37 protein-coding genes (1 of these 37 running past the window's edge) are annotated in these 54,895 nt (G+C 35.6%); 21 read left to right on the top strand and 16 right to left on the bottom strand.

Translation table 11 applies throughout. The features are described from left to right. Positions 1-238: 238 nt before the first annotated feature. Positions 239-1,054: a DUF5106 domain-containing protein gene (locus HHU12_RS06115; RefSeq protein ID WP_169655869.1), complete on the bottom strand. Its 816-nt coding sequence runs from the start codon at positions 1,052-1,054 to the stop codon at positions 239-241. 479 nt (positions 1,055-1,533) lie between these two features. Between HHU12_RS06115 and HHU12_RS06110 the strand changes: the two genes are divergently transcribed. Further along, complete coding sequence (locus HHU12_RS06110; protein ID WP_169655868.1) at positions 1,534-1,830, top strand: hypothetical protein; 297 nt, start codon at positions 1,534-1,536, stop codon at positions 1,828-1,830. Positions 1,831-1,887: 57 nt separating this feature from the next. Here the strand turns inward: HHU12_RS06110 and HHU12_RS06105 are convergent, their stop codons facing one another. Further along, positions 1,888-2,445 (bottom strand): RNA polymerase sigma factor, encoded by a 558-nt coding sequence (locus HHU12_RS06105; protein ID WP_169655867.1) that lies wholly within the window; start codon positions 2,443-2,445, stop codon positions 1,888-1,890. A gap of 302 nt (positions 2,446-2,747) precedes the next feature. Between HHU12_RS06105 and HHU12_RS06100 the strand changes: the two genes are divergently transcribed. From HHU12_RS06100 to HHU12_RS06080, 5 genes are all read left to right on the top strand, one after another. Further along, positions 2,748-3,770, top strand: a complete 1,023-nt coding sequence (locus HHU12_RS06100) for a FecR family protein (RefSeq protein WP_169655866.1) — start codon at positions 2,748-2,750, stop codon at positions 3,768-3,770. Positions 3,771-3,889: 119 nt separating this feature from the next. Then, entirely contained in the window at positions 3,890-6,943 is a 3,054-nt protein-coding gene (locus tag HHU12_RS06095; RefSeq protein WP_169655865.1) for a TonB-dependent receptor, read from the top strand. 34 nt (positions 6,944-6,977) lie between these two features. Next, positions 6,978-8,009: a fibrobacter succinogenes major paralogous domain-containing protein gene (locus HHU12_RS06090; RefSeq protein WP_169655864.1), complete on the top strand. Its 1,032-nt coding sequence runs from the start codon at positions 6,978-6,980 to the stop codon at positions 8,007-8,009. A gap of 78 nt (positions 8,010-8,087) precedes the next feature. Continuing rightward, entirely contained in the window at positions 8,088-9,152 is a 1,065-nt protein-coding gene (locus tag HHU12_RS06085) for an FISUMP domain-containing protein (protein WP_169655863.1), read from the top strand. 625 nt (positions 9,153-9,777) lie between these two features. Beyond that, positions 9,778-10,950, top strand: coding sequence for a hypothetical protein (locus HHU12_RS06080; RefSeq protein ID WP_169655862.1), 1,173 nt, complete (start codon positions 9,778-9,780; stop codon positions 10,948-10,950). Between the two features lie 223 nt (positions 10,951-11,173). On the opposite strand, the gene HHU12_RS06075 is transcribed toward HHU12_RS06080, so the two are convergent. Next, positions 11,174-11,962, bottom strand: coding sequence for an SDR family oxidoreductase (locus HHU12_RS06075; protein ID WP_169655861.1), 789 nt, complete (start codon positions 11,960-11,962; stop codon positions 11,174-11,176). Positions 11,963-11,965: 3 nt separating this feature from the next. Beyond that, positions 11,966-12,733, bottom strand: coding sequence for a creatininase family protein (locus HHU12_RS06070; protein WP_169655860.1), 768 nt, complete (start codon positions 12,731-12,733; stop codon positions 11,966-11,968). Positions 12,734-13,517: 784 nt separating this feature from the next. Between HHU12_RS06070 and HHU12_RS06065 the strand changes: the two genes are divergently transcribed. Then, positions 13,518-14,132: a hypothetical protein gene (locus HHU12_RS06065; RefSeq protein WP_169655859.1), complete on the top strand. Its 615-nt coding sequence runs from the start codon at positions 13,518-13,520 to the stop codon at positions 14,130-14,132. Positions 14,133-15,034: 902 nt separating this feature from the next. Here HHU12_RS06065 and HHU12_RS06060 read toward each other — a convergent pair. The 3 genes from HHU12_RS06060 to apaG form a co-directional block, all read right to left on the bottom strand. Next, a complete protein-coding gene (locus tag HHU12_RS06060; RefSeq protein ID WP_169655858.1) occupies positions 15,035-15,697 on the bottom strand; it encodes a response regulator transcription factor in 663 nt (220 codons plus the stop codon). 47 nt (positions 15,698-15,744) lie between these two features. Then, entirely contained in the window at positions 15,745-17,301 is a 1,557-nt protein-coding gene (locus HHU12_RS06055) for a sensor histidine kinase (protein WP_169655857.1), read from the bottom strand. A gap of 89 nt (positions 17,302-17,390) precedes the next feature. Beyond that, positions 17,391-17,780, bottom strand: a complete 390-nt coding sequence (gene apaG, locus HHU12_RS06050) for a Co2+/Mg2+ efflux protein ApaG (RefSeq protein ID WP_169655856.1) — start codon at positions 17,778-17,780, stop codon at positions 17,391-17,393. A 215-nt stretch (positions 17,781-17,995) separates the two neighbouring features. Here apaG and HHU12_RS06045 point away from each other — a divergent pair, with 215 nt between their 5' ends. The 6 genes from HHU12_RS06045 to HHU12_RS06020 all read left to right on the top strand — a co-directional run bounded on the left by HHU12_RS06045 (position 17,996) and on the right by HHU12_RS06020 (position 26,583). Beyond that, positions 17,996-18,475, top strand: a complete 480-nt coding sequence (locus HHU12_RS06045) for a MarR family winged helix-turn-helix transcriptional regulator (protein WP_169655855.1) — start codon at positions 17,996-17,998, stop codon at positions 18,473-18,475. A 70-nt stretch (positions 18,476-18,545) separates the two neighbouring features. After that, a complete protein-coding gene (gene hutH, locus HHU12_RS06040) occupies positions 18,546-20,114 on the top strand; it encodes a histidine ammonia-lyase (protein ID WP_169655854.1) in 1,569 nt (522 codons plus the stop codon). 194 nt (positions 20,115-20,308) lie between these two features. Continuing rightward, positions 20,309-22,003, top strand: coding sequence for a urocanate hydratase (gene hutU, locus HHU12_RS06035; protein WP_169655853.1), 1,695 nt, complete (start codon positions 20,309-20,311; stop codon positions 22,001-22,003). A 129-nt stretch (positions 22,004-22,132) separates the two neighbouring features. Then, a complete protein-coding gene (gene hutI / locus HHU12_RS06030; RefSeq protein WP_169655852.1) occupies positions 22,133-23,353 on the top strand; it encodes an imidazolonepropionase in 1,221 nt (406 codons plus the stop codon). A gap of 251 nt (positions 23,354-23,604) precedes the next feature. After that, entirely contained in the window at positions 23,605-25,080 is a 1,476-nt protein-coding gene (locus HHU12_RS06025; RefSeq protein WP_169655851.1) for a cytochrome P450, read from the top strand. A gap of 39 nt (positions 25,081-25,119) precedes the next feature. Beyond that, positions 25,120-26,583, top strand: coding sequence for a cytochrome P450 (locus HHU12_RS06020; RefSeq protein ID WP_169655850.1), 1,464 nt, complete (start codon positions 25,120-25,122; stop codon positions 26,581-26,583). A 40-nt stretch (positions 26,584-26,623) separates the two neighbouring features. On the opposite strand, the gene HHU12_RS06015 is transcribed toward HHU12_RS06020, so the two are convergent. From HHU12_RS06015 to HHU12_RS05995, 5 genes are all read right to left on the bottom strand, one after another. Next, positions 26,624-27,337, bottom strand: coding sequence for a LytR/AlgR family response regulator transcription factor (locus HHU12_RS06015; RefSeq protein ID WP_169655849.1), 714 nt, complete (start codon positions 27,335-27,337; stop codon positions 26,624-26,626). 1 nt (position 27,338) lies between these two features. After that, positions 27,339-28,358 (bottom strand): sensor histidine kinase, encoded by a 1,020-nt coding sequence (locus tag HHU12_RS06010; RefSeq protein ID WP_169655848.1) that lies wholly within the window; start codon positions 28,356-28,358, stop codon positions 27,339-27,341. An 11-nt stretch (positions 28,359-28,369) separates the two neighbouring features. Beyond that, positions 28,370-30,448: a TonB-dependent receptor gene (locus HHU12_RS06005; RefSeq protein ID WP_169655847.1), complete on the bottom strand. Its 2,079-nt coding sequence runs from the start codon at positions 30,446-30,448 to the stop codon at positions 28,370-28,372. Between the two features lie 33 nt (positions 30,449-30,481). Beyond that, positions 30,482-31,183, bottom strand: coding sequence for a tetratricopeptide repeat protein (locus tag HHU12_RS06000; RefSeq protein ID WP_169655846.1), 702 nt, complete (start codon positions 31,181-31,183; stop codon positions 30,482-30,484). A gap of 235 nt (positions 31,184-31,418) precedes the next feature. Continuing rightward, positions 31,419-31,595, bottom strand: a complete 177-nt coding sequence (locus HHU12_RS05995; protein WP_169655845.1) for a hypothetical protein — start codon at positions 31,593-31,595, stop codon at positions 31,419-31,421. A gap of 372 nt (positions 31,596-31,967) precedes the next feature. On the opposite strand from HHU12_RS05995, the gene HHU12_RS05990 reads away from it, so the two are divergent. After that, positions 31,968-33,530: an arylsulfatase gene (locus HHU12_RS05990; protein ID WP_169655844.1), complete on the top strand. Its 1,563-nt coding sequence runs from the start codon at positions 31,968-31,970 to the stop codon at positions 33,528-33,530. 82 nt (positions 33,531-33,612) lie between these two features. Here HHU12_RS05990 and HHU12_RS05985 read toward each other — a convergent pair whose 3' ends face one another. The 4 genes from HHU12_RS05985 to HHU12_RS05970 form a co-directional block, all read right to left on the bottom strand. Continuing rightward, entirely contained in the window at positions 33,613-34,209 is a 597-nt protein-coding gene (locus tag HHU12_RS05985) for a DUF6515 family protein (RefSeq protein WP_169655843.1), read from the bottom strand. A gap of 75 nt (positions 34,210-34,284) precedes the next feature. Then, on the bottom strand, positions 34,285-34,980 hold the full coding sequence (locus tag HHU12_RS05980) for a DUF2490 domain-containing protein (protein ID WP_169655842.1): 696 nt from the start codon (positions 34,978-34,980) through the stop codon (positions 34,285-34,287). 430 nt (positions 34,981-35,410) lie between these two features. Then, positions 35,411-35,998 (bottom strand): rhomboid family intramembrane serine protease, encoded by a 588-nt coding sequence (locus HHU12_RS05975; RefSeq protein WP_169655841.1) that lies wholly within the window; start codon positions 35,996-35,998, stop codon positions 35,411-35,413. A gap of 31 nt (positions 35,999-36,029) precedes the next feature. Beyond that, the gene (locus HHU12_RS05970; RefSeq protein WP_169655840.1) at positions 36,030-37,211 is read right to left on the bottom strand and encodes an anhydro-N-acetylmuramic acid kinase; all 1,182 of its coding nucleotides are present in this window, start codon (positions 37,209-37,211) and stop codon (positions 36,030-36,032) included. Between the two features lie 52 nt (positions 37,212-37,263). On the opposite strand from HHU12_RS05970, the gene HHU12_RS05965 reads away from it, so the two are divergent. From HHU12_RS05965 to HHU12_RS34990, 7 genes are all read left to right on the top strand, one after another. Continuing rightward, the gene (locus tag HHU12_RS05965) at positions 37,264-38,520 is read left to right on the top strand and encodes a competence/damage-inducible protein A (RefSeq protein WP_169655839.1); all 1,257 of its coding nucleotides are present in this window, start codon (positions 37,264-37,266) and stop codon (positions 38,518-38,520) included. A 473-nt stretch (positions 38,521-38,993) separates the two neighbouring features. After that, positions 38,994-42,110, top strand: coding sequence for a SusC/RagA family TonB-linked outer membrane protein (locus HHU12_RS05960; RefSeq protein WP_169655838.1), 3,117 nt, complete (start codon positions 38,994-38,996; stop codon positions 42,108-42,110). A 28-nt stretch (positions 42,111-42,138) separates the two neighbouring features. Beyond that, entirely contained in the window at positions 42,139-43,695 is a 1,557-nt protein-coding gene (locus HHU12_RS05955) for a RagB/SusD family nutrient uptake outer membrane protein (protein WP_169655837.1), read from the top strand. Between the two features lie 1,337 nt (positions 43,696-45,032). Continuing rightward, on the top strand, positions 45,033-47,078 hold the full coding sequence (locus HHU12_RS05950; RefSeq protein WP_169655836.1) for a glycoside hydrolase family 65 protein: 2,046 nt from the start codon (positions 45,033-45,035) through the stop codon (positions 47,076-47,078). A 222-nt stretch (positions 47,079-47,300) separates the two neighbouring features. Further along, entirely contained in the window at positions 47,301-49,499 is a 2,199-nt protein-coding gene (locus tag HHU12_RS05945) for a glycoside hydrolase family 3 C-terminal domain-containing protein (protein WP_169655835.1), read from the top strand. 108 nt (positions 49,500-49,607) lie between these two features. Then, entirely contained in the window at positions 49,608-51,593 is a 1,986-nt protein-coding gene (locus tag HHU12_RS05940; RefSeq protein WP_169655834.1) for a cellulase family glycosylhydrolase, read from the top strand. Positions 51,594-52,831: 1,238 nt separating this feature from the next. Then, positions 52,832-54,895 carry the 5' portion of a cellulase family glycosylhydrolase gene (locus HHU12_RS34990; RefSeq protein WP_205959793.1) on the top strand. Its footprint extends 1,638 nt past the window's final position, so the window shows 2,064 of its 3,702 coding nt (coding positions 1-2,064); the start codon lies at positions 52,832-52,834; the stop codon falls past the right edge of the window.

The raw sequence follows: 54,895 nt of genomic DNA, 5'->3' as shown, positions 1-54,895 counted from the left end.
GTTGAATATGGTCTTTTTTCATCTCTATAAAATTTAGACCTATAATTTACGATAATTTAGTTTACAATGTATTAAGTACTGTGACAAAAGTAAAGGTACATTTTATCTTATCTTTTTTATCCTACTCTTCGTTAGATTTTTATCGCGTAACTAAGGCTATGCTCTGCAAATCTGCCTTGATTAGAATAAAAAATATTAAACTAAAATCATCCCTTTTCTTCTGTCACAGTACTTAACCTTATAAATAGCCTATATTATTGAAATAATTGCTTACTGATTGTAACGGACAATCTTTTAAGATAACCCTTTTATCCTTGTCTAACAGATAGATTGAAGGTAAGGCAGGGGTGTAATATAACTTATCTTCATCAACTATGTTATCAATGTCTTTAGCCCAAAGCCAGTGATCGTCTTTATAAAACGAAGGTTTACCGGAGTTGTCAATCATTAGAACTTTTAGTTTTTGCATATCGATTTTTTCTCTTAATACACTGCTTTTATCTATTTCCTTATAATTTTCAATACAAGAAGGGCACTCACTATTTGTAAATACTAATAATGTGTAAGGTGACACAATAGAGTATAGATTTTTTACTTTTCCATCCACCTCAAAATTAAAATTATTGGCAAGATCACCGACTCTATTTTTATCAATTACATTCAATTGATACTTTATTCTTTCTTTATAAAGTTCATTTATCAAAGGATTGTTTTTAAACTCTTTGAGTATGATCTCATATAAACCTTCATTTCTAAAGGGTGAATTAGGATTAAAAAGCGTTTTATCAAAGATCTCAAGATAGAATAGAAGAGTTTCTTCTGTTTGATTAGGATGCTGAGTGAAAAAATGGATTTGTTGGGTTTTTGAACTATTGTTCATTTTACTCAACCCATAAATGTATTTGAAAAGAACCTTTTCTGAATCTTTTTGATTACTGATATTCTGAATGTCATAATCTGCCCAAAAGGTATCTGTATACCCAAAATCAATACTTTGAGCATAAGATATGGTCACACTATAAATAAATAGTGTATAGAGTAAAATTTGTTTCATTATTGATAATTGGTTTTGTTTTTATTACGTCTAATTTATTGAATAATTATTAAAAAAAAGAACTCAAAAAATAAAATTTATAGATAAATATTTTTGTAAATATTTAACAGTTTTAAAGTAGTGAAAATGTACTTTTTCCTACTCTATATAGATGAAGGTTTAAGAATTAATAAAAGGACTAAGTAATTATAATAAGAAATAGTTTAATAATAAAAATGGGTCAAAATCTAATATTGTTAGATAAAAAGTTATCCAACTTTTGTTTGATTAAATAATAATCAATGGTTAGATAATAGATAAATTTTGAATTATTAGAGATAATAATACCATATTAAGTAAAAAACAGAAGTGAAAAGGTGTCATATTTTATGATGCTTTTTTATTAACTAAGGTAGTTTAGTAGTGTAAAATAGCTCTCTTTTTTTTCTATATTAAGTACTAATAACCTTAATTCTAATCAATATTTATTAAATTTTGTCATGAAAATTTATAAGATTATTTTATTTATATTTTTAATGTTAATTTCAACTTTTTCAATCGCAAAGCAAGATAGTTTTATTAATATCCATGTAGAGGACGTCACCTTTTTTAAACTTTTTGAATTGATCGAAAGTCAGTCTGAATTGATTTTTATTTTTGCAAGTGAAAAACAGTTTAAAGTAGAGAAATTCGATTTTGAAGGAGAGGTAGAAGAAGTTATTGATTATCTAGTGGAGGAATTTGACTTTAAGATAAGGAGGATAGGAAATAAAGTCATTATTAAATCAGAAATATAAACCCCAAAAGATTAATTTTGAAAACTAACAGCTTAGTAATTTGATATAGAGAGATTGTTATTGATGTAATAGTTGAAAATTTTCAGCTTTTTCGGAGATATATTGAAATGCTTTTGCGATATGATTTTCAACAGTATTGGAGGAGATCTTCATAATTTGACCAATTTCTTTATAAGTGAATCCCTCTTCTCTGCTCAGTCGAAAGGCTTCCTGCATCCGAGGAGGGAGTTCGCCGATTGCATTATCTAGAAACCTTAAAAGTACTTCATTGTCATTTTGATCTATGACTTCTTTTATATTATTGACATCAAACACTTTCTCTTCAATTGAATCAACTGGTAATTTACTTTCCTGTTGATTTCCTCTCAGTAATTGATGCCGTAGTGCACTGAATAAATAAGGTTTCGGTTTTTCAATATAAAGGTTATCATCTATCTGAATTCTTTTGATAAGGTTGATGAATACCTCATGAATAGCATCTTCTATTTTCTCATCTTTAAATCTCATCTTCTGACCAAACCGGTACAAATGAGGATAACAATCTAAGAAAAGCTCACTGATACTTACTACTTTGTGATCATCACATTTTAAGTAGTACTCTTGATCTGTTTGCATAAAAATTAGGCGTTGGTTTGTTTAGCTTTTTTTGTGATTGAATTTGTTTCAAATATTAGAAAGTAATTTTAAGCATCCTAAAAAATACTTCTATCTTGATTAAAGTTAAAGTTAAATTCATTTTAGAAATACCATACACATGTTGTAACATGTAATACAATTTTATATATGATTGATTTACAGTGAAACTTAATTATTCTTTGAAATAATTATTGAATTAACAATTCCTTAAAAAGAACAACTAGTGGATTTTTTGATGCTTTTGAATCTATTAAAGTGGAAATTCAATAATTACTTTAGTTATGATTCAAAATAAGGAAAGCTTTATGTTGAGATGTCACAAGTACATCAGCAATCAAATGAATGTGGAGGAGGCACTTGAGTTTGAAATGGAGCTTGCTTTGTCTACGGAAAAACAAACAACCTTTAGCATATGTGAAAAGTTATGGAACCTTCCTGTAGATAATGATACGGATAAGTCTGTAATAGATGCAATACAAAGTCAGAATCGACTGAAGAGTAAATTGAAAGAAGATAAGGAGGATAATGTTATTGTTAAGTCAAAATCTAAATTTATTAATTTTCAAAATATAGGAATAAGATCGATTGCAGCATCACTTTTATTAATGGTAATGCTACAAGTGGGAATAAAAGGTTATGACTTTTATTCTGATCTTTCTAGCAGAGTGGTAGTCAATACACAGACAGGTGAAAGACGAAATCTAACATTGCCTGATGGAACTAAAGTTACTTTAGGAGCAAACTCTACTTTTGAATACTTCGGTTCGAATTATGTCAACAATAGAAATGTAAGCTTAATTGGGGAGGGAATATTTGAAGTTCACCATGACCCTAAAAGACCTTTTTCTATTGATGCTAACGAAATTGAGGTTTCAGTACTCGGTACTGTTTTTAAGGTGGAAGCCAATAAAAACCAAAAGGAAATCAAAGTAGACTTACTTTCAGGAAAAGTAGCTATAAGTAAAGACAAAAAAATGGTTGCTATTTTGGATCCACAAGAAAGCATTGTATATAATAAACTCGATCAGAAGTTTTTAAAAAAGAGATTTGTCTATAAAGAGTGGAAAGCATGGAAGGAACAAGTACTGTTTTTTAATGAAGTACCCATGTCTAAAGTAGTGACTGTTTTGGAAAACTCATTTGGTATAGATTTTATTCTAGATGAGAAGATAGAAAATAGAATATTAAGAGGAGAATTCAGTGCAAATGAATCTCTAGAGGATATACTCAAAACGTTATCGTATTCAGTAAACCTTAATTATAAATGGACGAGTGAGAAAAGCGTTCATTTGATATCTAATTAATGGAAATATAGAATTCCATTAAAACTAAAACTCAATTTATTTAAGTTCATTTCAACATTTCAATTATGATTTTTTTTACCAAAAGGCAGGCTATCCTCCTTTTTGGCCTATGGCTTTGTATGCTCAATTTTTTGACATATGCAGAAAATAAAATAGAAGACGATAAGAAATACGTCTATCTAAAAGTTGAAAAAATTGCTTTAATCAACTTGGTGAAATCCATAGAAAAGCAATGCGACCTACAGTTTGTTTATTCTCCAGTAAATGAAGTGGTCATCAATAAGTTTAATTACGAGGGTGATCAAGAAGAACTATTAACATATATGGAGAAAGAGCACAGAGTGAACTTTAAACGTATAGGAGATAAGGTTATTATCAATGGAGAGATTCCTGTTTTACCGAAACCACAAGTGAAGCAAACCTTCGGAAGAATAGAAGGAACAGTAGTCGATGAAACAGGAGAACCGATGATAGGTGTCCTAGTCTTTATCAAAGGTTCCAAAAAAGGAGGAATTACCGATATTATGGGTGGCTTCGAATTATTAAATGTTCCCACAGGAGAACACGAAGTCATCGCTCAGTTTGTGTCTTACAAACAGGCCATTCAGAAGGTGGTAGTTTCGGAAGGAAGTACTGCTATGATTCAATTCCAAATGAAACCTGATTCTAAAGAATTGAAAGAAGTAGTAGTGCGTGGGACAATCGAAAAAGAAGATCGAGATCGAGAAGAAGTACTAATTGCCGAACGAAGAAATTCTGTACTTCAAATTACCTCCATAGGAGCTCAGGAAATGAGTAGAAAGGGCTTGAGTAATGCAGAGGCAGCAGTAAGTTCTATGGCCGGTATTGCAAAACAAAGAGGACAGAAGAACGTGATGGTGCGTGGTTTGGGCGACCGCTACAATCAAGTAACATTTAACGGTTTACCGATTCCTTCCGAAGATCCGCTTTACAAGAATGTAGATTTAGCATTTTTCAGTTCTGAATTTGTACAGGCAATTGACGTAAAAAAGATCTTAAGTTCTGATTTGTATGGAGATGTTGCTGGAGCAAGTATTGATATTAGTTCGAAGGTGATGAAAGAGGATTTTGAGTTTACGCTTTCTACTTCAGCAGGGGTGAATACTGAAGCGATGAACCAGAACTTCCTTTTGCCAGAAGGCATAAGAGAAAAAGGTATTGGGCAGTTTGGTTTTGTAAAGCCTAAAGAGTGGGTGATGTACACGGATGAAACCAGATACCATGAGTATTATCCGTTCCAAAACAATTTTGAATCGGTCCGTCAAAATGAGACACCCATCAATAAGGATTTTACCATGACTATCGGGAAACGCTTTCTTATTGGTAAGCAAAAAAATACACTGTCTTTATATGGTGTGGCTACCTATGACAATAGCTTCAGCTATCGTAATTATCACAAAGAGGAGACTCGTAGTGGTGGGGTATACAACGTTTTGGCACCTGTGAATTCTGATAATGAGAAGTATACTCAGAATTTCGCACACTTATTGATGGGTAATGCGACTTATCAGACAGAGAAGGCTAGATTAGCTTATAACTATATGATGGTACACTCCTTAGAACAATACCAACATGAAGGAGAGGGGTCGTTCGCTTGGGATGCTTCCAGTGGACTTCGACGCCAAGCACAGATTGCTGACAATACCTTGCAAGTCCATCAGTTTCTTGCCGATTATAAGATGACACCATGGCTTAAAGTCTCGGCAGGTGTTGGACTGAATAGTATTTTCGCCCAACAGCCCGACAGAAGAAGTTCTGTTTATTATCATGCAGGCACACCCGAAGAGCAGCTCTATATGATCTCTTGGATGAGTGGTGCTTATACTAGAGACACGCAGATACAAACGACCGATGAACTGAATATTAATACAGCTATCGAAATCCGACTGGGTGAACGTTTCGATAATATTTCATCGCTAAAAATAGGCTATCAAATGCGAAGCGTAAAAGACTACTTTTTAGAGGAAAGCTATAATCATATTATTCATCGATCTCGAGAATCATGGGCCTATGATGATATCGATATGAGTTCGATTATTAACCCTGATACCTATGGGCTCACAGGGCAGGGAAACACCCAATTTTCTTTTGTCCGTTGGGATCCTGGAACTTCCGAGTTTGACGCAGAGAAAAGTATTAAACGGGTATTTGGTATGCTTACATGGCAGTGGAGCCCAAGATTTACAACAGTAGCAGGGCTTGGTGTTGACAATATTTATTCATTCATAGAGGGGGAGAGTGCTTATTTTTTATTATATGAACCTAAGCCAATGGAGGAGCAGTTGTTGACGCCCTCCTTTAACATGAAGTACAATATTAATGATCGGAACACCTTGCGTTTTGGATATTCTAAAAACTATACACTGCCAGTAACTACAGAATCTGCACTATATGTTTACAAAGGAATCGATGTCTATAGATCAGGAAACCCTGATTTAGAACTTACTAAAAGTCATAATGTGGACCTGACATGGGATTTATATCCAAAGGCTGGGGAGCTTATATCGCTAACCGCTTTCTATAAGCATTTGGATAAACCAATCCTTTCATGGCTAGATATCTTTCAAAATACGACGTCAGCTCAAAATGCAGCGAGTGCAGAGATTTTTGGTTTAGAGCTTGATATTAGAAAACAGTTATTTAGTGTGGTAAAAGGGTCAAAAGAACAACAGCTGAGCCTAGGCTATAATATGTCCTATATCAGAAGCCGAATAGACCCTACCAATACAGCGAATCCGGAGTCCGATTTATTTTCTGGTGATCCGGTATTGGAAGGAGCAACCCCATGGATGATTAAATCAGATCTAACTTATAGCAGTTTCAGGGGAGAAAAAGGGATTCAGATAACGGCTCTTTTCGATTGGTTTAGTGAAAGAGTAGTTCAAGCGGGTTCCGGAGGGAATGAAAACACACGTGAAAAGGGAATTCCAAGACTAGATCTAATAGCTTCTTATAATATAACAAAGAATCTAGCTGTTAAACTGAAGGCGCGTAACCTCATTGATGCTAAATATAAGCTTGTTAGAGATGTTGGCTACTACCCAACAGAGGAAGACTATAAAAATCGTCAAATGACAATGTCAGAAGATTACGTGGTTGAAGAGTTCCGTTTAGGACGTGATATCCGTTTGGGTATAGACTTTAGATTCTAACAAATAATTTTTAAAACATATAATTTTTACGAAAATGCTAAAATTAAAACAAAACAGACTTTGGGCGATGCTTTCCCTTATGCTCGCTTTTACGGCTTGTAGTACAGATGATCTTTTAGAAGAAGGAGAAGGTAATGGAAACGGAGGTGTACAAGCCGAAGTGACCCTAAGTATCAAACAAAATCCGGACAATTACGACGAACGTTACGACTTTGGGGCCGACATCGATCTTACAGGTTTGGTGATCAGCATGACGATTGGCGATCAAGAGCCTGTTGATATTGAAGAAGCCGACTTTGTCGCTGAAGGAATAAGCTATGACAAAATGGTCGCTGATTTTGCTCCACTAATGAACATCGTTTTTACACGTGCAGCAACGGAAACAGAAAAAGAAGCGAGCGTTACTTTATCTGAAGTTGCTGTAAAACCAGAAGGGGTAGTAACTGACAGAGATGGCAACGACTACCAAACGGTTACATTAGGCGAACAAGTTTGGATGGCTGAAAACCTAAGAAACCTACTTAAAGGTACCGAAAACGAATTAGAGATAAGAACAGGTCAAGGTATTTGGGTTAGCAGTGAAGCCAGCGTAATGCAGTCTAACCCTGATGATCTTCAGGCTACCCCAAGTTTGTTGTACAACTACCAAGCAGCGATGCTTGATGGATTGTGCCCAGAAGGTTTTCGTATCCCATCTCCTGAAGATTTTCAGGAGCTAACGGATTTTATAGCAGCCGAAGTGGATGAGCATGTAGGGCGTGCCTTAGCAAGTAATAGCGATTGGTCAGCTAGCACAGTAAGCAATAGCCCCGGAGAGGATCTATCGAAGAACAATGCATCGGGTTTCAACGCGCTACCCGTTGGATTAAGTTCAGAAGGAGGCATGATACCTGCATCGATTAGCTCTCAGGCTTATTTTATGACCAACTCCATTAACAGCTTTAATCGAGTCGACTGTTTTGAAGTAAGGGCTACTGAAACCATGCCCTTGTTTAGTGACCCAATGGGTTTAGGACAGGATCAAGACAGCAATGGTCTGAGCATCCGTTGTGTGCGCGAAAAGTAGATGACCGCTGTAATAGCTTGCTAGTCTAGTTGTGACTAGCAAGCTTGAAATAGAAATTTATAAATAAGAAGAAGAAAGATGAATAGCTTCAATAACCTATGGCTAGGTTTAAGTGTATTGTTGAGTTTGTGTTTGCTGAGTTGTGTGGATGAATCGTTACCCCCCCTGCCAGAAGCAGGAACAATTAACTGGGAGATAACAGAAGGAGAGGATCTGGTAGATAATCGAGGGGATAAAAGCGAAACCTACCCTACGCTTGTACTGAGTGGTAGACCCCCAATGACCACCCAACTATGGGCCGATGATTGGTCACAAACATGGATGACCGAGAACTTAAGAGCCACCCATTTTACCAACGGTACACCCATCGGGTCTTTTGAATATTATGACTGGGTTTTTGAAGACTATGCCAATATGAGCTTAGACCAATCAGGCTACACTTGGGCTAAAGGCACAGAAGAAGAGGCTGATGCCAAAGAAGGGCATCATGGCGCACTCTATATGGGTTATGTTTTAGAAGCCAAGGACCCCATGGGGCGTAGTTTGAAAATTTGTCCTGAGGGTTGGCATCTTCCGACTGTTAAGGATGTTCAAGAATTTATCTGGTTTCTTAGACAAGCAGGTTTCGGAGTAGACGATTATGAGCCAGATGTTCCTGCCCACTACTCTACTAAATTAGAATGGAATACAGGTAGTGGAAATGGAGGAAAAACCACATGGACAATGTTTGAACACCCTATCCATTATAGTTTGATGGCCAAAGAGGATGAACATTGGAACCCTAGTGAGGGTGGCATGGATGGAGAGCCGGTTAATGACCCTGAACTCCGAAACGCCACAGGCTTCTCAGCACTCAAAACAGGTTTTACTGAATATTACCTAAAGCAAGGGAATAGTTCGGTTGCCAAGCCCGATCAGTTAATAAATCATGATGCAACCGCCTTTTGGCTCAATGCTTCTGCACGCGATATGAGTGGCGGATTTACAAGTATTAGCGATCCACACTATGGCGTTCTTCATATAAAGGATGATCGTTTGAAGATGATGAAAAGTTCTATTAATAAACGCTCATTGGCTAGTATTCGCTGTATTAAAAACAGTCAATATTCTACAGGAGAATCCTCTTTAAATTCCGAAAATTAATTAAGTCAAATATATATGTAGAATCCCCTTATATCCGCCCTCAATACAGGATATAAGGGGATTTTTGTATTTATAATTGAATACTGATGTTTATTTAGATTATCCTAGTGAATATTTTATGAATTACACTACTCTTTTTTAATTATTTGTTAATTCGATCGAATAGTGCTTTTGCCTTTTTTTACGACAATTTATATGGAAACAAACATGATCAATTTATTGTATTTATGAAATCAATAACTTTTTTTAGTACATCAAATAGAGGGTATTTTTCACGTAATGGAATTCGTAAAAATACGGATATAAATCTAAAGTTTATATTGGCTAAACTTGTTCAACTTCTTTTAATCAGGGGGGTGTTATTAGCCTGTATTTATTTTACAGCTACAATAATCAGCTTTTATGAAGTTTATATTCTTAAAGTATTTTTTATCATACTATTTAAATACTACACCGTGATTAGGATAATCTTACCTACTATTTTCATTATTATATCATTAGGTCTGTTGTAGTTTATTGTTTTAAAATAATAACATTTATTTAATAAGTTAGAGTAGTGAATTTGGAGTGAAATGGACTCTTATATATAGAAACGATAAGAAATTAATGAAACATTATTTCACAAATGAGAAATAAACTCTTCAAAATTACTCTGATATTTTTACCACTTTTGTTTAGTTTTTATATAACAAAAGCTCAGACAAATTTTTCAGAAAAAGCTGATGAATATTTAAAGAAAGGGATACAATTAGCTCAAGAAGGAGAAATTGATGCAGCCATCTTAAAAGGAGATTCTGCTATTAATTTTGTTACTGAAGCTATATTGCAGGAGGGTAGGACTCCAGCACTTTTAGCGAAATTGGCAGAGATTAATTGGAAACTTAAAGGTGTGTTTCTAACTGAGGTTAACCAAGGGAAGGTATATCGTAATATGGTTTTTGGTGTGAAAAAAGGTGCTGATTTTCTAAGCGAAGCCACTTTGGTAGGGTTTATTGATTGTATGGTTTCCTATCAAAAAAATGCAAAGGCACTAGACGACAATAATCTATGGGAGTGCTATTGGTTAGTTAATAATAGATTATCTAATCTAGATATTGCGAATGCCGATTCCCTTATTCAAAATATAGACAAAAAATTATTTACAGTTTTAGATAATTCTTGTGAAGGTATTACAAACCGTTATAAGCAAGAAAGTGAAGGTGGGGTGTATTATTCCGATACTCAAATTAAGGAGATTGAGAAATATTACGAGAATTCTGATTGTGAAGATTACACCTTCCTTTATAATACTAAAAAGGTGTTGTATGAAAAGAATCCTAATGCTGAAAGTGCACTTGGGATATTGAAAATGGCACTGTTGTCTAAGAATAACCAATATTTGAAGGAGGCGAAGAAATTAAGTGAGAAATATATGAATGAGGATTCAGAGATTTCTCAAAAATTAAGGTTAGAAGTTGCAAGATATAACATCCTTACTGGAAATAAGAAAGAAGGTAGAGATTTAGCAGAAACACTAAAAGGAACCAATTATCAGAAGGAAGCCTTTACATTAATTGGTGATTTATATTTTAATTCTTTCATGGATATAGTTTCAAACAAATATTCCGAATGTCAGAATTTATCCGTTTACTCTTTGGCTTATGAAATGTATCAAATTGCAAACAACATGACGGGAATGAAAAAATGTAAAGCTAAGTTTCCAACGAAAAACATGATTTTCATGGAAAATAGAACAGAAAATGAGAAGGTGAGGTTTAGTGGATGGGTGAACAGAACCACCATTTTAAGGATTAAATAAAAATTGAATTTAGATAAATGTTTAAGAAAAAAATTGAATTAGATAAAAACTAAAACATTCATTTGTTAATGATGAGGAAAATTGAAAAAGCCAAGACATTTTGTGTCTTGGCTTTTTACTGAATTAGAGTTTTTCCTTAAAAAAGTAATAATGAAAAAGTTCACCTCAATCCATTCATTCTTTCTTTTAAAGGTACCTTGTTTCACTTTAATTACTTTGCTATTTACTCATACAATTCACGAATAAAACCACCTTCAGAATTAAGAATTTGTCCGGTGATCCATTGCCCTTCATCACTAACCAAAAATGAAATTAACTTGGCGACGTCTTCCGGCTTTCCAATTCTTCCCATAGGGCACCTTTTTAGAAAAATTTCTTTTTGAGCATCGTCTAGCCATCCCGTATCTGTGAGCCCTGGATTTACAGCATTAATTGTAATTCTCTTGCAGGCAATTTCTTGAGCAATTGTACGAGTAAATGTATCAATAGCACCCTTTGTCACTGCATAAGCTACTTCTTCATTCATCACACTCAAATTCTGACCAGAAGAAAGATTGATGATTCTGCCACCCTGTTCATTTTCATTAAAATTCTTGAAAAATCGAGAAGTAAGTAGAATTACCGCTTTCATATTGACTAAGTAATGAGCCTCTAATTCTTGAGACGTAATACTGTTGATATTGATAGAAGTACTATAGGTAGCATTATTGATTAATATAGTAGGAGCCCCCATTTTTGCATTAACTTGATAAAATAATAAATCAATTGCTCCTTCTTCTTTAAGATTTAAAGTCAATTTTTCACAGCGTACACCATAGCTTTGTATTTCTTTCTGAATCAAATCAGGTTCATTTTCCTGTACCCCCCAAGGCATAGCTTCATCATATTCTAACCAATAGGTAAAGAAAATGTCAATACCATTTTGTGCAAGGATTGTACAAATTGCTTTACCAATACCTTGTAATCGACTTACCCCAGTTACAATTGCTATTTGATTATCTTTCTGCTCCATACCTTATTTATACATTTCTTTTCGGTCTACCTGATCTAGTTCACAGAGAAACTCGCCTAACTTTTTAGTAACTGCTTTAAAAAAGTTTTCTCCTTTCTCTCTAGTGGCTAAGGCTGGGTTTCCTGTTCCAGTGTCTTCACTGATTTCTGACCATTTGCGTTCGGTCCATACCCAACCTTCATTAAAAGCTTCAATTTTATTTCTTTTTTCAGTTCCCTTTCCCCATTTTTCTTGTGGTAAAACAAGTTCGGGTGCTAAATGAAGAATTAAACTAGTCTCAACTTCATCCGCATGGTCTCCCGGTTGATCAAAATATTTATTTCTATCAAGTACTTGAAACCAACTTGATGCACAAACAAGCATCTCAGGGTATTTAACACCTAATTCCCTGATCATCGTTTTGAAATCATTACCACCGTGTCCATTGAGTATAAGCAGTTTTTTAATGCTATGCCTGTTTAATACTTCTATAGTATCATTGAGGATTGCTTTCTGAGTACTTGGATAAATATTCATATCCAAATAAATATCGGTCTGTCCAGTATTTACACCCAAAGGGATCGTCGGAAGAACAATTACTTTTGCTCCATTTTCCCAAGCAAATTTCGCTGCTTCTGCGGCAATGGCATCTACTTGTATATTATCAGTGGCATAAGGCAGGTGATAATTATGTGCTTCCGTTGCACCCCAAGGTAAAATAGCAACTTCGAAGTCAGCATGCTGAAGAGTTTCCCAATGGCACTCAGCTAAAATATAAGGTCTGTTTTTCATGATTTAATTGGTTTTATTATTTCAACTTTGCTTTCGTAAATCGAAAAGAAGATTTTGTAATGATCAGTTATGAAAAATAGCATAGGGTCTTATGGATAGGAATATATTGTTTGTTTAGCGGATCATCAACGAAATGTATTATTAATAACAAATATTTGAAATGTGAAGATTATGAAGGCAAAGACATAATATTTAACTCATCAAATGATAGTGAAAAGTATAAAATCTTTAGTGAAGCATGTAATATAATGTAAAATAAATTTTCATTATCACACAAATGTTATTGGTACCAACTTTTACTCTAGAGGTCTATGAATTCTCTTTGACTTCTTAAAGGGCAAGTCAAAATGTTAGAAAATGAGTAATAGTTGCTCAGAGTTTATTCATACTGCAGGTATTATACTGCTTTTTATACATATATTTTACTGCGTTTGAAAAGTTTGTAAACTGACAAAAATGAATAACTGTTCATTTCAATATTAACAGAATGTGAATAAAATCTTTTTAACATTTTTTTATTCAATTTTTTCTCGATAAGTGTACGCTTACACACTTTACAAACATAGTTTCAGATAAATACATTTACCCGCAACAATGTAATAGGATCAACTTACACTTATTGAATTAAAATGAATAAAGTGTAATCTGTACGAAATGATATTATTTAAAAGTGTGTATTTACACTTGATAAATTTCGGTGATTTTGATTTTGACGATAGAAAATAATCACACACCTTTGTGATGTAATCAAAACAGAAAAAACATAAATCAAAATACACATACTATGAAAAAGTTTACAATCTTATTTGCTACCTTATTAATCTCATTGAGTATATCAGCTAAAGATTATTATTTACCATTCAATGGAATTTCTTATTTCTTTAAAGCTTCTACTGATGGAACATCAGCATCAATTATTTTCAATAACTTAGAAGGAGAAGAAATTAGTTTTCAAATAGAAGATGCCGCTGGTAAAGTTTACACTACAAAAACAGTTATTGCATCAGGAAAAGTAAAAGAAGACATTAATTTTAAAAGTTTACCTGAAGGAAAATATACTTTTAAAATGAAGTTTGAAGATAAAATGTTAGTAAGAGAGTTTTTTGTTACTCCATCAAATACAGCAGTAATGATGAACTACCAATTAGCTTCTTCAAACCAAAAATTTAAAATCTCTGTAGTAAAAGAAAACTTGAATATCATCTTAGGTAAAGAGGTTGAAGGTTTCGTTAAAGTAAGATTATACACAACTGATGGAGACACAGTGTATAGTTCAAAATTTGTAGCAGGAGCAAAGAACGTTAAGCGTTTTGATCTTTCTACATTACCTACAGGTACTTATACTGCTGAATTAGTAATCGACGGAGTTTCTTACTCAGATTCATTCTCAGTACTATAATAAAGACATTAAGACATAGAAAAATATAAGTAATAATTCATTTCATTTCATACTTGGGAGAGGCTATCATATAAATGGTAGCCTCTTTTGTTTCTTCTGTTTTTTAATGCATTGTAAATTAAGTTTTTAAATATTTTTGATGTTTGAAATCATTTAGGTGAAAGGAGATCATAAAAGGCTTGCAGAAATATCGCTTGAAAGTTGGCGGTACCTTAGAATAAATAAAAAAGTCCACTCTATAAGACTGGACTTTTCCTCATTCTGTAACTGATGAACTTTTATGTTTTTAATTTTTTTACACTCTAATTCTATTTGATAATCTTGAATTGCTATAATAATTGATTATGGCATTAATATCTTTTCTTTAATTAGGTTTTAATAAGGTTTAACAGGAAATCTTTTCCTTTTCTCTATTACAAATGTACCACAGATCAATATCCCATACATGAGGAATATACCTAAACGGAGTAGGTAAAATACCTATATTTAAAAACGAATATGATTATTTCAAGAATTATTATTGTTTAGGAAGGTTATTAAACAGTAAAATAGAGGGTTTTATAGAGGTGAAAAAAATCTATTTTTTCTTTTTGTGTCTGTAATTCTGGGAAAATAAACTTTTTAAGAATTGAAATTTGTACCTAATCTGATATGAATTGTGATTTTAGCCAATGCAAAAAAAGTCCACTCTATAAGATTGGACTTTTCCTCATTCTGTAACTGATGAACTATTGTGCTATCTATTTCTCTATTTACTACTCTATTTCTGACTTATAACTTATAAATTTTTATGTCTAGGTTTAACAGGAATTTCTTACTGTTTTAGTATGTAACAAATGTACATCTGTTCTACTTCCTAAACATGAGTTTAATACCTAATCGGTATAGGTATAATACCTATTTTAAGCTTTTAAGTCTGAAAAGAGCTTGTGTTTGATAGCATACATCACCAATCCAGCCACATTTCTTTGTCCTGTTTTATCCAGAAGATTTCTTTTGTGAGCATCTACAGTACGAGGAGATATGTAAAGTTTCTCAGAGATTTCTTTATTGGTACATTGATCTATAATCAACCTTAATACTTCTTTTTCACGAAGAGTGAGTATAAAATGAGCATCATTCGCATTGGCAGGGCGTGCTTCTTTCTCTTTGTAACTGCTAATAATGTTTTTAGTTGCAGAGGAGCAGTAATAGCTGTCGCCATCTCTTACGGCCCTAGCGGCTTTTAGAATTTCCTCTTCTGTACAGTCTTTGAAGAGATAACCGTCAGCTCCAGCATTGACCATATTTTTGATATAGTCGCTGTCCATCATCATGCTCAATGCAATTACTTTAATATCAGGAAATGTTTCTTTTATTTTTTTAGTGGCACTGATGCCGTCCATACCCTTCATAGAAATATCCATAAAGATCAAGTCTACATTCATTGCGTTTAATGCATTAAAAGCTCTTTCTCCGCAATCTGCTTCGGCAATTACTTCAAAGTCCTCGCAGTTTTTAAAATAAGACCTGATACCGTGACGTATCACACTATGGTCATCGACAAGTAATATTTTGGTTTTCATAATTTATAGCCTGGTTTTCTTTGGTTATTAATTAGTAAATAGGAGTGTTAATTTGTAAATGTCTTTAATTGAATAATAATACAAGTACCATAATTAGGAGAGGAGTCAATATCAATTGTCCCTTCAATCGTTCTGACTCTGTCTTTCATACTGAGTAATCCCAATCCGTTTCCTTCTTTCTTCATAGTACTTTTTACATCAAAACCACAACCATTGTCCTCAATCATCAAAGTAATTAAGTCTAGGTTTTGGTTTAATGAAATGGAAACTTCTTTTGCTTTTCCGTGTTTAAAAGCATTTTGAATTGCTTCCTGCGTCACTCTCAGTAGTATATGCTGTTGAGCGAAGGACATCGCATTCTTTTCAATTTTATAAAAAAAGTTGACTTCTTTATTATTGATGGTGCGGTAGGTGTCAACAAGCTTTTCGATGGAGCCCACAAGTCCAAGTTTCTCAATGCATGTAGGCATAATGTTATGTGCTATGTTTCTTCCTTCCTTAGTAGCGTCTCTAACTTGTTCTCTAATTCTTTGGATGATTTTTCTTTCCTCTTCATTGAGGTTTTGGGTGTTTTTGAGAAATTCATCCAACTGATAAATAGAAGCAGTAAGCGTTTGCCCCAAGCCATCATGAATTTCTTTTGCAAAGCGTTCTCGCTCTTTATCTTCTGTCTGTAATACCGCTTTCTGAATGTTATCCGTGTGGTTTTTAAAGAAAGTGATATCAGAGTGTTTCCCAATGACACGGATGACTTTTCCATCCACATCTTTTTGAACAGCCACTTTTAGGAGTACCCACAATGTTTTTCCAGCAGGTGTGATCATTCTGAAAATAGATTGAAAGCCATTTTTAATCAGAATATCCCTCTGTAACATTCGGATGGTATTCGGTCGGTCTTCAGGATGAATGAGGTTCAACAAAGCAGAAATATCCTCTTCATTTTCCTGCTTGTCTATACCCATCATCTGATAAAATGATTTTGAATAATATACCTTTCTCGTAATGTGATTCCAATCCCAAAGCCCTTCTTTGGAGGCTTCAAAGGATAAACGCTGACGCTCTTCATTTTCAAAGATTGCTTGTGCACTGTTGGCGGTGTATTCCAGTTCCATTGGTAAGTCAGATAACAGCGTAAGATCATCACTGTTTTCTATTTTACCTTCCAACATTTCGTTCAGTGCTTTTGCTTGAAGTAGTGCTTGCAGGTTTTTCTCTTTGGTAAGCAGTTGTGTCACTTTCTCTTTTAAACGAATCACTTCTTTGGCCTTATCCTGATCCACTTTATGATCTAATTCAAGCCCAACCCACACGTAATAATTTTGGTGTTTAGAAAGGGAAATACTGTGTTTTTTGTGATCACTTTTGTGTAAAAGGTAACCGGACCAACTTTCTTGATCCGATATTAACACTTTGGGTGTTTTATCTTTTAAAGTACCGAAGTCATAATACTGGTGAATGCTTTGTAATGAACTACCTTTTTTGTTGGTACTTATTACATTACCGAAATCGTTTAAAATAGCTATAAACAATAGCTTATTGAAGATATAATCATGTAATTCCTCGATATGAAAAGAGGAATTATTAGGTGTTTTCTGGGCTGTCATACAAACTATAGCGATTGAAAAAGCGAGTTTTTAGGTCTATATAATTTACCATTAATCACGCTTTTAAAAAAGGGCTATGTATGATCTGCCTAATTATTGAAGAAACTTGGGACCAAAGTAAACTCAGGGATTTGTACTTCAAATAAGGTATTGTCTTCGATTTTTCGCATTACATAAGTACCCGACATTTTACCACATGGGGAGGGGAAATGACAACCCGAATTGTACTCAAAAGACTCGCCCGGAATCATGATTGGCTCTTTACCAACCACCCCTTTTCCATTGACCACATTTCTCACTTCTCCAGTGATGTCCGTGATTTCCCAATTCCTTCTTAGCAATTGAATTTTATTGGCACTAAGGTTTTCAATTTTGATCTTATAGCTAAATACGTAATGTCGTCTTGATGGAACAGAATACTCAGGGAGATAGAAGGTTTCAACACTGACTTTGATTCCGTCTGTTATTGCAATTTCCATAGCAGATAAATTTAATGATTACATCTAAACACGATGTCATATACAAAAAGTAGAGTAGATGAGATGTTAATGATAATTGTAATTTAATACACAATTTCTTTAAAGTTAGTGATTTATATTCTATTTACCATATTTTATATAAGTACTTACATATTTTTGAGCCTTTCCTTGTAAATATGTAAGTACTTATATACTTTTGGGTAAAACAAAGAAATATGGATTTTTATCAATCAGCAGGAACACTTGTATTGGGGAGTAGACTTAGGAGGTTAGGAGAGCGTTTTCTCTCTGAAGTTTCTAAAGTTTATGAAGCCAAAGGGATAGAATTTGATCCATCATGGTTTCCAGTTTTTTATTTGTTAGATGAACATAAAAAGCTGTCAATGAGAGATATTTCTGATCAATTAAACGTAAGTCACTCGGCAGTAAGTCAATTGACTACAGCATTGATCAAGAAAAAATTACTCAAAGTTGAAAAGGATGAAAATGATGGACGAAAACGATTGATTCTTTTTACTGAGAAAGGAGAGGAGTTAGTCAAAAAAAGTAAGCCTATTTGGGCATCCATACAACTTTCGATGAAAGAAATAACGGAACAAAATGAATGTCAGATTTTGAAGGAATTGAAAATTTTAGAGACATCATTGACCGAAAAATCATTGTCCGAACGTGTTTTGGACAACTTGGAGAAGTAAAAAACATACACCACACATACAGTATTAGAAGATAATTCTAATACCCACATACTAATCATAAATTACTACCATGGGAAAAATATTCAAATACGGCATTGACCATCTGACGGTGAGCATTGCATTGGATATTGCCAGAGGAAAAATCTCTGGAGTTTTAAATAATACAGCGAAAGACAAAGTATTAAAAAGTCAAGCCTCTGTTCAGGAAATTGTAGACAAAGGAGATGTTGTCTATGGAGTGAATACAGGTTTTGGTCCGCTTTGTACTACTATTATTTCAGAAAAAGATACTTCCACTTTACAACACAAAATCTTACAGAGTCATAGTGTTGGGGTAGGAAATGCTATTCCAAAAGAGATTTCTAAAATCATGTTGATCACTAAAGTACACGCTTTAGCACAAGGTTTTTCAGGAATTGCATTGACTACTTTGGAAAGAATCATTTGGCACATTGAGAAAGATATTGTTCCTATGGTTCCCGAAAAAGGTTCGGTAGGTGCATCAGGTGATTTGGCTCCTTTATCGCATTTATTTTTGCCTTTGATTGGACTAGGTGAAGTTTATGATGAAAAAGGAAATAAAGCATTAGCCTCAGATGTGTTGCACAGATTGGGGGTAAAATCATTACAATTAGGGCCAAAAGAAGGATTGGCTTTGATCAATGGTACTCAGTTTATTTTAGCTCATGCAGTGAAGGTGGTTGAAAAATTAGCCAATGCTTTGGATACAGCGGATATCATTGGTGCCATGTCTTTGGAGGGATTGATGGGATCTGCTCGTCCATTCGAGTCTGCTTTGCATCAGATCAGACCTTACAAAGGAACGCAACACGTAGCTTCACGTTTGCATCACATGTTGCAAGGCTCTGAAATATTAGATTCTCATCATGATTGTGATCGTGTGCAAGATCCGTATTCTTTAAGATGTATGCCTCAGGTTCATGGTGCTTCAAGAAATGCTTGGTTGCACTTGAAAGAAATGGTGGAAGTGGAGCTTAACTCAGTAACGGATAACCCCATTATCTTAGACGCTGAAAATGCCATTTCGGGAGGTAACTTCCATGGACAGCCTTTAGCAATTCCATTAGATTATGCAGGTGTTGCGGCTTCAGAATTGGGTAATATCGCTGATAGAAGAAATTACATGATGATTGAAGGACGTTTTGGTTTGCCTAAATTATTAATGGCAGACGTAGGCTTGAATTCAGGTTTCATGATTCCTCAATATACTTCAGCGGCATTAGTAACTGAAAATAAAACGCTTTGTTTCCCAGCGTCAGCTGATTCTGTTCCAACTTCATTAGGACAAGAAGATCACGTATCAATGGGTTCTGTGTCGGGAAGAAAGACACTTCAGATTATTGGTAATTTGGAGCAAATCCAAGCAGTAGAATTATTGTATGCCGCTCAAGCATTGGACTTCAGAAGACCATTAAAATCATCACCAATTATTGAAGCTACTCATGCTTATGTTCGTGAAAGAGTAGCTCATGCAGATGAAGACAGAGTATTGGCTTACGATATTGAAGCAATGCATGATATCGTACAAAGCGGTGCATTGGTTCACATTGCTGAAGAAGTAGCCAAGAAAGAAAAAATCAATCTTGAGGGAGATTTCAAAGCAGAATTTACTTACTAAATTCTATGTTTCAAGTGTTAAGCGATAGCGTCACTGGAACTATGTATTGACGAAGTCTCCTGACTTCGAAATACACTTTGTTTTGTTGGTTCGAAGTCGGGAGACTTCGCCTATGACCAATCACAAGTGACGCCTACCGGCTTAACACTTGCGATATATTAAAAGAAACACATACCATAAATAGATATATAACCATGGAAGCAAAAACATCATCACAACAAAAGTTTGAAGCTTTTTTAGAAAAATACGCAAAACACCCACACTACATTCCTCCAACAGGCCCAGAACTAAATGCTAAGTCTTGGCAAACTGAGGCACCTCTAAGAATGTTCTTAAACAACTTGACAGACGAGGTGGCTGAAGACCCGAATAACTTAGTGGTTTATGGTGGTACAGGTCAAGCGGCAAGAAATAGAGAATCATTAGAAAAGATCATCAAAATTCTTCTAGAATTAGATGAAAACCATTCACTTTTGGTACAATCAGGTAAGCCGGTAGGTGTTGTAAGAACGCACCCAGAAGCACCACGTGTATTGATCGCCAACTCTAACCTTGTTCCAGCTTGGGCAACTTGGGAGCATTTCCAAGAATTAAAAGAAAGAGGTTTAATGATGTACGGTCAGATGACGGCCGGTTCATGGATTTATATTGGAACACAAGGTATTTTGCAAGGTACGTATGAGACATTTGCTTCATGTGCACGTCAGCATTTTGGTGGCGACTTAAAAGGTCGTCTACTAGTGACAGGTGGCATGGGCGGTATGGGTGGCGCTCAACCGTTGGCGGCTACAATGTGTGGTGCGGCAATGTTGGGTGTTGATATTGACCCTGCTCGTATTCAAAAGCGTATTGATACAAAGTACATCGATAAAATGACGCACTCTTATGAAGAGGCGATCCAATGGGTAATGGAAGCCAAAGAAAAAGGTGAAGCATTATCAGTGGGTTTAGTAGGTGATATCGGTGATGTTTTAGAAAGATTAATTCAAGATGGAATCACTCCTGATGTATTAACGGACCAAACTTCTGCGCATGATCCAGTATATGGTTATTTTCCTAATGGGCTATCATTGGAAGAGGCAGAAAAATTAAGAGAAACAGATCCTGTTTTATATAAAGAGAAGTCGTTGAAATCAATGGCTCGTCACGTACAGTACATGTTGGACTTAGAAGAGAAAGGAGCAATCACTTTCGACTATGGTAACAACTTACGTGAGTTTGCAAAGCAAGGCGGTTGTGAAAATGCTTACAACTTCCCAGGTTTTACACCAGCTTATATCCGTCCATTATTCTGTGAAGGAAAAGGACCTTTCCGTTGGGCTGCCTTATCAGGTGATCCACAAGATATCAAAGTTACGGACGAAGCCTTGAAAGAAGCATTCCCAGAAAATACACACTTGATCAAGTGGTTGGAAGAAGCGGATGAAAAAGTAGCATTCCAAGGTCTTCCTTCGCGTATTTGTTGGTTAGGTATGGGTGAAAGAGAGAAAGCCGGTGTGATTTTCAATAACCTTGTGAAAGAAGGAAAATTGAAAGCACCAATTGTCATTGGTCGTGATCACTTGGACTGTGGATCAGTGGCTTCTCCAAACCGTGAGACGGAATCAATGTTGGACGGTTCTGATGCTGTTTCAGATTGGCCATTATTGAACTTGATGTCTAATGCAACAGGTGGTGCCACTTGGATTTCATTCCATCATGGTGGTGGTGTAGGTATTGGTTACTCTCAGCATGCTGGTATGGTAGTGTTGGCTGACGGTACTGAACGTGCAGAAAACTGTATCCGTCGTGTGCTTCATAACGATCCTGCAATGGGTATCTTCCGTCATCATGATGCGGGTTATGAAACAGCAACGAAAGTAGGTGAAGATCACGATTTAATCGTTTGAGGTAACAAACAGGTAAGAGTTAAGAATTAAGAGAGAAGAGGTGGTTCGTGTTTTTGTAGGGATGTTTTATTAAAACGTTCCTACAACAACGCTAACCACTATTTCATTTTCTTGATAAAAATATTCATAATGAAAAAATTAATCGGACCTTTCTCACAAGTTCTCACCCTAGCAGGTTTACCCTTAAAAGGAGCTTTAGAAGATGAACAATTGGAAATCATCGAAAATGCGGGTGTGAGTATTGATGAGAATGGAAATATAGATGAAATCAAATCATTTACTTCATTTGATCCAGCTGACTTTGATGAAGTAGAGCAGATAGAAGGAGAGGGTGTTTTGATTCCGGGTTTTGTAGACTGCCACACCCATATTTGCTGGGGAGGAAACAGAGCTAGGGATTACGCGATGAGAGTGGCAGGGAAACCTTACTTGGAAATTGCCAAAGCAGGTGGAGGAATTCAAGACTCTATGCGAAAAACACGTTCGGCTTCTGAAGAGGAATTAAAAGAAGTAACCGTTTCAAGAGCTAACAGACATTTATCGCGTGGTGTGACTACTATTGAAGTGAAAAGTGGTTATGCTTTAGATATTGACAATGAGCTGAAAATGCTGAGAGCGATTAAATCTGCAGATCTAGAAACAAAAGCTGATTTGGTATCTACATGCTTGGCGGCACATATGAAACCTAAAGATTTTGAAGGTACTTCTAAAGAATATTTAGATAGAGTATTGGATGTTTTATTGCCTGCCATCAAGAAGGAAAACTTAAGTGATAGAGTTGATATTTTTACAGAAGAAACAGCTTTCAATGTAGAAGATTCAGCGTATTATTTAGGGAAAGCTAAGGAGCAAGGTTTTGAAATCACGTTACATGCAGATCAATTTTCTACCGGAGGAAGTAAAGTGGCTGTGGAAGTAGGAGCATTGTCAGCTGAGCATTTGGAATCAAGCACTGATGAAGAAGTGAAGCTTTTAGCAGATTCTGATACGGTTGCAACGGTACTTCCAGGGGCATCATTAGGTTTGGGCATGCAATATCCTCCTTGCCGTAAACTTTTGGATGCCGGAGCATGTTTGGCCATCGCTTCAGATTGGAACCCAGGTTCAGCACCAATGGGAGATATGTTAACGCAAGGTGCCTTATTGGGAGCAATGGAGAAATTAAGCACCGCCGAAGTATTTGCAGGAATGACTTTCCGCTCCGCAAAAGCCTTAAATTTGACGGATAGAGGTCAATTAGAAAAAGGAAAATTGGCGGATATGCAAATGTATCCTTGTGAAGATTATAGAGAAATCTTGTATAATCAAGGGATGTTGGCACCGGCTAAAGTTTGGAAGAAGGGACAGTAATTCATCCTTTATTTCTATAAAAATGAAAGCTCTTCAGTACCGGTTTTTATGGTCTGAAGAGCTTTTTTATTAAGAACTTAATTTGTCATATCATTACAGAAGCGAACCTTAATAAAAACTACATCACGTTCCATTTTTTATTAATTCTTCATTTTTAACTCTTCATTCAAAATATCTCTTTTCTGATTATTTCCGTTATATTGCTCTATTAAATCATAACCAAGCTACTTTTTTAGACACTATAATTTCTGATGGGACAACTCAACTATTCAAAAACTATAAAAGATTTAACGGGTCCGAAAGGACTACCGCTATTTGGGAATTTATTTCAGATTCAAAAAGAAAAAATTCATCAAAACTTAGAAGATTGGGCAAAAGAATATGGAGATTTCTACAAAGTAAACTTCCCTGCAGCAAAGATTGTGGTAATGGCCAACCCTTCTCATATTGATTATTTATTTAAAAATCGTCCCGATAAATTTCGACGACTTTCTAAAATGAAAGACATCATGGATGAACTGGGTTTTTACGGAACTTTTTCTTCTGAGGGTGAAGTTTGGAAAAAACACAGGAAAGTGACACAGCAGACATTGAGTCATAAGAATGTGAAGAATTATTTTCCCTTGATCCTCAAAATAGGTAACCGTTTGGAGGAATATTGGGAAAAAGAACTTGATGGGGAGAATAGTATTACGGATTATAATATCTCTCAGGATTTTATGAATGCAACGATTGATCTGACAACTAATCTTGCATTTGGCTATGATCTCAACACCATTCATGACCGCCGAGAAGTGACGCAACAGCACATCTCTAAAATTGTTCCCAAGCTTAATGAAAGAACAAACTTGCCGATTCCAATTTGGCGATATATAAAAACATCTTCTGATAGAGACTTCGACAAGTCAATGAATATTCTGAAAGATATAATTGGTGGTTTTATTGAGAAAAACAAAAGTAATATCGAGCAGTTTCCAGAGCGAAAAGAAAATCCTACCAACTTTTTAGAGGCTTTATTGGTGTCTCAGGATAAGGAAGATCCGTTTACATGGGAAGAAATTTATGGAAATATTTACACCATGTTGTTGACAGGGGAGGATACTACGGCCAATACGTTATCGTGGTTCGCTTATTATATGGCAATACATCCAAGTATTCAAGAAAAAATCCGAAAGGAAATTTTTGAAGTATTGGGACAGGAAGGAGACTTGAAGGAAATCGAAGACACCAAGAAATTAAAGTACCTTTATGCTACTATCCAAGAGGTGCTGAGAATGAAGCCTGTGACACCTTTATTGTATTTTCAATGCAACGAAGATGTGGTGATGGGCGATACGCTTTTTCCTAAAGATACTTTTTTTATTACGCTTGTGCGTGAAGGTGGAATGGACGAAAAGAACTTCTTTTCACCGGATCAGATTATTCCTGAAAGGTGGTTGAAAAAAGAAGGGAAATGTCCATTTGAAGGGAACCATAATGAAGAAGTGATGCATACTTTTGGTGGAGGCCCAAGGTACTGTCCAGGCAAGTTTTTATCAGAAACTGAAATGATGGTTTTTATTGTGAAAATGATCAAGAACTATCAAATAGAATTATCGGTTCCAGAAAATCAAATCACAGAAAAATATGATTTTACAATGGTGGTGGACAATATGAAAGTCAAGTTGGAAAAGCTTAATTTCATAAAAGCAGATATAACCACTGAGGGCACTTTGGAACAAAAATAGCTATTTAATTAAAACTCAAAATTACTTTCAATACACACTATGAAACAACTTCAATATTCAAAAACAGTGAAGGATTTAAATGGGCCGAAAGGCTTGCCTGTTTTTGGAAATATCTTTGAATTGGATAAATCAAAAATACATCTTCTTTATGAAAAATGGGCGGATGAATTTGGCAGTTTATACAATCTGAATTTTTTTGGTAGAAAACTAACGGTTTGTACTGACACTGAACTAAATGCCTATATTCTTAAACATCGTCCTACAAAGTTCAGGAGATTTAAGAAAATGGCTGAAGTGATTGAAGAAGTGGGTGTCAATGGTGTTTTTGCAGCGGAAGGAGAAAGCTGGAAGAAACAAAGAAAGGTGACTCAAAAGGCATTAGACAACAAAAATGTTCGGTCTTTTTTTCCTGGTATTGTCAGAGTGGCTGACCGACTGTCTAACCATTGGAGCAAGGTTGAAGGAGTTGGAAATTATGAGATAGATAAAGATTTTCAGAAGGCAACTGTGGATGTAACTACCAATTTGGCTTTTGGATATGATATGAATACAGTGGAAAATGATGTGGATAAGACACAAGAACATATCCAGAAGATTTTTCCAAAAATGAATTCAAGAATCAATAATCCCATCCCTGTTTGGAGGTATATTAAAACGGCATCTGATAAGGAGTTTGAAGAGTCAATGGAATATATCAGAAAGGTATTGGGTGAGTTTATAACCAATGCTCAAAGAAAAATTAGTGAAGATATTGATATTTTAGAGCATCCTACCAATTTTTTAGAAGCAATGATTGCTTCTCAAGACAATGATAATCCGTTTACTTGGGATGAAATTTTTGGAAACTTATATACCATGCTTTTGGCAGGAGAAGATACTACTTCCAATTCTTTATCGTGGATCACTTACTTTTTAGCCGCTAATCAAGACCAGCAACAAAAAGTTCAGGCTGAAATTGATGCTATTTTGAAAGGACAGAAGTTAGATAATTTTGATCAGTTAGAAGCTTTTACTTATACAGCTTCAGTGATTAAAGAATCTATGAGGATCAAGCCTGTTACACCGCAGTTGTACATGCAAGCATTGGAAGATGTTGTGATCGGAGATGTCTTCTTTCCGAAAGGAAGTTTTGTAATTACACAATTGAGTCATGCACCTCGTTCGGATAAATACTTTGCTGATGCTTCAACTTTTGCACCTGAAAGATGGCTCGAAAATAAAGAGGAAGGTGGATGTCCTTACCATAAAACACACAATGAGGATGCCATGAAGACTTTTGGCGGAGGAGCAAGAACTTGCCCTGGTAAATTCCTTTCAGAAGTGGAATTGAAGGTGTTTATCATTCGTCTATTTCAGGAATTTGATGTAGAATTGAATGTGGCTCCTGAAGAAGTAAAAGAGGTTTTTGCTTTTACAATGTCTCCAGGAAACTTGAAGGTGAAATTAAAACATCGTTCTATTGATAAAGAAAAAATGATGCAATCAGAAAGCATTGAACAATAAACGCAGGAGGATCTACAGCAGTGTAGGTCCTTTTTTGTTTTTAGACTTTCCAGACTTTTCCTTTAGTGATTTTATCATACACTTCATTATACAATGAACGGCTGATATTCAATTTTTGCCCATTTACAATCAACATTTTGCCTTCAATAGCTTCCACATATTCAGCATTGACAATAAACGAACGGTGAATTCTGATAAACTGATTTTCGGGGAGTTTTTGTTCCACTTGTTTCATGGAAAAGAGGGTGATATGTCTTTTCTCTTTGGTATGAATAAAGATGTAATCCACTGCCGCCTCTATATAAAGGATGTCCTCTAGTTTTACTTTGACGGTTTGCTGATCCTCTTTGATAAAGATGTAATCATCATTGTTGGATGGAGTGGTAACCACTTCTTTTTTATCATTCCAGATTTTATAACTTTTAGCAACTGCCTTTGCAAAGCGGGGAAGGGTGATGGGTTTTAAAAGGTAATCGACTGCATTCAGTTCAAATCCTTCTACTGCAAATTCTCTGTGGGCCGTAGTGAAAATAATATGAGGTGGATTGGAAGCGTTTTTCAACCAGTCTACACCCGTAATTCCAGGCATTTGAATATCTAAAAACACCAAATCAATTTCACTTTTCATCAGCACCTCATCTAATTCAAAAACACTTTTACATTTTGCAATCAGGTTGAGATAAGGGATTTCTTTTACATATTTAGCGATGCCCTCTCTAGCAATCATTTCATCATCGACAATAATGCAGTTCATCTTATTCGTTTTTAAGTTTGATATCTAGTTTTACGATAAATTCCTCTTCTTGATCAGAGATTTCTAAATTGTGTTGATTAGGATATAAAAGCTCAAGTCGCTTGCGGGCATTGATTAAACCCAATCCTCCTTTATCGCTTTTTGGATGATCACTTTTAGTATTTTGAACCACCAAACCCAACACTCCATTTTCTATTGAAATGTCAATGGAGATCGTATACCCTTTTGAATTAATGCCATGTTTAAATGCATTTTCAACAAAGGTAATCAAAAGCATAGGTGCAATGTTATAGTTGATGTTTTCTGTAGGAAAATCGTAATGTAAAGTCAGAAAATCTTGATGACGGATCTGTTCCATCTTGATATAATTCCTCAGGTAATCCAATTCCTCTTCCAAGTTCACTTGATCTTGATTAGCCTTGTATAATTGATGGCTTAATGCATCTGAAAGCTGTATCACTAATTCTTTTGCTTTTTGAGGTTCATCATCCATCAAAAAGTAAATAGTATTGAGGTTATTAAATAGGAAATGAGGTTGTAATTGTGATTTCAATAAGTCCAATTCACTTCTCATATTTTTGTTTTCCAGTTCCTTTACATACTTGTCTTTTAAATACCATTTTTGAACTAGATAAATCGTTGAAGAAATAAAGAACAATACAAAGGTTTCACTTGATGCCGTCCACCAACCTACTTTCCCAGAAAAGAAAGGTTCGATAGTGTCAATTTTTAAGATTACAGCATAAACGGTATAAGTAGCGTAATTACGAATAATGACAGATATGGCCAATAGCATACCGAAGGAAATAAAGTATTGCGGTTTCTTATTTTGGAATAGAAACTTCGGAATTAAGAAATATAAATTGAAATAGACAAAGGGAATTAATGGTGCTGTAATGACCGTAAATGTTATAAAATTATGGAAGATCTCATTATTAAATAACAAGTCTCGAATACTCAACAGAAGTATATAACAACACCAAAAAAGGATATGTATGGCTATTTTAATTAGTTTTTTCATTGAAGTATCATTTATTCAATGGTCATAAATAGACCTAAGAAGATAGATTGTTTGCTTGTGGGAATTTTTTCAACTCTTGCTGTGCCATCTGTGGAATATTCATAACCAAATACTTGATCAAAACCTAGAACATTGGAGAAGGAAGCGAAGAGAACGGTGAAATGTCCCATCAAGTTCATATTGTAATTTATTGCGACATCTAAGTTATGAAAATCCTTTGTTTTATCACTCATAAACAACTCCGCATTGGGGTTTTCATACGGTCTTCCTGAAGCATAAGTATAGGTAAGACCGGGCTGAAGTCGGAGAGAGGGAATTTCAAAATTGGCCACCACATTAAAATTGTGATTGGTGACAAAATCAGGAATGGCACTGATGGGGAAATGCTTATAGTTTCTTTCTGAATCAATATAAGAGTAAGTCACCCAGTAATCTAAGAATGGGATAGAAGATTCATCCCTCCAGAAGATATCGATACCTCTAGCATATCCATAGCCCTCATTGCTGAAACTTTCGTCATTAAATTTGATCAGCTGATCGTATTCTTTATGGTAAAGCTCTACTCTAAATGTTCTTCCCATAATTTCCCTTTTGTAATTAATAATATAATGGGTGGATTTCTGAAAATCCAAGTCAGATTTGTAAGCCAAGTATTCATCTTGAGCTTTTTGATAATAGTCTCCATAACTTAAAGTGATTTTATTGAAGTCATCTAAATCAAAGAATAAAGAAGTACGAGGAGCCAATGCAAATCGGTCCATTCGAGAAGAGTATTCACCTCTTGCACCCAATCTTAATTTTACTTTGGAAGAAAGATGAAACATAGACTCAGTAAAGGCAGAAGTCAGATGGTCTTTCACCCAATAATTACCCCATCGTGTTTGATCATTTCTATAATCACCACCTATTTTAAAGTCCATAAAATCACCAAAACCATGTGAAAGCGTAACTTTAGAAATGATATGCTGATTGTCTTCTTTAAAATTATCCTCGCCCATAGCAATGTCACCTACCGTTTTATTGTAAGAAATGCCAGCATCGATTTCCCATGACCTTGTTAGAAGTCCCTTATAGCTATTGTTGACGTAAATATCATGAGCGGTTCGGTCAAAAATTCTTCCTTCATAAGGTTTTTCAGGATCGAATAACACCACACCGACTGAGCTTAAATTGTATTGAGAAAACATTTTAAACATACCCGTTCTTGTTTTATGGCGGAATGCCGTTTTTGCATTTAATGCCTCAGGCACTTTTACCCAATCCACGTTTTGAGGAGTGATGCCAAAATAAGGTGTAAGGTTGTTGTATGTTATACCACCCATCAATACTGTTTTGTCTTCCCAAACATGACTGTGACTTCCGCCAACTCCAGCAAAGTGAAGATTGATAGAAGAACTCGTTTTCTCAGGAATGTCCTCCGTTTCCAATAACAATACAGAGGAAAGCGCCTGACCATATTCCGCAGAAAAACCGCCAGTAGTGAAGGTGGTGCCATTAAACATAAAAGGATCAAATTTCCCTCGGCTAGGCATGTTGGGCGTATTGCCTAAGAAAGGATTAGTGGCCACCGTTCCATCAATGATCGTCTGCGTTTCAGTGGCATCACCACCTCTTACAAACAATCCCGTTTGATCACCCACTTTAGAAGTACCGGGCAGGGTTTGTAATGCCTGATACAAATCTCCATTTGCACTGGCATTACGAACAATGTCCATTCCCGTCATCTGCATAGCGGTCATTTCTTCCAAAGATTTTCCACTTCCACCATAAATCTCAATGGCTTTTAGTGTAGTACTACTTTTAGGAAGTTCTAGTTTAACAGGATTTGAAAGTGTTGAAACAGAAAACGCCATTTCAGTATACCCAATTGCACTGACCACAAGCTGATCTGATGAAGAGTAATTGGCTGTTAATTCAAATCGACCATTTTCATCCGTTGAAGTGCCTTTCATTATTTCTTTTAGGTAGACACTTGCAAAAGGGATGGCCTCTCCATCCGTATCTAATATCTTTCCTTTGATGATATTATTTTGTGAAAAACCGACTTGATAGAATAGTAATAAAAGCGTAGACAGTAATAGCGTTTTCATGATTTCAAAAGTTGATTGATAATTAGGGGGTAATTAAAGTACTGTTTGACTTAATTCTTTTAAATCATGATCGTGTGGGAATGCTTCAAGAGCTTCAGCACAATATTTTTTGGCTAAATCCATTTTACCTTCTCTTTTGTAAAACTGTACCAATAAGTTGTAAGCTCTTTCCTTGCCCCAAGTAGGTTTTGAAGGGTCGTTAGAAGGGTTATTATCGGCTGAAAGTGCTTTTAATAAATACTTTTCAGCTACTTTTCCTCCACCATATTTTACAGGAGTGTGAAAGTCATTTTCTCCCAATCCTAAATAAGCTCTAGGGTTGTTTTTATCTAGTTTTAATGCTTTTTTATAACGTGCAGTGGATTTAGAAGCAAGTGTTCTTGTTTTTGAAGGATCAAGGCTGATGCTGAAACCTAAAATACTTCCCTCTAAAGCGTAAGATTCAGAATCTCTGTTTTCATCTTGATTTAAGAACTCAATAGCTTGATCAACATACTTTTGAGATGCTGTTTTGTCACCCATACCGATTTCATAAATGCTCGACATAAAAGAAGCATACGCCTTCCAGTACAAATCAGACTGATCACTGATAATGCCTGCCACCTTGTTTTCTTGACTTTGGAATGATTGACCTAAAGCTTTGTCAATGTTGGCTTGAGTACCTTGTGCAAATGAGACAGCGTTAGTAACTGCACAGATCAATAAAAGTGAGAATAGATTTCTAAGAGTTTTCATTGTTTTATCGTTTTTGATTAATGATGTAACAATGATCCGCATAAGTAGCGACCTGAAGAAATTAGATCTGTGAGTGGTTTTATTTTCTCGGTGAGTGGTACGTACGGGTGGTCCTATGTGATGACCTCCCACAGAACCACACAAGAACCATATCATAAAAAAACAGGAATTGAAAAAGATGTTTCATCCTTCAATTCCTGTAATTTCAATAGAGAGTTTGTAATTCATATCCTTGCTAAGCCTTATATACCACATCATCTTCCTCTACATCCGCTCCGGAAATTTTAAACAAAGACCTTGAGTTGTATTGTTCTTCTGTCTGTTCCGTTTCTTGCTCTCTTACATTGTCTCTGTTATACTCTTGGTAACCCCAGCAATTTGGGCAGTCTTGATATACGCTTTTGTTTTTCATGATATTTGATTTTTATGGGTGATAATTATTTGTTTGATACCTCAAAATTAGGGAATTAAAACATGTGATGGAAATCGAAAATTTCTATTCAAGTATTATCAAAAGTGATATTCAGTTGTTTGAAGAGGAACATTTTCAGGGTGCTTGATTTTGTCGTTTTGCTTTTTGTTATTAAAATATAAATCAAAAAATTGTCACTAATAAACATTCATTTTTTAAGTAGGGTTAAAAAAATAATATACTGTTAAAATCTATATTAAGTTTAATATTAAACTAAAATCTATTTCTATATTTGCTATGCAGTTAAGAAAAAGAGACTGTTTAAAATTGATATGATTAAATAGCCTACGGGCTTAAAAGACCAACTTAAAAATGAGAAAAATTGTACTAACGTTATCGGTTTTACTAACGGTAACAGGGGCTTTATTTGCCCAAAAATCAAAGAAAAACAAAAGACCTAACATCCTTGTAATTATGGGTGATGATGTTGGATACGGTAACATCAGTACTTACAATAACGGAATGTTAGCGTACCAAACTCCAAACATTGATAGAATTGGTAAAGAAGGTGTAGTTCTAACATCTGAATACGCACAACAATCTTGTACAGCCGGTCGTGCTGCTTTCATTACAGGCCAATCTCCATTAAGAACAGGTTTATCTACTATCGGTATGCCAGGTTCAAAAATCGGTATCCAAAAAGAAGATCCTACATTGGCTGAGATCTTAAAGCCATTAGGTTATACTTCAGGACAGTTCGGTAAAAACCACTTAGGTGATAGAGATGAATTCTTACCAACAAACCACGGTTTTGATGAGTTCTTTGGTAACCTTTACCACTTAAATGCTGAAGAGGAGCCAGAAGATCCTGCGTACCCACAAGACCCTGAATTCAGAAAAAAATATGGTCCAAGAGGTGTAATTCACTCTTATGCTGACGGTCGTATTTCAGATACAGGTCCTTTGAACAAAAAGAGAATGGAAACAGTAGATTCAGAGTTTATGGATGCTTCTATTGACTTTATGGAAAGAGCTGTAAAAGACGACAAGCCTTTCTTCGTGTGGTTCAACTCTACTCGTATGCACGTATTCACTCACTTAACAGAAGAGAGTAAAAAATTAGTCCATGACTACGGTTTATACGGTGCAGGTATGACAGAATTAGACAATCAAGTAGGTACTTTATTGTCGACATTAGAGCGTTTAGGAGTTGAAGAAAATACAATTGTAATCTTCACTACTGACAACGGTGTTGAAAAAATGACATGGCCTGACGGTGGTATCTCTCCATTCCGTGGTGAAAAAGGATCTACTTGGGAAGGTGGTGTAAGAGTACCTTTCGTAATGAAATACCCTAACGGATTAAAAGATACAGGTCGTAGACTAAACGGTATTGTTTCTCACGAAGATATGGTACCTACAATCTATGCAGCTGTTACAGGTCAAGATGATTTGAAAGAAACATTGAAAACAGAAGGTTATAAATCTGGTGATCAAACTTTCAAAGTACACTTAGACGGATACAACCAATGGGATTACTTCACAGGTAAAGAGGATGCGTCAAGAAGAGAAACATTCTTCTATGTGGCAGACAACGGTATGATCCAAGCGATGCGTTGGAACGACTGGAAAATCCACTTTATCATCCAAGAAGGTGAAGGTCCTGATATGTGGTTCTCAGGTCACAGATTTGCCTTATCATGGCCGAAGATCTACAACTTAGGTCAAGACCCTTATGAAATGGCAGATCACTCAGGAATGTACTTAAAATGGTACGGTCAGAAGATGTGGTTATTTGTTCCTGCAAAGGAAAAATTAGGCGAATTCTTTATGTCATTCAAAGACTTCCCTCCACGTCAGCGTCCTGAATTATTATCGCCAGGTAAAATGCAGGAAATGCTTTACCAAATGATGGATAGAACTCCTAAGAACTAGATCTAGTTCACCTATATGTATATCGTACACCCCAATGCTCATATTGAGTATTGGGGTTTTTATTATGAAATGAACGATAAAACTAATTTTTATAGGATGGTTCTGGAACAACAACAAGTACTTCTTCTCCTTTATCATTTGTACTTGCCATATAATATTCACCATCCAACTCATAGAATTCTTCTCCATTTACAGTAACGGTAGTATAGCCTTTTGGAATAGAGTCTACCTGTGCATCTTTAGGCCCTTCTACCACAACATAACCATTATTTCTCTTCTGGTAGTAGGTGCCGTAGTAATAATAATAGGCTTTGTTTCTAACATTTATTCTTTGATAGCCCACTGGCAAAGTGTTCACTCTAAAACCATAAACAGGAGGAGCGACCACCCAGTTCCTACCATTGGATCTATACCAAACCCCCGCTGCATATGAATATCTAATTTTATTATGATGATAAGCGATAGCATTATTCGGTAAGTGAGTAATTACAGCACCTCTTCGAGGCAAAGTGGCGTAATTGTAATGTACTGCTTTCGATCTTCTTACCTTTTTTACGGTCTTCACCCTTTTTTGCTTCTCATATCTTCGAACTGCATTTTTTCTTTTTTGTCCAAAAGAATCTGTTGTAACAAAAAATGCTAAGGTTATGATCAAGAAGTAATAATAATAGTATTTCATGTCAGTATAATTTGATTAAGTATTTAGTCCAGTAAAGAGAGAGGAGATAGGTTTGTACTCAAAAAAAGAAAAAAATTAATCTCTGAGGTCAAAATCAATATATAAAGTAAATCGAAACACATTACTTGTAGCCGCATGATTATAAGTCCACATATGACCGGCCGTGAAACTAGTATGCTCATCTATTCTATAACCTAATGCATTATAGATACGCAAATCTTCCAAACTTTCATCATGATTATCATGCATAAAAAGTTCTACTGAAGGGACTAAATAAAATGTCCCCGGTTCTATGTGTTCGTTATTGAGCGGGATGTATGCATAAAGCTTATAACGGTATCTATTACTATACTTGGTATAATCTACTTTTTCTTCCCAACGGTGTTCAATACGTACTTGATGGTAAAATTTGACTCTGCCCCAATAATGATGGTATAAATACTGATGCCAGATTCTGTATTCCATCAAAGTAGTCTGATCAAAGGGGTCATCTGTACTCTCAATATCTTGATTAAATTTACCAATGATGGCAGGGCCTACTACAATGTCAAAATTATCATTCACAAAGTAATTCAAACCCATTCTGTTGTAACTCTTATGCAATTCATAACCGGTACCTTTGTCCGTATAACGTAAGTGATGCTCACCATAATATCCCAATTTATCCGAAAGGCGCACCTTTAAATAGGCGGCGCCCCACTGACCAGTATTTTGAGCATAAGTAGAAATAGTGCTTAATAATAGCAACAACGTTATGATAATCCTCTTCATTATAGTAGTGTTAAGTTCTTAATCATATAATTTAGTTTCCCTCATAAGGGCAAGAGGTCAAGACGCAAAATGTAAACACCCATTATTAAAATGGAGACTTACTATCACGTTGCATTAACCTCAGAAAGTGAGAAAGATTTAAGCTATTGTTGTAGTATTTAAATGCTCAACAGCCTAGTACGAGTAGTGATTTCTTTTTTAATTAAAGTTCAAATAATTGAAGCATGTCCTCCTCATTTTTAAAACATGCCTATACACACAAGATTATATCGCAATACCGGAAATATCACTCTTCCGCTTTTTCAACCAACTAAAAATAACAATGTGTAAAACAGAGAATAGGTTGGGGTGATTGTAGATTTATAACAAAAAATAACCCTTGTAAAGTTATAGAACCTTTACAAGGGTTAAAATATAGTAACAGTGTTTCTCAAACTAGATTCTTGGATGAAATCTTTTTTGTAGTTCTTCTGTCAATTCCAAAACCGAAGATTGCACCACAAATACCACCAACAATATGTGCTAATTGAGAGATGTTGTCATCATCAAAAACGGAGAGTAATTCCTGACCGATAAATAAGATAACAATCAATACAAAAGTGAGTGGCAGTTTACCTTTTTGTACATTGACAATAGAGCTCAATAGTATGAACATAAATACAACTCCACTAGCTCCCAAAAGACCGCTCGTCAAGAAAAAGGCATTGATCAAACCGGTGATCAGTGCTGTCATCAAAATCATGGATAACAATTGCTTACTGCCGTATTTCTCTTCTAAAATAGGTCCTAGAAGAAGTATGTAAGTGAAATTTCCCATAAAATGCTCCCAACTGCCATGCCCGATTACATGAGAAAACAATCTGAAGTATGTGAAAGGGGAAAATAAACTCATACTGCCAAATCCTCCTACAGAGAAAAATAAGGTAAGGTCTATATAGAGAAAAGATTTTAGAATTATAAAGGCCGCACTGATAAATGTAAATGTCAGTGTGACCGGTGCATTATATTGTATTTTCATAATTTGACATTTTTAGCCGCAGTATTGAGTTTTAACCTCCACAGCCCATTATTTTATTAAATGAGGGCATTTCTTCATTATCAGTTAATGAAGGAATGTCTTCCTCTTCGTGTTTTACAAAAGGATAGTGAATCACGCCGCCGCAGTTATCTATGGTAGCCCCCGTGACACTCTTAAGACAATTAACCTCTTTTTTCAGACGTAGGCAACCTAAGAAGGCAAAAAGTAAGGCTTCTTTATGTGTAATAATTTCTTTTGGAGGAATAACGATTTCAATATTGGGGCAATGATGTTGTATTCTTTCTATCAAATAGGAATTAAAAGCACCGCCTCCTGTAATCAAAAGTTTTTCCTTACCGAAATGCAGTTTTGATTTTTGAGAGGCAAATTCAATTACTTTGCCAACTTGAATAGCAGTATGTTCTACAGAAGTAGACAATCGGTCTTCTAATTTCTCTACTTTAGAAATAATAGGTAGAAAAGTGTCTAAAAACCATTCCTTCCCTAAAGACTTCACTTCAAAGTTTTCATAAAAAGGAAGTTGATTCAATTCCTCCAATACTTTTTGATTTACCACACCCTCTCTAGCGAGCTGTCCATCTTCATCAAACTCCTTGTTTATTTCTCTTACAAAATAATTTAAAGGCATATTGGCAGGGGAGGTGTCAAAGGCAATCGTTTCATTATTGACCTCAAAAGAGATATTTCCAATTCCCCCTAAATTCAGTCTATAATGATATTCATGAAACAACAAACGATCCCCAATAGGCACTAAAGGAGCACCTTGTCCTTGAAAAGCCAAGTCGGCCACTCTAAAATCGTTGATCACATTACAGCCAGCATATCTAGCAATAGCAGGGCCGTGACCAATCTGAGAAGTAATACCAATTTCGGGCTGATGAAAAATTGTATGGCCATGACTGCAAACAAAATCGACTTTTAAATTGTTCCTATCAATGAAAGATCGGACATGCATCCCAATCTTTCTACCTAAAGCTCGGTCTAATTTTATATATTCAAGGGCTGAAAGATGTTCAGCGGTGTCGAGTTTGTTTTTCCAATCCTCATCGTAATCAACGCTGTCAACGAAGGGCATTGAATAACGCCACTGTTTTTGACTATCTTTCCAAAATTCAGCATAACATAGGTCAATGCCGTCTAGACTTGTTCCAGACATCACGCCTATTAATCGAAATTTGTTTTTACTACTCATTTTAGTTGCAGATTTGAATCATTTAATTTCGCATTTATATTAATAATAAGCAATGAAAACGCATACTTACGTAGAAATAGTTACCATAGGAGATGAAATTCTTTATGGACAGATAACGGACACAAACTCCCAATGGATGGGAACTGAACTAAACAAAAAAGGCTTTAAGGTAATACGTAAAACTTCCATTGGTGACACTAAGGAAGAAATTTTAACCATACTAGAGGAAGCACAGTCAAGAGCTGATGTAGTGCTGATTACAGGTGGTTTAGGACCTACAAAAGATGATATAACAAAAAATACTATTGCTGAATATTTTGGTGTAGAAATGACTTTCCATCAAGAGGTATATGATAATATCGCGGAACTTTTTAAGGCAAGAAATAGAGAATTGACGGTTTTAAATAGAATGCAGGCCGACATTCCTTCCAATGGAAAAGTTTTAATGAATAAAGTGGGCACAGCACCGGGTATGTGGTTTGAAAATGGAGAAAAGACAATTGTTTCTATGCCGGGTGTTCCTCATGAAATGAAATACCTGATGGAAAATCATGTTTTGAATCAGTTGCAAGAGAAATACCATACACCTTTTATAGTACATAAGATGATGAGAACCATGGGGATTCCTGAGTCTAAATTGGCTGAAATGATAGAAGATTGGGAAGAAAATCTTCCCGAAGAACTGAGTTTAGCCTATTTGCCACGCATGGGACAAGTGAGGTTGAGAATTACAGGTGTGAGTTATGACGAAACGGATTTAAAAGATAAAATAGAAAAAGAGGTTGTAAAGCTCAGAGAATTGTTGGGTGAAAATCTTTATGCAGAAGAAGATATTGACATTGAATTGGTCGTATCGGATCTTTTGAAAGAAAAAGGACTGAGCTTGGCTACAGCTGAATCTTGTACAGGTGGTAACATCGCAAAGACTATCACTGGTATTCCGGGGGCATCTGCTTATTATAATGGTGGTATCGTTTCTTATAGTAATGAAGTAAAAGAGTCACAATTAGGAGTGACCTCAGAAAGTTTAAAGAATTTTGGAGCGGTAAGTGAGCAAGTAGCACTTCAAATGGCAAATAATGTCCGTGAAAAGTACAATTCAGATTATGGAGTGGCTACTACAGGCATTGCAGGACCTTCCGGAGGGACTAAGGATAAGCCGGTAGGAACGATCTGGATTGCTTTATCAACAGCTGAAAAGACAGAAGCCAAATTATTAAAACTTTATAATAACAGAAAATTGAATGTGACAGTGACGACTAATTCAGTTTTTAAGTGGCTTTTAGAAGAATTGAAATCCGGGAATTAGTATGAAATATTTTGTTAAGTGATTTTTTTAAATGAAAATTCTAAAAATCACAATGTTAATGTAGTAAAAAAAGAGTCTTAAAATGTATTAATTTTAAGGCTTTTTTTGTTTGTAAACTATTGTTATTGAACTGCTTGTGTTTGTGAGTGTGTAATAATGTAGTATTAGAAGTGTAAAAATGTATTTTATTTTATTTTGTTAACAAATGGGATCTCCCTAAGATTGTGTATGACGTCAGCAATGAAATGAATTATTTACAAATCGCAATCTACTTTTATGAATTTATTATAACTGTTTAAATTTTGACAATTAACTATTAAGACAACATTGGCTCTCTTATTTAATTAAAGCAAGGTTAGTCTTCAATGTTATTCAAGCAAAAACTAAAAGGATCTATTTCAGATTCTCTTTAAAAAATTCTATTTACCGAATTTTTAATTACTTTTTTATTCTTTTTATTTATTAAAGAAAACATGCACAAACTAATTAATTTTAAAAGCATAGCTTGGGTGCTCTCTATGTCTTTTATAATGCTTTTCAGTGCTCAATCTTGGGCTCAAGAAAAAGTATTAACGGGAACAATCTTAGGTGAAGGAAATGAACCCCTACCAGGAGTTAACATCAAGGTAAAAGGAACAACTATAGGTACTGTAACAGATTTCAACGGACAATTTAAACTTAATGTAGCGGATGATGCGGAAGCGTTAGTTTTCACTTTCGTGGGATATAAGCCAACAGAGCGTGTTATTGGCACGCAAACAGTATTTGATGTGACTTTGGCAATAGATCAGGAACAACTAGAAGAAGTGGTTGTAATTGGTTACGGTGTACAGAAAAAATCTCTAGTAACGGGTGCAATTGCAAGTGTGGAGGCAGATGATATTGTCAGTTCGGCAATCAGTGCTGAGCAAGCGCTACAAGGTAAAGCAGCAGGTGTAACGGTTTCACCTCAATCAGGCTCTCCAGGTAATGGTATTAAAGTTCGTATTCGTGGTGCGAGTTCAAATGGTAATAGTGATCCATTGTACATCGTAGACGGTATGAAAACTAATAACATCAGTTTTCTAGCGCCATCAGATATTGCATCAATGGAAGTACTAAAAGATGCGGCTTCATCTGCAATCTATGGTTCTGAAGGTGCAAACGGTGTAGTAATCATCACAACGAAAGGTGGTAATAAAGATGGAAGATCTAATATTGATTACTCTTTCCAGTATGGTATTCAGAGTTTAAATTTGAAGCCGAAAATGATGAATGCTAATGAGTATGCGACTTTCATGAGAGAAGTTCACGATCCTTCAAAAGGTTATGTTCCAGATCCTGCTGAACACGGACAAGGAACAAACTGGCTGGATGAAGCTTCAGAGCAAGCTCCAATGGTGATGCATAACTTATCATTCTCAGGCGGATCTGAAAAAGGATCGTACTTATTGAGTGCAGGTTATACTTCTCAAGATGGTATTATTGGTGGTAGCACTGCCAGTTATGAACGTTACAATGGTCGTTTGAATGTGACTAGAAATCTTAAAAAATGGATTGATGTTCAAGCTAATGTTGCATTGACAAGCTTTTCAAGATCTTCAATTACAGAGGATGAAGCATTTAACGGTATTGTAAACAGTGCGTTGATGATGGACCCTACAGGGGAAGCGAGATATGCACCTAACCAATTGACTCCTTATATGCAGGAAAAATTGGATGAAGGTAAAATTTTAAGAAGAGATGAGAATGGAAATTACTTTGGTTTATCAAACAATGATTTCTTAAAAGGTGAGATTATTAACCCGTTGATCCGCTTGGCGAATGAAAAGGGTGTTTATAAAGAGAATAAAATGCTTTCTACAGGTATGGTGAATTTAAAACCAATTAAAGGTTTGAAAATCAGCTCTCGTATCGGTTTAGATGTTACGCAAGGAAGTTTCAACAGCTGGAACCCTTCATTCTGGGCCAACTCAAACTTAGAGAGCAATGCACCTACAGTATCAGCAAACGAGCAACACTGGAACAATTGGTTATGGGAGAACTTTGCTACATACACTACAAAAATCAATAAGCACTCTTTCACTGCTTTAGTAGGTATGTCATCTCAAGAGAACAAATACCGTAACCTTGATACTAGATCAGGAAATATGGTAAAAGAGAATGATTTATTCAGATACCCTGATTATGTTGACTCAAGAGATAACGATAGAGTTACAGGTAGAAATGAAACAAAAAGAATGACTTCTTACTTTGGACGTTTATCATATGATTATGATAATAGATATATCTTCGAAGCTACATTCCGTAGAGATGGTTCTTCATTATTCTCTCCTAATAATCAATTTGGTACATTCCCATCATTCTCTTTGGGCTGGAATGTTTCCAATGAAAGCTTCTGGTCAGTGGATGCCATTGATTACTTGAAAATCAGAGGTAGCTGGGGTAGAAATGGTAGTTTATCTAACTTAGGTGTTGATCAATACAGATCTTTGATTACTACAACAAATATTTTCTATCCTAATGGTAATGATGGATTATTAACGGGTGCAGAACCTGAGTTTTTAGCGAACCCTAACTTGAAATGGGAAACTTCAGAACAAACTAACATTGGTTTTGATTTAAGAGCATTCGACAGCAAATTATACTTCACTTTTGATTACTATAATAAGTTAACGAAAGACTTATTGACACCATCTACTCCTGCTTTATCATATGGTAATAACGCACCTTTTGCAAATGCAGGAACAGTTTCTAACGAAGGTGTTGAAATGATCTTAGGTTATAGAAATTCAGAGCATGAGTTTACTTATGATGTAAGTATTAACGGTGCTTTCAATAAGAATGAAGTAGTAGAAGTATCACAAGGATTGACAAGAATTGAAGGTGTATCTTTACCAACGTTAGGTCCTGTGACTTACTTCGAGGCAGGTTTGCCAGTATGGTACTTCAGAGGTTACCAAAATGACGGTATTTTCAGAGATCAAGCGCACATTGCTCAGTGGATGGAAGCAAATAACATCCAAGATGCTGCAGGAGATTTTGCTCCAGGTGATCCAATTATTAAAGATGTTAACGGTGACGGAAGAATCAATGAGCAAGATCTTACAAACATCGGTTCACCACACCCAACTTTCATTTTCGGTGCTAACTTATCGGCTGCTTACAAAGGGTTTGATTTGAATATTTTCTTACAAGGAGCTACTGGACACCAAAACTTCATTGGTTTCACAAGAGCAGATAATAATGCGACAAACAGATTACAAAGTGTAACTGCTGATCGTTGGATCCAAGATGGCGATGTAGCAACTTATCCAAGAGCAGGTTATAGTTCAGATAAGTATTTCAAGAGTGATTTATTAGTACAAGATGCAAGCTACTTGAAAATCAGACAAATTCAATTAGGATATACATTGCCTACAAACATTGCTGCTAAAGTATTAATGCAGAAAGCTAGAGTATATGTATCGCTTAATGACTTCTTTACTTTCACAAGTTATGAAGGAATGGACCCTGAAGTGGGTAGTCAAAATAACAACGCCCAAGGTATTGACTTCGGTACTTATCCAATTTCAAGAAAAGTATTATTCGGTCTTGCAGTGACATTCTAATCAAACAACATTAAAAGAAATACTCAAAATGAAATTCAATAAATTTAAAAAGGTATTAACCGTTTTGGGAGCAGCTGCTGTTTTAAGCTCATGCTCAGCAAAATTTTTAGAAGTAGAGCCTTACGGTAAGTCAAAGTCTGAAGACTATTATCAGACTGAAGATGAAGTGGAATTGGCTTTAGTTGCAGCGTATGATATGTTGTCTTCTGATCAGCTTCAAGGGTGGTCGAGCTGTTATGTAATCAAAAACCTTCCATCGGATGATGTGAACTGCGGTGGGGGTAATTCATCAGATCAACCACAGTATCAGGAGCTTGATGATTTCAATTGGCACCCTGAAAATGCAGGAATCCGTTCCTATTATCATATCAACTATTTTGGGGTATATAGAGCTAACTTGATTATCTCTAGTGCTCCTGAAGATGGAAGTGATTTGATGAAAAGAATGATTGCTGAAGCAAAGTTCTTAAGAGCATTCTATTATTTTGAATTGGTGACAGCTTTTGGTGATGTTCCTTTGTGGTTGGTTCCTCCTGTAGAATTGCAAGAAGGTAAAGCAAGAACGCCTAAAGCAGAAGTATATGCTCAGATAGAGAAAGATTTATTAGAGGCGGCAGAAGTACTTCCGGATAAGTCAACATTTGCTGGAACAGGTGATGCTTTCAGAGCGAATAAACAAGCGGCTAATGGTTTATTAGGTAAGGTACGTGTTTATAAAGGTGATTATGCAGGTGCAATTACGCCATTAGAAGCAGTGATCCAAACGGAAGGTTCAGAAGTTGGTTTAGAGGATGATTTTGAAAGTTTGACTTTACAAACTACAGAATTTGGTATCGAATCGTTGTTTGAAGCGTCTTTTATCAGTAATGGCGACACTTGGGGTACAACAGAGTGGAATAGAAATGCTCATGATAACCGACATATTCAGTTATCTGGTCCAAGAGAGTTAAATGAGATTGAAGGAGCAGTTCCAGAGAAAGAGGGTAAATTAAGATCTGGATGGGGATTTTTACCTCCAACACAGGTATTATTTAATGCTTTTGAAGCAACTGATGGAAGAAGAGATGGAACAGTGTTAAATGCTGAAGGTTTAGAAAAGTATTACGGTCAAGAATTCGTTGACGGTTGGGATACAGAAGGTTTAGTTCGAACAAAGTATACTTCATTTGAGTCAGAAACTTCAACTGAGGGTGGAGCAAATGCTGAGTTGAACTACACTACCAACTGGAGATTACTTAGATATGCTGATGTTTTATTACTTGCAGCTGAAGCATATTACAATCAAGGTCGTGAAGCAGATGCTAGAGCAATGCTTAACAAATTACGTCAAAGAGCAGGTGGTCTTATTAACTATGATGCGACGGTATCAGGACAAGCTTTATTTGATGCAATTGTAAAAGAGAGAAGAGTAGAATTAGCCTATGAAGGTTCTCGTTTCTGGGATTTAGTACGTTGGGGACTTGCCAATCAAGAGTTATCAGGAAGAGGGTTTGTTGCTGGAAAGCACGAATTATTCCCAATTCCATTAGCAGAAATTGTAGGTAACCCAGGTATTAATCAAGAAGATCAGAACCCTGGTTATTAATAAAAATACGAAGGGGTTGAAATAATTTCAGCTCCTTCATTTCACAAGAGAATAATTTAGTAAAGTAAAATAGCACAGCCCAACACTATCTTATTTCGGAGAACATAACACAGTTTTTTGATACATTATACATGTAAAGTTATTATTCATCATTAATTACAATAATCAAAATTTTTAACTGGAAGTACTTTTAGTCGCTTCCAGTTTTTTTATGTTTAAGTACTAATACAAAAATAAATAACACTAACTCATATTATTTTTTCTGATTACTGCCTTCCAAAAACTTTAAATAGAACCACTATTTATGCGTTTTTTCGCGTTGTACTCACAAAAAATAATTACGAATTAATTATTATTTATTTTCGGCTTAGTACTTAAATTAAAAACTAGAACCAAAGAGATAGAGTGTTTAATAGATCTATAATTGAAATTTTTGGTTTTACGAAGAAGTATCATTTGTCAATCTTTATTATAAATTTGACCTGTTGGTATTTTGATGGATACACTAATTTTTTGATGAAAGTTAAAAAGACGGACCGTTTTCTATAAGCCCCTGACTTTAAATATGATATGTGATATTTTAATTATTTTTTGTCTTACTATTTTCTTGTAGGATAGTGTTATATTTGGAGAACAAAATAAAGAATGGCATAACAAAACACACATGAAAACTCAACTAAGAGTAACACCCTTCTTACTTCTTAATCCACTGCTTTTTATGGTAGCAGTTTATCAGATTAATAGACTTAGTAATCATAATGATTTCAGAATTATTATGGTTATTTTATTTATAAAACTCGCAGTATTTTCACTTTTCACCTTAATTCTTGACCGAATATTAATCCATAAAATAAAATATGTTGTGCTAGTTGCGATGGAGCTTTTTATGTATTGTTTATTGTCTGCTTTTCTATACTACACTAACTATACAACTTAAGAATGAATGTTTATCTAAGTAGATTTTATCTTTTACCGTTAATTAAAATTAAAAAAAACTAAAACGTGAACTATTGAATATTCAAATTTCGATTTTTTTATGTGCTAAAATTTATTCTTTAAAAATAAGTATTGGGTAGATGTGGTAGTGCTGGTGAGTTACATGTAGTAAACATAATGTCATTTTCCGGTGATTAAGTCTCAGTATTTCAGTTGATTGTGGTTTTGTGATGTAAAAATGCTGTATTAAAATTGAAAAAATGTGGAAGCTGTTTCTTTTCATTTCAAAATCGCTTCAGTAAGATTGTGTATCAGTTAACATGGAATCAAAACACAATGAATTGATAGGTTTTAATAAATAGATTTGGAACAATTTTAAACCTAATCAATCTAATTAAGAAATGAACAGTTTTAGACACATATTACTTATCACCGTATTTTTTCAAAGTTTCGTAGCTTGGTCTCAAAGCAATAATAGTGGATGGGAAATCAAGGCAAACAATAGAGAGAATTATCACTCAGTAGCTTTAGCGAATGGTATGATTGGTATTTTACCATCTGATGAACCATTAAAAGTAAAAGAGATAATACTGAATGGCGTTTGGGATATTTACGGAAGAGGAGGAGTGTCAAACATTGTACAGGGCATTAATTTTCTAAATCTTGATATTGGTGTTCAGCATAAAGAAAAAGTCAGTTGGGTGACTGAAGGAAATGTGGAAGGATGGCAACAGACGCTGAACATGAAAGAGGCGAAAATGATTACTCAGTTTAACTTTGATGACGCTATCGAAGTAGAAAATGAAATTCTAGCTTTAAGACATTTAGCATATACAGCACTTTCAAAGGTGAAAATCAAAGCAAAAAAAGATGTTGTATTGCAAATAAAAAATGAAATCATTGCCCCTGAAGTCAATCTTGAGGGGAAGGCAATGTATCATGCCTATGGTGAGCAGAGCGACTTGAATTTACTTTCATTGTCAGCAGGCTCACCGACTGGGAAATATGAACTAGCGGCTACCACTTCTTTTGTTTTTGAAGGGAATGAAAAACCAGAAGTAGTTAATCATATCGTTAGTAATAAAATAAATAGGGCGTCTTTTAAGAAAGAGCTAAAAAAAGGGGAAGTATATGAGTTTGTGTTGGTAGGAGCGATCTGTAATACTGTACAATCTGTAGATGCGGTGAACGAAGCTGAGCGAAAAGCAATTTATGCTCACTTAGAAGGGTATGATAGATTAATCAAGAGACATACGGATGCTTGGGAAGAATTGTGGGAAGGTGATGTCATCATTGAAGGTGATGAAAAAGCTCAGCTTGATGTGAGATTGCAGCTGTATAACCTTTATTCATATGTAAGAAGAGGAACAAGGTTGTCAGTCTCTCCGGTAGGACTTTCTGGTAACGGTTATAATGGACATATTTTCTGGGACACTGAATTATGGATGTTCCCGATATATCTGATTTTTCAACCTGAATTGGCAAAAAATATTCTGGATTACAGAGTAGACCGTTTGGAGCAAGCGAAAAAGAATGCCTTGATGAATGGTTATGAAGGAGCTATGTTTCCTTGGGAATCCGCTTTGACAGGAGAGGAAGATACACCAACATGGGCATTGACAGGTCCTTTTGAACAGCACATTACATCATGTATAGGATTGGCATTTTGGAATTACTATCAGGTGACGCAGGATGAGGAGTGGTTGAGAGAGACCGGTTATGAAGTGATGAAAAACGTTGCGGATTTTTGGGTGAGCAGAGTGGAGAAGGATGCCGATGGAGTATGTCATATCAAGAATGTAGTTTGTGCGGATGAGTACGCTGAAAATGTAGACAATAATGCCTTCACAAATGCAGCAGCTATAAAGGTGTTGAAAGCGACAATCCGAGCATCAGAATTATTAGGAAAGGAAGTGAAAGAAGATTGGAAATATGTGAGTAATAATATTCCGGTCATTGAAGAAGATGGAATTACAATGGAGTATGAAGGTTATGATGGGAGAAAGATCAAACAGGTGGATGTAAACCTTTTATCCTTTCCATTACAACATTATACAGACAAAGAACAGATGAAAAGAAACCTGGAATATTATGAACCAAAAATCTTCTACAAAGCTCCTGCAATGTCACATTCCATTCTGTCAGTAATTGCTTCCAGAATTGGAGATACAGAGAAGGCTTATCAGCTCTTTAAAAGAGGGTATGAGCCCAATCAGAAACCACCGTTCAATGTATTCACAGAACAACCTGATAACGACTTGTCTTTCTTTGTAACAGGATCGGGAGGGATGATGCAGGCTGTAACCTTTGGGTTTGGAGGACTTGAAATCACTGAAAAAGGATTAATACAAATCAACAGTAGTTTGCCCACTCATTGGGAATCTTTGACGATAACAGGTATAGGAAAAGATAAGAAAACATATACGGTAAAACAGAAGACAAAATAGGTAATTTGAATAGTGAACGAACAAACAAACGCCTTTTAGAAGCGGAACTATTGCGCTAATGTTAAATGAGATTCTAACTCTTACTTTGGGTAACTCCCAAGGTAAGGGAGGAATCATTAAAAAATGAATGAATAGAGGAAAAATTATATTCTAAAGTCTAGGAAATGAGTATTCAATACGAAGAGTAAACAGGGCTTTGGAGGGATCTAATATTATGGAAATATGAAAAGTTATAGATGTGAAAAATTAAAGTTTTTAATAGTACTACTATTTTTTGGAGGAACAAATGTATTTGCGCAGACAGATACAGATAAAGAAATTGAAAAAATCATTGCTCAAATGACAGTAGACGAGAAGGTAGCGATGTGTCACGCTCAGTCTAAATTTACTTCAGCAGGTGTGCCGAGGTTGGGTATTCCTGAAGTATGGATGTCAGATGGACCTCATGGGGTTAGAGCTGAAATCAATTGGGACAACTGGGGGTATGCTGGCTGGACTAATGATTCGATTACAGCTTTCCCTGCATTGACTTGTCTAGCGGCAACTTTTGATGAGCAGTCGTCTTATGATTATGGAGTGGCAGTAGGCGAAGAAGCACGTTACCGTAAAAAAGATATACTATTGGGACCTGGTGTTAATATTTACAGAACACCACTGAACGGAAGAAATTTTGAATATATGGGTGAAGACCCTCATTTAGCTTCAAAATTGGTAGTGCCTTATATTAAGGGGGTGCAGACCAATGGAGTTGCTGCTTGTGTAAAGCACTTTGTAGCTAACAATCAAGAGCTTTGGAGAGGACATATTAATGTTGAAATGAGTGAAAGAGCGCTTCGTGAAATTTACTTACCGGCTTTTAAAGCAGCTGTATTAGAAGGCGAGACTTGGTCAATGATGAGTGCTTACAATCAGTTAAGAGGACAGTATTGTTCGCACAATGAAGACCTTGTAAATAATATCCTGAAAGGCGAGTGGGGATTTGACGGTGTTTATCTTACAGATTGGGGTGCTGCACATGATACAAAACAGTCGGCATTGTATGGTTTGGATATTGAGATGGGAACAGGTACAAATGGCCTTACTTATTCAGAGAAAAATCATTACGAAAATTACTACTTGGCAGGTGCTTTTAAGGAAATGGTGAAAAGCGGAGAAGTAAGCGAAGAGGTTTTAGATGATAAAGTAAGAAGAATTTTAAAACTGATTTATAGAACGAGCCTTAGTAAAGATCGTCCTTTGGGAAGTGTGAATACTGATGCGCATCACGAGGTAGCAAGAAGAGTAGGACAGCAAGGTATTGTATTATTGCAGAACAAAGATAATTTCTTCCCTGTGGCAGATCAGAAAGGACTGAAAATAGCTGTAATTGGTGAAAACGCTACTCGTATGATGACGATCGGCGGAGGTTCTTCAGAGTTGAAAGTAGAATATGAGATTTCTCCTTTGCAAGGTATTCAAGAAAGATATACAAATGCAACAGTCACTCATACGATGGGATATGCTTCAGGCCCTTCTCAATATGGTAGAGTATTTCCTTCTACATTGGATGCGGATTCTTTAAAAGTAGAAGCATTGAAAGTTGCTAAAGAAGCAGATGTAGTTTTATTCTTTGGTGGATTGAACAAAAGTCATCATCAAGACTGTGAAGATGGAGACCGTCTGACTTATGATTTGCCATTTGGTCAAAGTGAGTTGATTCAAGCACTTTCTGAAGTGAATCAGAATATCGGAGTTGTATTAGTAAGTGGTAATGCTGTAGCAACACCATGGACTGAACAGGTGAAAGGTTTGATGCAGGGGTGGTATTTGGGAAGTGAAACAGGACATGCAATGGCAGATGTCATTTCAGGTGATGTGAACCCATCAGGTAAATTGCCTATTACTTTCCCTAAAAAACTGGAAGATAACGGTGCACATCAATTAGGTGAAATGTCATACCCAGGTGATTCTATCAATGTAGAATACAAAGACGGTATTTTAGTAGGCTACCGCTGGCATGATACAAAGAAAATCGCTCCAAAATATGCCTTCGGATTCGGTTTATCTTACACTGATTTTGAGATTAGTGAAATCGCTGCAGACAAAAAAGCATATAACTCTAAGGATGAAATAACAATTACATGCAACTTGAAAAACAATGGAGAACTTAAAGGTGCTGAAGTTGTACAAGTGTATGTCGGCAAGAATAAATCAAAAGTTGAAAGAGCTTTAAAAGAATTAAAAGCCTTCAAGAAAGTGGAATTAAATGCAGGACAAGCAGATAAATTAGAGCTGAAAGTGGCTGTAAGTGATCTTCAGTATTACAATGAAGAAAAATCTGACTGGGCGCTGGAAAGCGGTGATTATTACATCTATGTTGGAAATGCATCTGACAATATTTCAAAAAGAATTAAAGTCACAGTCTCTGACAATGTGAACTAAAATAAACAAAAACTGCCTCTTAAAAATCTCTTAAAGCGATCTGAAACTTCGGTCTACTATTAAGAGGCAGTTTTCTTTTCAATCTTGACAATAAAACGAGAAACTAACATGAGAATTATTACTACAACGTTTACTTCTATTCTTCTTCTATTTTTATTTAATAATAGTTTTGCACAGCTCAGCCCATATGATGCAGCCAAAGCGATTGGAAGAGGTATCAATATGGGAAATACGCTCGATGCACCCAAATATGAGGGAGAATGGGCGCCGAAAGCGGAAGAATATTATTTTGATGCTTATAAAGAAGCAGGTTTTCAGTCTGTAAGAATCCCTATTACTTGGGATGTACGAGTATCCAAAACAGCACCTTATGAAGTGGATCCGGAGTTTATGGATCGTGTAGAACAGGTAGTAGATTGGGGACTAGAGAGAGATTTAATTGTGATCATGAACTGCCATCATGATGATTGGTTGAAGGATGATTATTCAGAAGCAAACATAGCAAGATTTGAAGCAATTTGGACTCAGATTTCGGATCGTTTTCATACTAAAAGTGATAGCTTGTTATTTGAAGCACTCAATGAACCCCATGGCCTCACTATTGCACAAGCTGCAGATGCCAATCAAAGAGCATTAGACATTATCAGAATCAAGAATCCTACAAGGAATGTGATTATAGGAGGTAATGGTTGGACTGCAATCAAAGATTTATTGACAATGCCTATCCCCAAAAATGATGATCACCTAATCGGTTATTTTCATACGTATGATCCATGGGATTTCTCATCAGCTGAAGTGATGAAAACATGGGGAACAACATCAGAGAAAAATTATATTTCAGGTGAGTTCCAAAAAGCAAAAGATTGGAGTATTCAAAATAGAATTCCTGTAATTATAAGTGAATTTGGAGCCGTTCATGACACAGATTACAACTCACGTATGAGACATTACGCTCATTATGTAGAAGAATCACTGTCAAGAGGTATTTCATTTATGGCCTGGGATGATGGGGGTTGGTATGAAATTTATCAGCGTGGAGCAAAGAAATGGCATGAAACGAAAGACATATTAATCTATAATACGAATAAAACTCCTACTAATCTTATTGTTACAATGAATCCTGATTCAACTGTTATGATGGAGTGGGAGAATAGAAATACTTCTGATGCAAAACTTAGAATTGAAAGGAAGCTTCATGATGAATTTGAAATAATCGACGAGATTGACCCTACATCTACATCTTATAATGATGTTTTAGTAGAGCCTGGAGATATTTATCAGTATCGTATATCTCAAATCGTTGACGAAAAATTAATTATTTCTTATCCTCAGAAAGTAGACTTAAAACAATATGTGAGAGAACCTTATGGAGGAACATCAATAACAATACCTGGGATTTTGGAGGCAGAGAATTTTGATAAAGGAGGCCAAAATTTTACCTACTATGATAATGAAGCCGAAAATCAAGGAGGAGCATACAGAGAAGAGGGCGTTGATATTGAAGAGAGGAAAGATGGTGGTTTTCATGTAGGTTATTTAGAGGTTGATGAATGGATGGAATATTCTGTAAATGTGGCAAAAGCGGGTAATTATACCTTTACAACTTTAGTTGCCGCACAGGAAAAAGGAGGTAAGTTTCAGCTTTCTGCTTCAAAATCAAACCTTAAGACATCAGTAGATATTCCTTCCACAAACAGCTGGGAAAATACCACCGAAGTAAATGCTGATATTTATCTGGAAGAAGGGGAGCAAATATTAAGAATCACAATTCTCAAAACACCCGCTTTTAATATTGATAAACTGGTTTTTGCTGAAAAAGTGGATATTCCTACAAGCTTAGAAGATGAGCTCTCAAACGTACAAGCATTAATTTATCCTAACCCTTTCAGTTCTTCATTTACATTGAGGTTCTCAGAGGATACAGACCATGGTAAATCAATTGAAATCTATAACGTGGTAGGAAATGTAGTAAGTGTAGAGCAAGTAAAAGGAGCTCAGGCTACGATAACATTAGAGCAAGTGCCGGAAGGAGTTTATTTTGTGAAATATCAGTCCAATGGCAGAGATTACGTGAAAAAAATCATTAAAAAATAAAGAACTAAAGTGGGCGCGTTGTTGAGTAAAATTGATATAATGACTGAACGAATTCTGAATTATATATTTTATAAAATGGCGATAGAGATAAAATTGTTAATTCAACAGCCGCCCATTTCTTAATGAAGAATTAAGAACCATGAATAATAGAATATGGAGCATTTTGTGGTCTGTGAAGTCGTCTTTTCGATTATAGTTACTACTTGAAAGAGATGTTATTTACAGAACATTTATAAGCAGCCTTAACTCTTCATTCTGAAATAAAAACATTACTGTGTACGATTGAATCACCCTTCTCTTATTGATAAGTGAATAAATACAGCGTCTGAACTTTGATGATAAGGGAAGGGGTTTTAAAGTGAAATGAATTATTAAGTAATGTGACAAAAGTAAGGGTACATTTTATCTTATCTTTTTTATCCTACTCTTCGTTAGATTTTTATCGCGTAACTAAGGCTATGCTCTGCAAATCTGCCTTGATTAGAATAAAAAATATTAAACTAAAATCATCCCTTTTCTTCTGTCACAGTACTCTAAGCAATTGTACAATTTAAATCGGAAGTTTTGAATTAGCTTTTTAAGTCTACTCTGCGTTAGAATATCATCACCTAACTATGGTTTTGCTCTTCTATTCTACCTTGATTAGACTGAAAAATAATAATCCAACATTTTCCAATTTTAAGAGCATGCCTGGAATATATATTTTAGAAGTAAGAATTTTCCATTTTAGGTTGTGAGGATATTAATTTCAGAGAAAATAGTGGTTCTATAGTGGATGAAATTAATAAACTCGTGTTCTGAAAGGGTGGATTTTTACTAAAATAGATGTTTCAAACATGATCTAACTTTTCAACTGCTTTAAAATAACAATACATCCAATAATTAATTAATTTCTAACTAAAATAATTTCTCCTATGTGTACATGAAAATCGAGGCTTGCTCTTTGGGTGAGCACAGTAATCGAATTATTCAAAACCAGCAAATTTCTAGTATTAAGTACTGTGACAAAAGAACTGGAACAATAATTACGTGCACCATGACTTCAGTCATGGGCTAGTGATATTGACTCCAACAACACTAAAGTGTTGTCTTCGTCGCCAACCTTCAAGACTTTAGTCTTGATTAGGTTGCCCTATCACCTGTCCATAGTTTTAACTATGGTGCAAGAAACACTCGTTTACTTTTGTCCTAGTACTTAACAATTTAATTCTCTACTAGACCTAACACTAAATAAAAGTATGAAAGATTTAAAACTATCTTATCTATTAAGATGCATTCTATTAATAGGCATCTTTGGTATTACTCTTCAATCACAGGCTCAAGTAGCTCAGAACGGGTTACTTCAAGTGAGCGGTAACAAAGTGGTCAACAGCAGCGGGCAATCTGTTAGCTTTGCAGGACCAAGTTTATTCTGGTCCAATAACTATTGGGGCGGAGAAAAATTCTATAATGAAGGCGTCGTTTCTTGGGTAAAACAAGACTGGAACGCTGGAATCATAAGAGCAGCCATGGGCGTAGAAGACGCAGGCGGTTATTTTGATGATCCAGGAAGCAACAAAGCTAGAGTGGAAACCATCGTCAATGCCGCAGTAGCCAATGATATGTATGTGATCATTGACTGGCACTCACACCATGCAAATGAGCACGATTGGGCCGCTGCTTATTCATTTTTCGAAGAAATGGCACAACGTTATGGACATCTAGATAACGTGTTATATGAAATTTACAATGAGCCATTGCAGATTTCATGGTCGGCAGGAATTAAGCCTTATGCAGAGTCTATCATCTCTGCCATTCGTAAGCATGACCCTGATAATATCATTATTGTAGGTACGCCTACATGGTCTCAAGATGTGGATCAAGCGGCAAATGATCCTATCAATCAATCTAATATTGCATATACGCTTCACTTTTACTCAGGATCTCATGGTCAGTATTTGAGAGATAAAGGAAACTATGCACTATCAAAAGGATTAGCACTTTTCGTAACAGAATGGGGCTCAGTAAATGCCAACGGTGACGGTGGTGTGAACTATGATGAAACTTGGGCATGGGTAGATTGGATGAAAACCAATGGAATCTCTCATTGTAACTGGTCAATCAACGATAAATCAGAAGGAGCATCAGCTTTATATCCGGGTGCTTCGACAACTGGTGGTTGGTCTGATTTAACAGCATCAGGTGCTTTCGCAAAAGAAATTATGCAATCTTACACTGGCAACGGTGGCGGTGATGGTTCTTCAGGAAGCGAAATCATTACTGGAAACTGTCAAACTGTAACATTGCCAGGTACAGTTCAGGCCGAAGCTTTTTGCAAAGCACAAGGTATACAGACTGAAGCAACCACTGATGCAGGTGGAGGAGAAAATGTAGGTTATATTGATGATGGCGATTGGTTGGAATACTCTATCAATGTGCCTTCAACAGGTACTTACAAAGTAGAATACAGAGTAGCATCTCAAAATGGTGGGAATCAGTTGAGAATGGACCAAAACGAAGGAAATGATATTCTAGGAACGGTTGATGTACCATCAACTGGCGGATGGCAGACCTGGCAAACTGTTTCACACGAAGTGATTTTCTCTGCGGCAGGTGAGCAAAGCATAGGAATCTTTGCAGTAGTTGGTGGAGTGAATATCAATTGGATCTCTCTTACAAAAGTTGGAGGAGGTGATAATAGCACTGGAGGTGTTGTTCTTCCTGCAAAAATTGAGGCTGAGAATTATGCTTCAATGTCTGGTATTCAAACCGAAGCAACTACAGATATTGGTGGTGGAGAAAATATTGGCTGGTTTGATATAGGCGATTGGGTGAAATATAACGTGTCATCAGTAGCATCAAGTGATTATAATTTAACGCTAAGAGTTGCCTCACAAAGTGGTGGAGATATCATTGTACAAAGAAACAATTCTACGATTACCACCCTAACTGTTCCGGCAACTGGTGGATGGCAAAACTGGCAAGATTTGTCAACTGTGATTAATCTGCCTTCAGGTGATTCTGAAATTACTTTAACAACAAACACAGGTGGAATCAATGTTAATTACTTAGATTTCTCAACCGTAGGTCCATGTACACCTTCAGTTACTACAGTAACTATCTCACCTTCTACAGCATCTTTGTCACTCAATGAATCGATTCAGTTGACAGCAGTAGCTTCAGATAATTGTGGAAATGATTTGTCATCAGGTATTACTTGGTCAGCAAATGCACCTAATGGATATTTTACAGGAGGTTCTACAGGTAAGCATACAGTAACAGCACAAGTAAATGGTGTTGTCGCATCCGCAACTATTACGGTT

The sequence above is a fragment of the Flammeovirga aprica JL-4 genome (genome assembly GCF_012844305.1).
GTDB classification, from domain to species: Bacteria; Bacteroidota; Bacteroidia; order Cytophagales; family Flammeovirgaceae; genus Flammeovirga; species Flammeovirga aprica.
This window is presented reverse-complemented; position numbering and strand designations above follow the sequence as displayed.

Coding starts and splice junctions, on each gene's coding strand:
- HHU12_RS06060 (WP_169655858.1), bottom strand. CDS start 15,697: ATGAAAACCAAAATATTACTTGTCGATGACCATAGTGTGATACGTCAC.
- HHU12_RS06055 (WP_169655857.1), bottom strand. CDS start 17,301: ATGACAGCCCAGAAAACACCTAATAATTCCTCTTTTCATATCGAGGAA.
- HHU12_RS05945 (WP_169655835.1), top strand. CDS start 47,301: ATGAAAAGTTATAGATGTGAAAAATTAAAGTTTTTAATAGTACTACTA.
- hutI (WP_169655852.1), top strand. CDS start 22,133: ATGAAAAAATTAATCGGACCTTTCTCACAAGTTCTCACCCTAGCAGGT.
- HHU12_RS06020 (WP_169655850.1), top strand. CDS start 25,120: ATGAAACAACTTCAATATTCAAAAACAGTGAAGGATTTAAATGGGCCG.
- HHU12_RS06075 (WP_169655861.1), bottom strand. CDS start 11,962: ATGGAGCAGAAAGATAATCAAATAGCAATTGTAACTGGGGTAAGTCGA.
- HHU12_RS06110 (WP_169655868.1), top strand. CDS start 1,534: ATGAAAATTTATAAGATTATTTTATTTATATTTTTAATGTTAATTTCA.
- HHU12_RS05985 (WP_169655843.1), bottom strand. CDS start 34,209: ATGAAATACTATTATTATTACTTCTTGATCATAACCTTAGCATTTTTT.
- HHU12_RS06070 (WP_169655860.1), bottom strand. CDS start 12,733: ATGAAAAACAGACCTTATATTTTAGCTGAGTGCCATTGGGAAACTCTT.
- HHU12_RS05960 (WP_169655838.1), top strand. CDS start 38,994: ATGCACAAACTAATTAATTTTAAAAGCATAGCTTGGGTGCTCTCTATG.
- apaG (WP_169655856.1), bottom strand. CDS start 17,780: ATGGAAATTGCAATAACAGACGGAATCAAAGTCAGTGTTGAAACCTTC.
- HHU12_RS05980 (WP_169655842.1), bottom strand. CDS start 34,980: ATGAAGAGGATTATCATAACGTTGTTGCTATTATTAAGCACTATTTCT.
- HHU12_RS06105 (WP_169655867.1), bottom strand. CDS start 2,445: ATGCAAACAGATCAAGAGTACTACTTAAAATGTGATGATCACAAAGTA.
- HHU12_RS06080 (WP_169655862.1), top strand. CDS start 9,778: ATGAGAAATAAACTCTTCAAAATTACTCTGATATTTTTACCACTTTTG.
- HHU12_RS06005 (WP_169655847.1), bottom strand. CDS start 30,448: ATGAAAACGCTATTACTGTCTACGCTTTTATTACTATTCTATCAAGTC.
- HHU12_RS06000 (WP_169655846.1), bottom strand. CDS start 31,183: ATGAAAACTCTTAGAAATCTATTCTCACTTTTATTGATCTGTGCAGTT.
- HHU12_RS05940 (WP_169655834.1), top strand. CDS start 49,608: ATGAGAATTATTACTACAACGTTTACTTCTATTCTTCTTCTATTTTTA.
- HHU12_RS05975 (WP_169655841.1), bottom strand. CDS start 35,998: ATGAAAATACAATATAATGCACCGGTCACACTGACATTTACATTTATC.
- HHU12_RS05950 (WP_169655836.1), top strand. CDS start 45,033: ATGAACAGTTTTAGACACATATTACTTATCACCGTATTTTTTCAAAGT.
- HHU12_RS06065 (WP_169655859.1), top strand. CDS start 13,518: ATGAAAAAGTTTACAATCTTATTTGCTACCTTATTAATCTCATTGAGT.
- HHU12_RS06025 (WP_169655851.1), top strand. CDS start 23,605: ATGGGACAACTCAACTATTCAAAAACTATAAAAGATTTAACGGGTCCG.
- HHU12_RS06100 (WP_169655866.1), top strand. CDS start 2,748: ATGATTCAAAATAAGGAAAGCTTTATGTTGAGATGTCACAAGTACATC.
- HHU12_RS05970 (WP_169655840.1), bottom strand. CDS start 37,211: ATGAGTAGTAAAAACAAATTTCGATTAATAGGCGTGATGTCTGGAACA.
- HHU12_RS06085 (WP_169655863.1), top strand. CDS start 8,088: ATGAATAGCTTCAATAACCTATGGCTAGGTTTAAGTGTATTGTTGAGT.
- HHU12_RS05955 (WP_169655837.1), top strand. CDS start 42,139: ATGAAATTCAATAAATTTAAAAAGGTATTAACCGTTTTGGGAGCAGCT.
- HHU12_RS05965 (WP_169655839.1), top strand. CDS start 37,264: ATGAAAACGCATACTTACGTAGAAATAGTTACCATAGGAGATGAAATT.
- HHU12_RS06090 (WP_169655864.1), top strand. CDS start 6,978: ATGCTAAAATTAAAACAAAACAGACTTTGGGCGATGCTTTCCCTTATG.
- HHU12_RS06045 (WP_169655855.1), top strand. CDS start 17,996: ATGGATTTTTATCAATCAGCAGGAACACTTGTATTGGGGAGTAGACTT.
- hutU (WP_169655853.1), top strand. CDS start 20,309: ATGGAAGCAAAAACATCATCACAACAAAAGTTTGAAGCTTTTTTAGAA.
- HHU12_RS06095 (WP_169655865.1), top strand. CDS start 3,890: ATGCTCAATTTTTTGACATATGCAGAAAATAAAATAGAAGACGATAAG.
- HHU12_RS06015 (WP_169655849.1), bottom strand. CDS start 27,337: ATGAACTGCATTATTGTCGATGATGAAATGATTGCTAGAGAGGGCATC.
- HHU12_RS06010 (WP_169655848.1), bottom strand. CDS start 28,358: ATGAAAAAACTAATTAAAATAGCCATACATATCCTTTTTTGGTGTTGT.
- HHU12_RS05995 (WP_169655845.1), bottom strand. CDS start 31,595: ATGAAAAACAAAAGCGTATATCAAGACTGCCCAAATTGCTGGGGTTAC.
- hutH (WP_169655854.1), top strand. CDS start 18,546: ATGGGAAAAATATTCAAATACGGCATTGACCATCTGACGGTGAGCATT.
- HHU12_RS06115 (WP_169655869.1), bottom strand. CDS start 1,054: ATGAAACAAATTTTACTCTATACACTATTTATTTATAGTGTGACCATA.
- HHU12_RS05990 (WP_169655844.1), top strand. CDS start 31,968: ATGAGAAAAATTGTACTAACGTTATCGGTTTTACTAACGGTAACAGGG.